Origin of the sequence: Shimia sp. R11_0 (genome assembly GCF_017744035.1) — a bacterium.
Classification (GTDB): Bacteria; Pseudomonadota; Alphaproteobacteria; order Rhodobacterales; family Rhodobacteraceae; genus Shimia; species Shimia marina.
Genome location: NZ_JAGHQY010000002.1, coordinates 1 through 57,671 on the forward strand (window position 1 = coordinate 1; position 57,671 = coordinate 57,671).

The 57,671-nt window shown below is 57.2% G+C and carries 46 protein-coding genes and 1 pseudogene (1 of these 47 running past the window's edge); 25 read left to right on the forward strand and 22 right to left on the reverse strand.

From position 1 onward, the window contains the following. The 6 genes and pseudogenes from J7382_RS04550 to cysE all read left to right on the forward strand — a co-directional run. Positions 1-401, forward strand: a pseudogene (locus tag J7382_RS04550) (phage tail tape measure protein); the annotation flags it as partial. A gap of 28 nt (positions 402-429) precedes the next feature. Further along, positions 430-1,062: a DUF2460 domain-containing protein gene (locus tag J7382_RS04555; RefSeq protein WP_209067607.1), complete on the forward strand. Its 633-nt coding sequence runs from the start codon at positions 430-432 to the stop codon at positions 1,060-1,062. Beyond that, on the forward strand, positions 1,062-1,958 hold the full coding sequence (locus J7382_RS04560) for a DUF2163 domain-containing protein (RefSeq protein WP_209067610.1): 897 nt from the start codon (positions 1,062-1,064) through the stop codon (positions 1,956-1,958). Before J7382_RS04555 ends, J7382_RS04560 begins: the two co-directional genes overlap by 1 nt. Further along, positions 1,955-2,434, forward strand: coding sequence for an NlpC/P60 family protein (locus tag J7382_RS04565; RefSeq protein WP_209067613.1), 480 nt, complete (start codon positions 1,955-1,957; stop codon positions 2,432-2,434). The genes J7382_RS04560 and J7382_RS04565 overlap by 4 nt, the downstream gene beginning before the upstream one ends. Further along, positions 2,422-6,348, forward strand: coding sequence for a glycoside hydrolase/phage tail family protein (locus J7382_RS04570; protein WP_209067615.1), 3,927 nt, complete (start codon positions 2,422-2,424; stop codon positions 6,346-6,348). The genes J7382_RS04565 and J7382_RS04570 overlap by 13 nt, the downstream gene beginning before the upstream one ends. Before the next feature lie 125 nt (positions 6,349-6,473). Then, complete coding sequence (gene cysE, locus J7382_RS04575; RefSeq protein ID WP_058240619.1) at positions 6,474-7,289, forward strand: serine O-acetyltransferase; 816 nt, start codon at positions 6,474-6,476, stop codon at positions 7,287-7,289. 84 nt (positions 7,290-7,373) lie between these two features. Here the strand turns inward: cysE and J7382_RS04580 are convergent, their stop codons facing one another. The 5 genes from J7382_RS04580 to J7382_RS04600 all read right to left on the reverse strand — a co-directional run bounded on the left by J7382_RS04580 (position 7,374) and on the right by J7382_RS04600 (position 11,859). Continuing rightward, complete coding sequence (locus J7382_RS04580; RefSeq protein ID WP_209067617.1) at positions 7,374-8,669, reverse strand: pyruvate dehydrogenase complex dihydrolipoamide acetyltransferase; 1,296 nt, start codon at positions 8,667-8,669, stop codon at positions 7,374-7,376. 1 nt (position 8,670) lies between these two features. Continuing rightward, on the reverse strand, positions 8,671-9,045 hold the full coding sequence (locus J7382_RS04585; protein WP_209067618.1) for a hypothetical protein: 375 nt from the start codon (positions 9,043-9,045) through the stop codon (positions 8,671-8,673). Then, the gene (locus J7382_RS04590; protein ID WP_209067619.1) at positions 9,045-10,424 is read right to left on the reverse strand and encodes a pyruvate dehydrogenase complex E1 component subunit beta; all 1,380 of its coding nucleotides are present in this window, start codon (positions 10,422-10,424) and stop codon (positions 9,045-9,047) included. Before J7382_RS04590 ends, J7382_RS04585 begins: the two co-directional genes overlap by 1 nt. Positions 10,425-10,448: 24 nt before the next feature. Beyond that, on the reverse strand, positions 10,449-11,438 hold the full coding sequence (gene pdhA / locus J7382_RS04595) for a pyruvate dehydrogenase (acetyl-transferring) E1 component subunit alpha (protein WP_209067620.1): 990 nt from the start codon (positions 11,436-11,438) through the stop codon (positions 10,449-10,451). 118 nt (positions 11,439-11,556) lie between these two features. Continuing rightward, positions 11,557-11,859, reverse strand: a complete 303-nt coding sequence (locus tag J7382_RS04600) for a septum formation initiator family protein (protein WP_209067621.1) — start codon at positions 11,857-11,859, stop codon at positions 11,557-11,559. Positions 11,860-12,255: 396 nt separating this feature from the next. Here J7382_RS04600 and J7382_RS04605 point away from each other — a divergent pair, with 396 nt between their 5' ends. Together J7382_RS04605 and J7382_RS04610 are read left to right on the forward strand one after the other, a co-directional pair. Then, entirely contained in the window at positions 12,256-13,134 is an 879-nt protein-coding gene (locus tag J7382_RS04605; protein ID WP_209067624.1) for an SGNH/GDSL hydrolase family protein, read from the forward strand. Between the two features lie 47 nt (positions 13,135-13,181). After that, positions 13,182-14,084, forward strand: coding sequence for an SGNH/GDSL hydrolase family protein (locus J7382_RS04610; protein WP_209067626.1), 903 nt, complete (start codon positions 13,182-13,184; stop codon positions 14,082-14,084). 90 nt (positions 14,085-14,174) lie between these two features. Here J7382_RS04610 and J7382_RS04615 read toward each other — a convergent pair whose 3' ends face one another. Together J7382_RS04615 and J7382_RS04620 are read right to left on the reverse strand one after the other, a co-directional pair. Then, positions 14,175-15,068: a fructose bisphosphate aldolase gene (locus tag J7382_RS04615; RefSeq protein ID WP_209067629.1), complete on the reverse strand. Its 894-nt coding sequence runs from the start codon at positions 15,066-15,068 to the stop codon at positions 14,175-14,177. A 157-nt stretch (positions 15,069-15,225) separates the two neighbouring features. Beyond that, complete coding sequence (locus J7382_RS04620) at positions 15,226-16,416, reverse strand: phosphoglycerate kinase (RefSeq protein WP_209067632.1); 1,191 nt, start codon at positions 16,414-16,416, stop codon at positions 15,226-15,228. A gap of 128 nt (positions 16,417-16,544) precedes the next feature. Between J7382_RS04620 and J7382_RS04625 the strand changes: the two genes are divergently transcribed. From J7382_RS04625 to J7382_RS04635, 3 genes are all read left to right on the forward strand, one after another. Beyond that, positions 16,545-17,057 carry a peptidylprolyl isomerase gene (locus J7382_RS04625; protein ID WP_058240628.1) on the forward strand — a complete coding sequence of 171 codons (513 nt, stop codon included), beginning with the start codon at positions 16,545-16,547 and terminating at the stop codon, positions 17,055-17,057. Next, positions 17,044-17,598, forward strand: a complete 555-nt coding sequence (locus tag J7382_RS04630) for a peptidylprolyl isomerase (RefSeq protein ID WP_209067634.1) — start codon at positions 17,044-17,046, stop codon at positions 17,596-17,598. The genes J7382_RS04625 and J7382_RS04630 overlap by 14 nt, the downstream gene beginning before the upstream one ends. Positions 17,599-17,905: 307 nt before the next feature. Further along, positions 17,906-20,254 (forward strand): PAS domain-containing protein, encoded by a 2,349-nt coding sequence (locus J7382_RS04635; protein ID WP_209067636.1) that lies wholly within the window; start codon positions 17,906-17,908, stop codon positions 20,252-20,254. Positions 20,255-20,319: 65 nt separating this feature from the next. On the opposite strand, the gene J7382_RS04640 is transcribed toward J7382_RS04635, so the two are convergent. Then, positions 20,320-21,423, reverse strand: a complete 1,104-nt coding sequence (locus tag J7382_RS04640; protein WP_209068248.1) for a 50S ribosomal protein L11 methyltransferase — start codon at positions 21,421-21,423, stop codon at positions 20,320-20,322. Positions 21,424-22,038: 615 nt separating this feature from the next. On the opposite strand from J7382_RS04640, the gene J7382_RS04645 reads away from it, so the two are divergent. Further along, positions 22,039-24,360, forward strand: a complete 2,322-nt coding sequence (locus tag J7382_RS04645) for a methyl-accepting chemotaxis protein (protein ID WP_209067638.1) — start codon at positions 22,039-22,041, stop codon at positions 24,358-24,360. Positions 24,361-24,490: 130 nt separating this feature from the next. On the opposite strand, the gene J7382_RS04650 is transcribed toward J7382_RS04645, so the two are convergent. From J7382_RS04650 to J7382_RS04665, 4 genes are all read right to left on the reverse strand, one after another. Further along, on the reverse strand, positions 24,491-24,997 hold the full coding sequence (locus J7382_RS04650; protein WP_209067640.1) for a polymer-forming cytoskeletal protein: 507 nt from the start codon (positions 24,995-24,997) through the stop codon (positions 24,491-24,493). Continuing rightward, the gene (locus J7382_RS04655; protein ID WP_209067642.1) at positions 24,987-26,300 is read right to left on the reverse strand and encodes a M23 family metallopeptidase; all 1,314 of its coding nucleotides are present in this window, start codon (positions 26,298-26,300) and stop codon (positions 24,987-24,989) included. Before J7382_RS04655 ends, J7382_RS04650 begins: the two co-directional genes overlap by 11 nt. 204 nt (positions 26,301-26,504) lie before the next feature. After that, complete coding sequence (locus tag J7382_RS04660; protein ID WP_209067644.1) at positions 26,505-27,335, reverse strand: ferritin-like domain-containing protein; 831 nt, start codon at positions 27,333-27,335, stop codon at positions 26,505-26,507. A 13-nt stretch (positions 27,336-27,348) separates the two neighbouring features. Then, a complete protein-coding gene (locus J7382_RS04665) occupies positions 27,349-27,810 on the reverse strand; it encodes a peroxiredoxin (protein ID WP_209067645.1) in 462 nt (153 codons plus the stop codon). 87 nt (positions 27,811-27,897) lie between these two features. Between J7382_RS04665 and J7382_RS04670 the strand changes: the two genes are divergently transcribed. From J7382_RS04670 to J7382_RS04685, 4 genes are all read left to right on the forward strand, one after another. Continuing rightward, positions 27,898-31,350, forward strand: a complete 3,453-nt coding sequence (locus J7382_RS04670; protein ID WP_209067648.1) for a DUF3971 domain-containing protein — start codon at positions 27,898-27,900, stop codon at positions 31,348-31,350. A gap of 14 nt (positions 31,351-31,364) precedes the next feature. Further along, entirely contained in the window at positions 31,365-32,420 is a 1,056-nt protein-coding gene (gene queA / locus J7382_RS04675) for a tRNA preQ1(34) S-adenosylmethionine ribosyltransferase-isomerase QueA (protein ID WP_209067651.1), read from the forward strand. Positions 32,421-32,555: 135 nt separating this feature from the next. After that, positions 32,556-33,827, forward strand: a complete 1,272-nt coding sequence (locus tag J7382_RS04680) for an MFS transporter (protein ID WP_209067654.1) — start codon at positions 32,556-32,558, stop codon at positions 33,825-33,827. A 223-nt stretch (positions 33,828-34,050) separates the two neighbouring features. Continuing rightward, on the forward strand, positions 34,051-34,638 hold the full coding sequence (locus J7382_RS04685; RefSeq protein ID WP_209067656.1) for a DUF924 family protein: 588 nt from the start codon (positions 34,051-34,053) through the stop codon (positions 34,636-34,638). Positions 34,639-34,649: 11 nt separating this feature from the next. On the opposite strand, the gene J7382_RS04690 is transcribed toward J7382_RS04685, so the two are convergent. After that, positions 34,650-35,108: a hypothetical protein gene (locus J7382_RS04690; RefSeq protein WP_209067658.1), complete on the reverse strand. Its 459-nt coding sequence runs from the start codon at positions 35,106-35,108 to the stop codon at positions 34,650-34,652. 160 nt (positions 35,109-35,268) lie between these two features. Here J7382_RS04690 and lpdA point away from each other — a divergent pair, with 160 nt between their 5' ends. Together lpdA and uvrA are read left to right on the forward strand one after the other, a co-directional pair. Beyond that, complete coding sequence (gene lpdA, locus J7382_RS04695) at positions 35,269-36,663, forward strand: dihydrolipoyl dehydrogenase (RefSeq protein ID WP_209067660.1); 1,395 nt, start codon at positions 35,269-35,271, stop codon at positions 36,661-36,663. A gap of 234 nt (positions 36,664-36,897) precedes the next feature. Continuing rightward, on the forward strand, positions 36,898-39,759 hold the full coding sequence (gene uvrA / locus J7382_RS04700; protein WP_058240643.1) for an excinuclease ABC subunit UvrA: 2,862 nt from the start codon (positions 36,898-36,900) through the stop codon (positions 39,757-39,759). Positions 39,760-39,874: 115 nt separating this feature from the next. Here uvrA and J7382_RS04705 read toward each other — a convergent pair whose 3' ends face one another. From J7382_RS04705 to J7382_RS04735, 7 genes are all read right to left on the reverse strand, one after another. Further along, positions 39,875-41,452 carry a Hint domain-containing protein gene (locus J7382_RS04705; protein ID WP_209067662.1) on the reverse strand — a complete coding sequence of 526 codons (1,578 nt, stop codon included), beginning with the start codon at positions 41,450-41,452 and terminating at the stop codon, positions 39,875-39,877. Between the two features lie 200 nt (positions 41,453-41,652). Then, positions 41,653-42,525, reverse strand: coding sequence for a 3-hydroxyisobutyrate dehydrogenase (gene mmsB, locus J7382_RS04710; RefSeq protein WP_209067665.1), 873 nt, complete (start codon positions 42,523-42,525; stop codon positions 41,653-41,655). A gap of 4 nt (positions 42,526-42,529) precedes the next feature. Continuing rightward, positions 42,530-43,570, reverse strand: a complete 1,041-nt coding sequence (locus tag J7382_RS04715) for an enoyl-CoA hydratase/isomerase family protein (protein WP_209067668.1) — start codon at positions 43,568-43,570, stop codon at positions 42,530-42,532. Positions 43,571-43,656: 86 nt separating this feature from the next. Beyond that, positions 43,657-44,796, reverse strand: a complete 1,140-nt coding sequence (locus J7382_RS04720) for an acyl-CoA dehydrogenase family protein (protein WP_209067670.1) — start codon at positions 44,794-44,796, stop codon at positions 43,657-43,659. A gap of 250 nt (positions 44,797-45,046) precedes the next feature. Beyond that, positions 45,047-46,636 (reverse strand): GGDEF domain-containing protein, encoded by a 1,590-nt coding sequence (locus J7382_RS04725; RefSeq protein WP_209067672.1) that lies wholly within the window; start codon positions 46,634-46,636, stop codon positions 45,047-45,049. Between the two features lie 408 nt (positions 46,637-47,044). Continuing rightward, positions 47,045-47,467 carry a hypothetical protein gene (locus tag J7382_RS04730; protein ID WP_209067675.1) on the reverse strand — a complete coding sequence of 141 codons (423 nt, stop codon included), beginning with the start codon at positions 47,465-47,467 and terminating at the stop codon, positions 47,045-47,047. Between the two features lie 81 nt (positions 47,468-47,548). Then, positions 47,549-49,048, reverse strand: a complete 1,500-nt coding sequence (locus J7382_RS04735; RefSeq protein WP_058240948.1) for a CoA-acylating methylmalonate-semialdehyde dehydrogenase — start codon at positions 49,046-49,048, stop codon at positions 47,549-47,551. 102 nt (positions 49,049-49,150) lie between these two features. Here J7382_RS04735 and J7382_RS04740 point away from each other — a divergent pair, with 102 nt between their 5' ends. From J7382_RS04740 to J7382_RS04765, 6 genes are all read left to right on the forward strand, one after another. Beyond that, complete coding sequence (locus tag J7382_RS04740; RefSeq protein WP_209067677.1) at positions 49,151-50,044, forward strand: LysR family transcriptional regulator; 894 nt, start codon at positions 49,151-49,153, stop codon at positions 50,042-50,044. 70 nt (positions 50,045-50,114) lie between these two features. Next, positions 50,115-50,549: a CBS domain-containing protein gene (locus J7382_RS04745; protein ID WP_058240651.1), complete on the forward strand. Its 435-nt coding sequence runs from the start codon at positions 50,115-50,117 to the stop codon at positions 50,547-50,549. Positions 50,550-50,666: 117 nt separating this feature from the next. Then, positions 50,667-51,164, forward strand: a complete 498-nt coding sequence (coaD, locus tag J7382_RS04750) for a pantetheine-phosphate adenylyltransferase (protein WP_209067679.1) — start codon at positions 50,667-50,669, stop codon at positions 51,162-51,164. Positions 51,165-51,400: 236 nt separating this feature from the next. Continuing rightward, positions 51,401-52,378, forward strand: coding sequence for a DUF808 domain-containing protein (locus J7382_RS04755; RefSeq protein ID WP_209067682.1), 978 nt, complete (start codon positions 51,401-51,403; stop codon positions 52,376-52,378). Further along, complete coding sequence (locus J7382_RS04760) at positions 52,344-52,976, forward strand: NADAR family protein (RefSeq protein ID WP_209067685.1); 633 nt, start codon at positions 52,344-52,346, stop codon at positions 52,974-52,976. The genes J7382_RS04755 and J7382_RS04760 overlap by 35 nt, the downstream gene beginning before the upstream one ends. Next, positions 52,951-53,391, forward strand: a complete 441-nt coding sequence (locus tag J7382_RS04765; RefSeq protein ID WP_209067687.1) for a hypothetical protein — start codon at positions 52,951-52,953, stop codon at positions 53,389-53,391. Before J7382_RS04760 ends, J7382_RS04765 begins: the two co-directional genes overlap by 26 nt. Positions 53,392-53,568: 177 nt before the next feature. On the opposite strand, the gene J7382_RS04770 is transcribed toward J7382_RS04765, so the two are convergent. Both J7382_RS04770 and tkt read right to left on the reverse strand, forming a co-directional pair. Further along, positions 53,569-54,315 (reverse strand): lysophospholipid acyltransferase family protein, encoded by a 747-nt coding sequence (locus J7382_RS04770; RefSeq protein ID WP_209067689.1) that lies wholly within the window; start codon positions 54,313-54,315, stop codon positions 53,569-53,571. Positions 54,316-54,720: 405 nt separating this feature from the next. Beyond that, positions 54,721-56,742 (reverse strand): transketolase, encoded by a 2,022-nt coding sequence (tkt, locus tag J7382_RS04775; RefSeq protein ID WP_209067691.1) that lies wholly within the window; start codon positions 56,740-56,742, stop codon positions 54,721-54,723. Positions 56,743-57,021: 279 nt separating this feature from the next. Between tkt and J7382_RS04780 the strand changes: the two genes are divergently transcribed. Continuing rightward, positions 57,022-57,671, forward strand: the 5' portion of a protein-coding gene (locus tag J7382_RS04780) for a hypothetical protein (protein WP_209067692.1). The gene runs 148 nt beyond the window's last position; the window shows 650 of its 798 coding nt (coding positions 1-650); the start codon lies at positions 57,022-57,024; its stop codon lies beyond the right edge, outside the window.

The window sequence follows — 57,671 nt, forward strand, 5'->3', positions numbered from 1 at the left end:
CGTACCGCGCGGCTCTCACGCCTGTGGTGGATCAGATTGGCGAGGCAGTTTCTGGCGGCATAGGTGGGTTGATTGCCGATGTTCTGCCCTTTGCTAAGGGGGCGGGATTTGCGCAGGGGCGGGTGATGCCCTTTGCGCAGGGCGGTGTGGTGAGCGGGCCGGTGAGCTTTCCGATGCGCGGTGGGCGTGGGCTGATGGGGGAGGCAGGGCCCGAGGCCATATTGCCGCTGTCACGCGGGGCGGATGGCAAGCTGGGTGTGCGTGACACAGGGGGCGGTGGTGGGCCGGTGCAGGTGGTGATGAATATCTCCACGCCGGATGTGGCGGGATTTCAGCGCTCTCAGGGGCAGGTCGCCACGCAGATGAGCCGGGCGTTGAGTCGGGCGCAGCGCAACAGATGATCAGGACAGCGGACACAGGAGGCGGCCAATGGCGTTTCATGAAGTGAGATTTCCAACAAACCTGAGCTTTGGCGCTCTTGGCGGGCCGCAACGGCGCACAGAGGTGGTGACGCTGGTGAATGGCTTTGAAGAGCGCAACACGCCTTGGGCTCATGCGCGGCGACGCTATGATGCCGGGCTGGGGTTGCGGTCGTTGGACGATATTGCCGATGTGATTGCGTTCTTTGAGGCGCGTCAGGGCCAGCTGCATGGCTTTCGCTGGAAAGACTGGGCAGATTATCGCTCTGCACGGCCATCTGAGGCGGTCCATCATGCGGATCAGGTGATTGGCACAGGCGATGGTGTAGCGACGCGATTTTCCTTGGTGAAAACCTATGCCTCCGGCACGCAGAGCTATCAGCGGCCAATCCGCAAACCGGTGGCACAGACGGTTCTGGTGGCTCTGTCTGGTGGTGTGTTGCAGGAGGGCGTGGATTACGACGTGGACACGACTTTGGGCGAGGTGATTTTCCCGCAAGCGCCAGAGGTTGGTGTGGAGGTGACTGCTGGCTTTGAATTTGACGTGCCTGTGCGGTTTGACACGGACCAGATCCAGACCAGCATGGCAGGCTTTAAGGCGGGCGAGGTGCCTAATGTGCCGGTGGTGGAGGTGCGTGTGTGATGGCGGTTCAGCAGGCACTTCTCCAACATTTGCAAAGTGGCGCCACAACGGTTGCGCGCGCCTGGGGGCTTGAGCGCCGGGATGGGCAGCGCTTGGGGTTCACCGATCATGACACAGACCTGAGTTTTGAGGGCTATGTGTTCAAAGCGGCCACGGGGCTGAGTGCGAGCGCGCTTGAGCAAGGCACAGGGCTTTCGGTGGATAATGCGGAGGCGATTGGGCTGTTGTCTGATGCTGCCGTGTGCGAGGAGGATATTGCGGCAGGGCGGCTGGATGGGGCGCAGATCACTTCCTGGATGGTGAACTGGCAAAACCCGGCGGCCCGCAGCGTGGTGTTTCGCGGCACCATTGGGGAAATACGGCGGCAGAATGGGGCCTTTGTGGCGGAGCTGCGGGGGCTGGCGGAACAGCTCAATGTGCCACAAGGGCGCGTGTATCAAAGGCCGTGTACGGCGGTTTTGGGGGATGGGCGCTGTCGCTTTGATCTGAACACAGCCGGGTTCGTGATTGAGCGGGCCGCAGAGCAGGTGGAGGCGCAGCGTGTCTTTGTCTTTCCGGGCGGCGCGGCGTGGCATGGCTTTGACAACGGCTGGTTCACACGAGGTACACTGCGGGTGCAAAGCGGGACGGCAGCAGGATTGCTGGGCAGTATCAAGAGGGATTGGTCTGAAGCGGACGGCACGCGCTGTCTGGAAATATGGGATGCGTTGGGCGCACCGGTGGCAGCGGGCGATATGCTCCGTATTGAGGCTGGATGTGATAAGCGTTTCTTAACTTGTCAGGGCAAGTTTTTGAATACGCTTAACTTTCAGGGATTTCCTGACATTCCAGGAGAGGATTGGATTGCCCGTTATCCAACGCGCAAAGGCGGCAATACCGGGGGCAGTTTGCGATGAGTGACGCGATTGGCATGAGGGCGGCGCAGATCGCGCGGCGTTGGATTGGCACGCCCTATCGGCATCAGGCCAGTCGTTTGGGTGCAGGCACAGATTGTCTGGGATTGATCCGGGGCGTGTGGCGCGCACTTTACGGGGCGGAGCCAAGTGCTGTGCCGCCCTATACGCGCGATTGGTCGGAGGCCGCGCTGCAGGAACGGCTTTGGCAGGCGGCGCAACGGCATTTGGTGAGCAAGGCACTGGCGGATGCGGCGGTGGGCGATGTGGTGTTGTTTCGCATGAAATCCGCGGCGGTTGCCAAACATTTGGGGATTTGTGGCGCGGTTGGTGACGCACCAACGGTCATTCACGCCTATGGCGGCCATGCGGTTCTGGAAAGCCCGTTGAGCCGCCCGTGGCAGCGGCGGATCGTAGCGCGCTTTGCTTTTCCAGACAAACTCTTGCCGACAGAGGAGGCAGCTCTATGGCAACATTGATTTTGGCAGCAGCGGGGGCCGCGATTGGCGGATCGGTTGGGGGCGGGTTGGTTGGCGTGTCGGCGGCAGCCATCGGTCAGCTGGCGGGGGCCACGTTGGGCCGGGTGATTGATCAGGCGGTGATGGGCAACGGCGCGGATGTTGTGGAGACCGGAAAGCTTGATCGGTTTCGTATCACTGGTTCTGCGGAAGGTGCGGCGCAGGCGCGGGTGTTTGGACGGGTGCGGGTGGCGGGCCAGGTGATCTGGGCGACCCGGTTTCAGGAGCAGGTGAGCGAAAGTGGCGGCGGTAAAGGCCGCCCTGCGCAGCCCAAGACCCGCAGCTATAGCTATTCTGTCTCGCTGGCGATTGCGCTTTGCGAGGGGGAGATCACACGCGTGGGGCGGATCTGGGCCGATGGCATCGAAATATCTGGCGAAGAGATCACCATGCGGGTCTACACTGGCGGCCACGATCAGATGCCGGATCCTAAGATGGAAGCGGTGGAGGGCGCAGGCGCTGTGCCAGCCTATCGCGGCACAGCTTATGTGGTGATTGAGGATCTGGAGTTGGCCCCCTTTGGCAACCGGGTGCCGCAGTTCAGTTTTGAGGTGATCCGTGCCACTCCGGAGGGGCAGATGGAGCGGACCTCTGACTATGGACAGACGGTGCGCGCAGCGGCGCTGATGCCGGGAACTGGGGAATATGCGCTGGCGACGACGCCTGTCTATTGTGAAGTCGATCAGGGGGAGATGCGCGTCGCCAATGAAAACACGCCTGCGGGTGTGACCGACTTCAGCGCATCCATGCAGGCATTGGAAGAAGAGTTGCCAAATTGCGCGGCGACTTCGCTGGTGGTGAGTTGGTTTGGCAATGATCTGCGCGCGGGGATGTGTCAGCTGCGCCCGATGGTGGAGAGCACCACAGTGGATGGGCGTGATATGCCGTGGCAGGTGAGTGGCCTAAGCCGCACGCAGGCGCAGTTGGTGCCCTTTCAAGAGGAGCGTCCGGTATATGGGGGCACGCCGACGGATGTGTCCGTTGTGCAAGCGCTGCGGGATTTGAGGGCGCGGGGCAAGGCGGTGACGTTTTATCCGTTTATTCTGATGCAGCAGGTGGCCGAGAATGGATTGCCCGATCCTTGGAGTGATGCGCCTGATCAGCCGGTGCTGCCCTGGCGGGGACGGATCACGCTCTCGATTGCTCCGGGTCGAGAGGGGACGCCGGATGGTTCAGCGCAGGCCGACGATGAGGTGGCGGCGTTTTTTGGCACGGCGCAGGCTGCAGATTTTGAGATCGGCAACGGCGAGGTGCATTACACCGGGCCACAGGAATGGTCCTATCGGCGGTTTATCCTACATTATGCCGCGCTGTGTATGGCGTCTGGCGGGGTGGAGGCTTTTTGCATCGGCTCCGAAATGCGCAGTCTGACCCAGATACGCGGCGCGGATGGTTTTGCGGCGGTGGCCCAGCTTAAGGCGCTTGCGGCGGAGGTGCGCAATCTCATGGGGCCAGAGGTCAAGATTGGCTATGCGGCGGATTGGTCCGAGTATTTTGGCTATCATCCGCAGGATGGATCAGGAGATGTCTATTTCCATCTTGATCCGCTCTGGGCTTGTGATGACATCGATTTCATCGGAATTGACAACTACATGCCGCTGTCTGACTGGCGCGATGGGGCGGACCATCTTGATGCGCAATACTGGCCGGATGGGCGCGCGCAGGGCTATCTTCAGAGCAATGTAGCGGGCGGAGAGGGCTATGAGTGGTATTATGCCAGCGCTGCCGACAGGGCGGCGCAGACGAGGACCCCGATCACTGATGGCGCCTTTGGAGAAGCTTGGGTGTTTCGCTACAAAGACATTGCGAACTGGTGGGCGCGGCCCCATCATGAGCGCATTGGCGGAGCACGTCAGTCTGAAGCCACCAGCTGGGTGCCCAAATCCAAGCCGATCTGGTTCACCGAGATTGGCTGTGCAGCGATCGACAAAGGCGGCAATCAGCCCAATAAGTTTCTGGATGAAAAATCATCGGAATCTGCAATGCCGCATTTTTCCAATGGGTTGCGCGATGATGTCATGCAGCAGGCCTATTATGAGGCGATGTATCAGTTTTGGTCCGTCCCAGAAAACAATCCGCAGTCAGATCTCTATGACGGACGGATGATTGATACCGGGCGCATGTTTGCCTGGGCCTGGGATGCGCGCCCTTTTCCGGCCTTTCCCAATGCCCGCGATCTTTGGAGTGATGGTGGCAATTATGCGCGGGGGCACTGGATCAATGGGCGGGTCAGCAACCGCAGTCTGGCCTCGGTTGTGTCCGAGATTTGCCGTGCCGCTGGTGTGCTGTCTTATGATGTCTCCGGGCTTTATGGTGTGGTGCGTGGCTATGTTCAGGCGGATGTCTCTGACGGTCGTGCGGCGTTGCAGCCTTTGATGCTGCGGCATGGGTTTGACGCTGTGGAGCGAGATGGCACATTGAAATTTGTCATGCGCGCTGGGCAAGCGGCTGTCCCGCTAGACAGTTCCCAATTGGCAGTCTCAGAGGACTTAAATGGCGATCTGGAGCGACATCGCGCGCCGGAGGCCGAAGTGGCCGGGCGTGTGCGCCTGAATTTTTCACTGGCAGAGCGCGATTTTGAGGCCGCCGCAGAAGAAGCAATTTTGCCGGGAGAGCGGACAGAGGCCGTGGCACAGAGCGACAGCGCCGAAGTTTTGACAGGGGTGGAGGGGCGGCAGACCGCCGAGCGCTGGCTTGCCGAAGCACGTGTGGCGCGCGATCGGATCAAATTTGCTCTGCCGCCAAGTCGCCTTGATATCGGGGCTGGCGAGGTGATTTCCATTGCCGCAGATCAGGCGGGAGAGGACATTGATGCCACATATCGATTGGATCGGGTGACACAGCAAGCTGTGCATCTTCTCGAAGGTGGGCGTGTGGAGGCGGCGATCTATGCGCCGTCGCATTTGACGGAGGACGTTCCGCGCGGCAGTGGCTTTGTCCCCGCCGTGCCTGTGCAAAGTCTGTTTCTGGATCTGCCTCTGTTGCGGGGGGATGAAGCGCCCCATGCGCCCCATATTGCGGTAACGGCGCGACCCTGGCCCGGCAGTGTGGCGATTTATGACAGTGACATGGACGATGGCTATCAGTTGAACCAGCTGCTGGAAGCGCCTGCGCATGTGGGCATCACCCAAACGCCGCTTATGCGGGGGGCTGTAGGACGGTGGGACCGCGGCGCGCCACTGACAGTGCGCATGCTGAACGGAGAATTGCACAGCGTCTCACAGGCGGAGGTCTTCAACGGGAAGAATCTGCTTTTTATTGGCGATGGCACGCCGGATCGATGGGAGGCGATGCAGTTTCGTCAGGCAGATTTGATTGGGACCAACCACTATCAGCTTTCGGATCGGCTGCGTGGCCAGTTGGGCACGGCCCCCCTGATGCCCGATGTCTGGCCTGCGGGCAGTTGGGTGGTGGCGTGGACCAGTGCTTTGGCGCAGATGCCCCTCTCGCCTTTGCACCGAGGGACGCGGCGACATTATCGCATCGGCCCGGCGGATAAAGGATATGATGCGCCGTCTTATACACACCACGAACAGACCTTTGTGGGTGTGGGGCTGCGGCCCTTTGCACCTGTGCATCTGCGCTTTGAGCGGTTGGATGGAGGGGATCTGCGGTTTCATTGGATGCGCCAAACCCGAGTTGGAGGCGACAGTTGGGAGGGGTTTGATGTGCCGCTGGGCGAAGAGCGGGAGGCCTATCTGATCCGGCTGCGTCGGGGCGCGCAAATCGTGCGTGAGCTACAGGTGGACATGGCGCAATGGCTGTATCCGTTGTCCCAACAACAGGCAGATGGCGGAAACGACAATCTGACTGTTGAGGTTGCGCAGATCTCTGCGGTGTTTGGCGCAGGTTTGACCGCGACGTTGGATCTGTAGCCGGACATGCAACGCGCTCACTTTTTTGTGTTCCATTTCCATTGGTTTTGGGTGTGTTCACAGGTTTGAATTTGCGACCCTCTGATTACTTAGTGTAATATGGGCGCCTTAGAGAGGGATTTTCCATGGCCAAGACACAGACCAATGTGACCGAGCTGGACCCAGTTTGGCGTCAAATCACCCGCGAGGCGGAGGAAGCGGTTCAGGAAGAGCCGTTGATGGGGGGATTGGTGCACGCCTGTGTGTTGCATCACCGTTCTATTGAGCGCGCTTTGAGCTATCGCTTTGCCGCTAAGCTCTCCTCCAATGAAATGTCCATGGTGATCCTGCGGGAGATTGCCGATGAGGCCTATGCGGCCGCGCCAGAGATTTCAGAGGCCGCGCGTGCGGATTTGATGGCGATCTATGAACGTGATCCGGCTTGTCACCGTCTCTTGCAGCCGATCTTGTATTTCAAAGGGTTTCAGGCGGTTCAGGCCTATCGGATTGGCCATTGGCTGTGGCAGCAGGGGCGCACAGATCTGGCCTATTTCATCCAGATGCGCACCAGTGAGATCTTTGGCATCGACATTCACCCCGCTGCCACGATCGGCAAAGGCATCATGATTGATCACGCCCATTCCATTGTGATTGGCGAGACAGCCGTGGTGGGTGACAATGTGTCGATGTTACACTCCGTGACCCTTGGCGGGACTGGCAAGGAAGAAGAAGATCGTCATCCAAAGATTGGCGATGGCGTGTTGATTGGGGCCGGGGCCAAGGTGCTGGGCAATATCAAAGTGGGCCATTGCAGCCGCGTTGCGGCGGGATCCGTGGTGCTTCAGGAGGTGCCGCCCTGCACAACTGTGGCAGGTGTGCCTGCGAAGGTGGTTGGAGAAGCGGGCTGTGATCAGCCATCGGTGAGCATGGTGCAGGAGCTGCCTGAGAGCGATCAGGGCTGAGGCCAACAACCAAAACCAAAGTCGAAAACAAGAAAAAGGACCGGAGTTCCGGTCCTTTTTGTATTTTGGGGGCTATTGCGCGACTTATGCGAGCATTGCCATCGGGTTTTCCAGATTGTCGACAATGGCTTGCAGAAGCTGCGCGCCAAGTGCGCCGTCGATCACCCGGTGATCCACGGAGAGGGTCACAGACATCACCGTGGCTACCTCCAAATCGCCGGAGGCCGTGACCACAGGCTTTTTGGTGCCCGCGCCGACCGCCAGAATGGCCCCATGGGGCGGATTGATCACCGCGTCGAAGTTATCAATGCCAAACATGCCGAGATTGGAGATGGCGAAACTGCCCCCTTGATACTCATGCGGCGCAAGTTTGCGGTCGCGTGCACGGGTGGCAAGGTCCTTCATTTCAGCAGACAAAGCGGAGAGCGATTTCATCTCCGCATCTTTGAGCACTGGGGTGAAAAGACCGCCTTCGATGGCCACGGCCACTGCAACGTCGGAGGGTGCCAGCTTGAGGATGCGGTCATTTGCCCAGACAGCATTGGCATCTGGCACCTCTTGCAACGCAAGCGCGCAGGCCTTGATGATGAAATCATTGACCGAAAGTTTGGCACCGCGTTTTTCCAATTGCGCGTTGAGTTGGCTGCGGAAGGCCAGAAGGGCATCCAGCTTGATGTCACGCCGCAGATAGAAATGCGGAATGGATTGTTTGGCTTCAGTCAGACGTGCCGCGATGGTTTTGCGCATGCCATCCAGAGCGACCTCTTCAAAGTCGCGGTCTGCATACATGCGTAGAATGGCGTTAGCCTCAGGCCCACTGGCCATTGGGGCGGATTTTGCAGCGGCTGTCGGTGCGGCAGGTGCTTTGGGCGCAGCGGGGGCCGCGCTTGCACCCTCCACGTCAGCTTTCACGATGCGTCCGCGCGGGCCGGACCCTGTGAGCGTTGCCAGATCAATGCCTTTGTCAGCAGCTATTCTGCGCGCCAGAGGCGAGGCAAAGAGACGTGTGCCATCGTTGCTGACGGGGGCAGATGGCGCAGGTGCCGTGACAGCGGAGCGCTCATTCGCCTCTGAAGTTGGGGCCGCCGACGGTGCAGGGGCCGCTGCGGGGGCGGAGCCAATGTCCTCTGCGCTTTCGCCATCTTCGAGCAGAATGGCAATCACTGCGTTAACCTGAACGCCTTCGGAACCTTCCGGGACGAGAATTTTTCCAATGACACCGTCTTCGACGGCTTCAAACTCCATGGTGGCTTTGTCGGTTTCAATCTCTGCGAGCAGATCTCCGGAGGAGACTTCGTCCCCTTCCTTGACCAGCCATTTAGCCAAAGTGCCTTCCTCCATCGTGGGGGAAAGCGCGGGCATGAGGATTTCTATGGGCATATTAGCTCTCTCCCTTGAGCTTGCAGTCTTCGGTTCCAAACCGAGCGCTATGAGTAAGAATGCCGGCGACTATGCCGTCTTCTAGACATAGGAAAACGGGACCGGCTGCCAGTCCCATGTCACCTTTTTCGAAATAATGAATATCTAGGTCTTTGAGACGATCAACCGCATTTCTTTTGGAATGCCCCAACCAATGGGGCTCGGCCATTGATTTCAAAACATCACTTTCTTTGCGCAAGGTATCTTGTTCAGCAAGCGCGTAAGTTAGCGATATGCCATGGTCCAAAATTTTGTGGCCTGTATTTAGCAGCGCGTAGCAACCGATCGCTGCTCCACCAAATAGGATCCCAAATATAAAGCTGCGCCAATGTATCATCAGCGATAGGTCACTTGTTTCACCGCCGCGATGACCTCATCCGTGGTCACCAGCGCAAGCTTTTCAAGGTTGGCAGCATAGGGCATGGGCACGTCTTTGCCGGCACAGTTGATCACCGGGGCGTCCAGATAATCAAAGGCGCGTTCCATGATGGTGGCCGACAAATGGTTGCCAATCGAGCCAACCGGGAAGCCTTCCTCCACGGTGACGCAGCGATTGGTTTTCATGACAGAGGCAATCACCGTGTCATAGTCAATCGGGCGCAGGGTGCGCAGATCAATGACTTCGGCGGAAATGCCATCCTCGGCAAGCTTCTCTGCGGCTTCGAGCGCATATTGCATGCCGATGCCAAAGCTGACGAGAGTCACATCTGTGCCTTCGCGCCAGATCCGGGCTTTGCCGAATGGGATGGTGAAGTCATCAAGTGCCGGAACTTCAAAGCTGCGCCCGTACATGATTTCGTTTTCGAGGAAAATCACCGGGTTTGGATCGCGAATGGCTGATTTTAAAAGCCCTTTGGCATCAGAGGCCGAATAGGGCATGGCCACCTTCAAGCCCGGAATTTGCGCGTACCATGCGGCGTAATCCTGACTGTGCTGCGCACCTACGCGAGCGGCGGCGCCATTGGGGCCACGGAACACCATTGGGGCGCCCATCTGGCCACCGGACATATAGAGGGTTTTGGCCGCTGAGTTGATGATCTGGTCAATCGCCTGCATGGCGAAGTTGAAAGTCATGAACTCCACAATGGGCTTCAGCCCGCCAAAGCTCGCGCCCACGGCGATACCGGCAAAACCGTGTTCTGTGATGGGCGTGTCGATCACCCGTTTGCTGCCAAATTCATCCAGCAGGCCCTGGCTGACTTTGTAAGCGCCCTGATATTCTGCGACTTCTTCTCCCATGAGGTAAACATCTGGGTCCGCACGCATTTCCTCGGCCATGGCGTCACGCAGAGCTTCACGCACGGTCTGTGTCTTCATTGGCGTGCCTTCGGGCCAATCGGGGCTGAGATCAGGTGTGGGAGCCTTTGGCGCAGCGGCTGTGGCTGGCGCGGCACTTGCGGTGTCTGAGGCTTCTGCTGCTGGCGCGCTAGTCTCAGCAGGGTCCGCGCTGGCGTCCACTGCGCTGACATCTTCGCCGTCTTCCGCAAGGATGGCGATGGCGGTATTGACCGCGACACCTTCGCTGCCTTCTGCCACCAGAATTTTTCCGATGACGCCTTCATCCACGGCCTCAAATTCCATTGTGGCTTTGTCGGTTTCGATTTCGGCAATGATATCGCCAGATTGTACGGTGTCGCCTTCTTTGACCAGCCATTTGGCCAAAGTGCCCTCTTCCATGGTGGGCGACAGGGCAGGCATGAGAATTTTCGTAGCCATGATTTCTATCCTCTCGTCCGGGGTTTAGGCGTAAATATCTGTCCAGAGCTCCGCCTCGTCGGGCAGGGGGCTCTCTTTGGCAAAATCAGCGGAGGCGTTGACGACGGCTTTGATCTCTTTGTCGATCGCCTTCAGATCCTCCTCGCTGGCATGTTTGCCTGTGAGCAGCATTTGACGCACGTTTTCAATAGGATCACGCTCCTCACGCATCTTCTGCACTTCTTCGCGGGTGCGGTATTTGGCAGGGTCCGACATGGAGTGTCCGCGATAACGGTAGGTTTTCACTTCGAGAATATAGGGGCCTTTGCCCGCGCGGCAGTGTTTGACAGCACGTTCGCCGGCGTCCTTGACGGCTAGCACATCCATGCCATCAACCATCTCACCGGGGATGCCAAAGGCTTCGCCGCGTTTGTAGATATCCTGTGAGGAGGTGGAGCGTGCCTGAGCGGTGCCCATCGCGTATTGGTTGTTTTCGATCACGAAGATCACCGGCAGGTCCCAGAGGGCGGCCATGTTGAAAGTTTCATAGACCTGTCCCTGATTGGCGGCACCATCGCCAAAGTAGGTGAAGGTCACGCGGCCGTTGTCTTTGTATTTGTCGGCAAAGGCGAGACCTGCGCCCAAGGGCACCTGTGCGCCGACGATGCCATGGCCGCCATAGAAGTGTTTTTCCTTGGAGAACATATGCATGGAGCCGCCTTTGCCTTTGGAGTAGCCGCCCTCACGTCCAGTGAGTTCCGCCATCACGCCATTGGCATCCATACCGCAAGCCAGCATATGGCCGTGATCGCGGTAGGAGGTGATGCGCTTATCGCCTTCTTCTGTGGCGGCTTCAAGCCCGACCACAACGGCTTCCTGACCGATATAGAGGTGGCAGAACCCGCCGATCAGCCCCATGCCATAGAGTTGGCCGGCTTTCTCTTCAAAGCGCCGGATCAGCAACATATCCTTGTAGTATTGCGTGAGTTCTTCGCCGGAAACATTCGGCTTTTTTGCAGCGCGCTTGGCCGCCATGACAGTCCCTCCCGAAAGGCTGGATGGTTTAATGTTAAACCATAGTTTCAGGGATGGTATCGGATTGCCTCTTGGCTGGCGAGAGGAAAAAATGGTGTTTTGTCAGGGTATTGAAAGATCAGCGAATGACAACTTCGTCAGCACGGATCATGCCGAGGACATCGCGCACCTGCTGGTCGAGCAGATCAAGATCGAGATAGCTGTCAGACAGGCGGCGTGTGAGGTTCTCCATATGGGCGACCTCTGCCTGCGCCAAAGCGAGTTCAGCTTCCAGTTGCTGCTTTTCAGCGAGAATTTCTACACGACGAAACAGACCATAATCCCCCTGCACAGCGGCAAAGGTGAAATAGATGGCAAGCGCAAAGGCCAGTCCAAAAAAAGCTACAGCACCTAGAGCTGGGCGGGGGGAGTTGCTCGTCATATTTGCCTCATGTCGCGCCTTTTCGGCGTCTGTCTTCTTTATACCTTAGGTGATTCGCTGTGTGAATCCCTTAACGCAATGTTTTTTTATATTTTTTAAAAAATGCGGCGTTTTGGAGAGGGGCGTTAACCTTCGACTCTAGGGGACAATGAGATGCGGTAATGCGGCGGTAACCCGTTGGTTTTGCGGAGGTGCCACTTCCCCATGTCAGGCACGCGCAACCCGTCACGGCAACGCGCGGGACATTCATATGAGCTGAATGGGTTTTGAGACAGCGCTGGCATCTGCTCAAGGGAGGTTGAGGCGTGATATTGCAGCATGCTGGTGGAAAGTTGATTGGACAGGGCCCGCTGCCCTCTTTAGCAAAGTTACACTTTCACGACCTGAATGATGATGATGCCACGCCGAAAAACTTTCCCGATTTTGACCGTTTTCTGTGCCGCACTGGCGGTGTTTGCAACCACGGTCTCCGCTGGGGCGAAAGAAAAGGGGCGGGTGGATGTGCTTGTCCTTGGGGACAGCCAGATCTCTTTCAGCGCGGGGCCACCGTATCTGGAGTTTTTTGAAAACCTGACCGCACATTGCGCGCCCAAGGGCCGGGCGAAGGCGGCGGTTGAAAAGCTCGGTGCGCGTAGGACGGCGGCGATTGGGGTGCGGTCCACATCTGTTCATTCATGGGTGGCCCGCAAAGGGGGGCGCAAAGATACGATTTGCGCTGTGGATAAGAAATATGGGGTGAATGCAGGGGCGTTTGGCATCGCGGGAAATCCCAAACGGGCTTTTGTGCAGATTGGCAAGGGACCGGATTATCAGTTTTGTGAGGCAAATCGCTCCCCGTTAGAGAGCGCCTTGCGCGCAGGGTATTATGACCCTGATCTCATGGTGATGGCGGTTCTGGGCAATGGCGCGGATCGCTGGGCGAACAGCCGGGAGGCAGCGCGAGAAGATGCCCGTGCGTTGATGAAACAGGTGCCCAAAGGGGTTGGCTGTATCTTTCTCTCCACCGCGCCTGTCTTCTCTAAAAAGACCAATGATCTGCGCGCGCGGGCGCAGGAGAATTTTCAGGCCGCATTTCCGAAGAACGGGCGCTGTGTCTATGTTGCAGGATTTTCGGAGGAAACGCGGGCGGTGATCGAAGGCAAGGCCAAGTATTTTCGACGTCGCGCTGATGGCAGTGTGAAGGATCCGCTGCATCCGAATGCCGCCGCGATGCGGCTGTTTCTGGATCTTAACACGCCTGAAATATGCGATGCGGTACGCGATGTGCTGAACTGACCGAGACGCGGGCGGGGGCCAGCGCATGTCACGTGGGGAGGCAAGACATGAGGAAGTTGAAACGTGTTGTGTTGGGTGTTGTTTTAGGAATCTGGGCTTTGGGCGCAGCAGCTGGAGATACAAAGGTGGCGGGGTTTGACTCCCCGGAGATTGTGATTTTGGGGGACAGTCAAATTCCCTTTGGCTCTGGCCCTGCGTTTCTGGAGTTTTTCACCGATCTCAAAAGCCATTGTGCGCCCAATCAGGAGCAGGAGACCTATCTGGAGCGGTTGGGGGCAAAGCGGGTGGCGGTGATTGGAGTGCGGTCAACCTCCATTCATTCCTGGACCGCGCGATCCGGCAAGGCCAAGGAGGCGGTCTGCAAGGTGGATCCCAAGTGGAAGGTGAACGCGGGCACCTATGGCTATGTGAACACCACGGGCAACAAATACGTGCAGATTGGCAGGGGCAAGGCCTATCAGTTTTGCGAGCCGGGCCAGTCACCCTTTGAGGCGATGTTTCGGGACGGGTATTATGCGCCAAAGCTGTTCTTGATGTCATTCCTTGGCAATTCCGCGCGGCGTTGGGCGGAAAGCAAAGAGCAAGCCAAAGCAGATGTGGAAGAGATGATGCGCCACATTCCTGAGGATGTGCCCTGTATCTTCATGACCACGGCCCCGGCCTATTCCAAGAAGATTGTCGATCTGCGTTTGAAGGCACAGGAGAACATCCAAGCGGCCTTTGAGGAAACGGGCAACCGATGTTCTTTTGTGCGCGGTGCCACAGAGGAAACAGTGGAAGCCTATCAGGGCAATATGGAGTTCTTTCGTCTGAATAAGAAAGGCCGCGTCAAAGATCCTTATCACCCCAATCAGGCGGCGGCTGAGAATTTCTTTGCGCTTGAGATGGGCAATATCTGTTCAGCGATCTTTGAGCAGATCAGCACGTTGCCGGAGCCGCAGACGCATTAGGGGCCTGCAAAAAGGGTTACCGTAAGGTGTATTTAAAAAAGGTGCGCAGGAACTGCGCACCCTACGGTGTTGTGTCAGGTGGATGGGGGGTTAGCCCGCGATGGAGGCCTGATAGATGCCTTCAATGCTGTCCGCGATGGTGGCGGCAAATTCATCATCGCTTTGCTGTGCAGAGAGACCTTCGGTCAGCGCACGGGAGAAGCTGGCGATCATGCCAGTGTTTTCTGCCAGTTTGGCGTTGGCCTCTTCGCGAGAGTAGCCGCCAGACAGCGCCACAACCTTCATCACGCGCGGGTGGTTCACCAGCGACTGATATTGGTTGGCTTTGTTTGGCAGAGACAGTTTTAGCATGACCTGCTGATCTTCTGGCAGGGCGTCGAGCTCTGCGGTGAGCTCGGCCAGCAGCAGGTCTTCTGCTTCGGCTTTGTCGGCGATGGTGATGGTCACCTCTGGCTCGATGATTGGCATCAGGCCATGGCCGATGATCTGTTTGCCCACTTCAAACTGCTGGGCGACAACCGCCTTGATACCGTCGGCATTGGCGGCGGAGATCACGGAGCGCATTTTGGTGCCAAACACGCCTTTGCCCACAGCGCGTTCACACAGCGCGTCAAGCTCTGGCATGGGCTTCATCACCTGACAGCCATTTTCCTCATCTGCGAGGCCTTTGTCGACTTTCAGGAAAGGCACCACGCCGCGCTGTTCCCAGAGGAAGGTCGGAGAAGGCTGGCCGTCGATGTCGCGGTCCATAGTCATTTCAAAGAGGATTGCGCCAACAACCTTGTCGCCGGTGAAGGCAGGCGCCTGTGCAATACGGGAGCGCATGCCGTGGATCAGGTCAAACATTTCCGCATCAGTGCTGTAGGCGGATTCTTCGACGCCATAGAGGCGCAGCGCTTTGGGAGTGGAGCCGCCGGATTGGTCCAGAGCGGCGATGAAGCCTTGGCCTGCGGTGATTTTTTCGGCTTGAGCGTGGTTTGACATATCTGTCCCCAGTCAAAATGGTTGTTAAAAAGGGTTTTTCCCGTTGGCGAAGCTCATAGAGGAGCCCGCCAGCGACTTCAATTGTGGTGGCGCTATCGCCGCATAAAATTCGGCCGCGATAGGGTTTTGCGCCACCACAGGACGCAGTTTTTGGCGATTATTGGCTCAGAGCCGCAACGCCGGGCAGTTCTTTGCCTTCCATCCATTCCAGGAAAGCGCCGCCTGCGGTGGAGATATAGCTGAAGTCTTCAGCCGCCCCGGAGGCATTGAGCGCGGCAACCGTGTCGCCACCGCCGGCCACAGAGACCAGCGCGCCGGATTTGGTGAGCGCGGCAGCCTGAAGGGCGGCGGCATCGGTGGCGGCATTGAAGGGTTCGATCTCAAACGCACCCATGGGGCCGTTCCAGATTAGGGTTTTGGAGGCTTCGAACACTTCCGCCACTTTGGCGACGGTGGCCGGGCCTGCATCAAGGATCATCGCATCTGCCGGACAAGCGTCAGAAGCAACGGTTTCATTGGCAGCATTGGCGGCAAATTCGCGCGCGACCACAACGTCGCTCGGCAGCACAATGTTGCAGCCCGCCGCTTTGGCCTTGGCGAGGATCTCGGACGCTGTGTCGGTCATGTCGTGTTCGGCCAGAGATTTGCCGACGTCGATGCCTTGAGCCGCCAGGAACGTGTTGGCCATGCCGCCACCGATCACCAGATGGTCGACCTTGGAGACGAGATTGCCCAGAAGTTCCAGCTTGGTTGAGACTTTTGCGCCACCAACAACGGCAGTCACCGGGCGCACCGGCTTGGCGAGGGCGCCTTCAAGTGCCGAAAGTTCCGCCTGCATCAAGCGACCGGCACAGGCGGGCAGGGCGTGGGCCAGACCGCAGGTGGAGCTGTGCGCGCGGTGCGCGGCGGAAAACGCATCGTTGCAGAAGACATCGCCAAGGGCGGCCATGGCGGCGGTCAGCTCGGCGTCGTTTTTGGTTTCGCCAGCGTGGTAACGGGTGTTTTCGAGCAGCAGCACCTGACCCTCGCCCATGGCCTCCACGGCGGCCTGCGCGGCGGGGCCAATACAATCGGCAGCGAAGAGCACGGAGGTGCCGAAGGCTGTTTCAAGTGCGGGCACAAGTTGCTGCAGGCTCATTTCCGGCACGCGCTCCCCTTTGGGGCGGCCAAAATGCGCCAGCAGGATCGGTTTACCACCTGCGGCAAGGATGTCTTTGACCGTCGGGACAATGCGGTCAATCCGTGTGGTGTCGGTGACCACACCGTCTGCTACGGGCACATTGATGTCGACGCGGGTCAGCACCCGTTTGCCGGTGAGGTCCATTTGATCGAGGGTTTTCCACGCCATGACCGAAATCTCCAAAGAAAATATGTTGCCGTCTTCCTAGCGCACTGGTGGGCTGGGTCAACGCTCTCTTGGCATTCGCGGCTCAGATGATTAACTAGCGCTCAAGATTTCACATGAGGAGTGCCACTATGGCCGAGTATAAAGATCCCGAGAACACCATCCTGTTGGAACTGAAAGACGGCACTGTTGTGATTGAACTGCTGCCAGATGTCGCCCCGGGCCATTGTGAGCGCATGAAAGAGCTGGCGCGGTCTGGTCAGTATGACAACGTTGCGTTCCACCGCGTGATCGATGGTTTCATGGCGCAGACCGGTGATGTGGCCAACGGCAACATGGAAAAAGACTTCAACATCCGTATGGCGGGTACGGGTGGCTCTGACCTGCCAAACCTGAAGGCGGAATTCTCCAAGCTGCCGCATGACCGCGGCACCATCGGCGCCGCGCGCAGCCAGATGCCGGATTCGGCCAACAGCCAGTTCTTCATCAACTTCAAGGACAACCACTTCCTGAACGGTCAGTACACCGTTTATGGCCGTGTGACCTCCGGCATGGAGCATGTGGACGCAATCGTGCGCGGTGAGCCGCCGATGTATCCTGATCGCATGGTGAGCGTGAAAGTGGCTGCTGATGTTGAAGCTTAAGCTCGCAGCCGCCTTTGCCGTGCTGGCCAGCCCTGTGCTGGCCACCGGTATTGAGATCGAGGTTGAAGGCGAGGGCGCCAATGGCACCATCAAGATCGACCTCTATGAGGATGTGGCACCGCAGCATGCCGCGCGCATTGCCGCGCTGGCCGCAGAAGGCGCCTATGACGGGGTGGTGTTCCACCGCGTGATCGATGGATTTATGGCACAGACCGGCGATGTCCAGTTTGGCAAGATTGGCGGCGATATGCGCATGGCGGGTCGTGGTGGTTCGGATCAACCGGATTTGCCTGCGGAAATCTCTGAGCGCAGCTTTGAGCGGGGCGTTGTCGGCATGGCACGCGGTCCCGATCTGGATAGCGCCAACAGTCAGTTTTTCATCATGTTTGATGCGGGCGCCTTCCTGAACGGTCAGTACACCATTGTGGGGGAAGTGACCGAGGGCATGGATGTGGTCGATCAGATCAAGCTGGGCAAAGGGCGTAATGGGGCCGTGATCGGCCAGCCTGATGTTATGAAGACTGTCACGGCGACTGAGTGATCGGCGCGGCGCAACCTGGAATTTTGCCTATAGAACACCCCATCGCAGAGCAGTCTGCGGTGGGTTTTTTTATGGTGGGGCATCACGCCGCAGGCGCGTGGGAATAAGTGGTTTTTTGATGAAGCTGATCTTTATTTGTCTGGTTATTGCTCTGATAAATATGGAAAATATATTGATATTACTGGTGTGTGACTAAATCCGATAAAAGTTGTCTGTAACATATTTTCCAGAGTGATCTTTTGCGTTAGAGAGCGCTCCTCGGGTGCGAGTTGCCCGTAAAGAACGTGACAGACAACAGAGTAAGTTGATGGGACAAAAAGCCATACTGGATGTTGATGCTGCAACCGTTGTGGAACTGCAAAAGGTTCAGATGCAGGCGTTAGAAAAGGCCACGGGTGCAGGGTATTGGTGCTTGAATGTTCGGAGTGGGGATCTTTGGTGGAGCGACAAGACCAAACAGATTCATGGGGTCAATAGCAACTTCCGCCCAGACCTAGAGGCGGCGCTTAATTTTTACGTACAGGAACATCGTACGGCGGTTGGTGCGGCCGTCGAGACGGCGATGTCAGAAGGGGCAGGGTGGAGCCATGAGTTTCAGATTCTGACCGCTGACAACGAGCGGATCTGGGTGCATGCGGTTGGGGAGCCGGTGTTTTCAGAAAGCGAAGTTATCGCGCTTGCTGGCTCGTTTCGAGATATCTCGCAGAGTAAAACCACTGATGACACGTCTCAGAAGCTTCAGGCACAAAAGGATGAAGCGGTTTTTGAGTTGACCCATGTGACTAACGCACTCAGTGAGGCTGCGATTGTGACCACAGCTGGGCTTGATGGGAAAATTACCAGCGTCAATCAGAAGCTGCTTGATATTTCTGGGTATCGCGAAGAAGAGCTCATTGGAGCCAATCACAATATCCTCAATTCTGGGCAGCACAGTCGTGAGTTCTTTGGCGATCTCTGGTCGACGATCTGCGAAGGAAAAGTCTGGCGCGGCGAAATCTGTAACCGACGCAAGAATGGTCGCCTTTATTGGGTCGACACGTTGATTTACCCGGTGCTCAATGACGAGGGAAAAGTTGAGAAGTTTCTATCAATCCGCTTTGATGTGACCGAACGGGTAGAAGCGTCAAAACTTGTCTCCAATTTCTTCGAAATGTCGATGGCGCCCCATTGTATTTTCGACCGCAAAGGGCGCATTCAACAGGCCAATGACGCTTGCTGTGCGCTGGTACAAGGGCGCGAGGCGGATTTGGTTGGCAAGTCCATTCAGGATTTTGTGGTTGAAGAAGATATGCCCAATCTTGGTGCCTTCTGGCAGCCTAGAGATGAGGCGCACATGGGGCGCACGGTGCGGCTGCGGCTCAGTGATGCGCAGGGTAACGTGAGGCACACAGACTGGCAGGCGCGTGTTTTTGGCTCGTTGGTATTTGCATCCGGGCATGACATCACAGCTGAGATTGAGCGCCGAGACGCTTTGGCTGCTGCGAAGCGGACCGCTGAAGAGGCCAGCCTGTCCAAATCGACCTTTCTTGCCAATATCAGCCATGAAATCAGAACGCCTCTGAATGCGATTGTCGGCGTCGCAGATGCTTTGAGAGATCGTGAGGACCTGTCTGAAGAGTATCGCGGTTTGGTGCAGATGATCTTTGAGAGCGGTCGGCTGCTTGAGCGGCAGATGTCTGATATTCTGGACTTCTCAAAAGTTGAGGCGGGCAAGGTTGAGCTGTTGTGTCAGCCGTTTTCCCCTGCGCTCATGTTGCAGCGGGCTCTGGCACCGCATGTGCAGACGGCGCAGCAGAAAGGAGTGGCGTTTGACATTGAGGTGGCTCCCGCCGCCGAAGACCTAGTCATGGGTGACGATATGCGCGTGCGTCAGATTGTGTCTAATCTGGCGTCCAACGCGGTGAAATTCACCTCAAACGGTCATATCAAGACATGTCTGTCCTGTGTGTGTAACGGGGATGTTGTGGCTCTGAATATAGAGGTGTGTGACACTGGCGTGGGCTTCCCTGAGTATACTAAGACCGACAAGTTTGACAGGTTTGACCAGAAGGGTGGCAGCGGGCAGGGCGAGGTGACAGGCACTGGTCTGGGTCTGGCCATCAGTTCGTCATTGGCCCGACAGATGGGCGGACGCCTGTCCGTTGAGTCCCATCCAGGTGCGGGCAGCACTTTTGTGGTAGAGTTGGCATTGCGCAAAGCCCCTGTGCCACACACTTCGGCGCAAAAGTCGCCTGCTCATGCGGGTTTTGAAGGGTGTCTACAAGGCCGCCGGGTGCTGATTGCAGAGGATATCAAGGCAAATCAAAAGGTTGTAGCGCTATTACTGAAGCGGACGGGCTGTGAGATCGCCTTTGCGGGAAATGGTGTCGAAGCGCTGCAGTCCTATCGATCGTGGCGACCCGATGTTGTTCTGATGGATATGATGATGCCCGAGATGAACGGATTGGAAGCCACACGTGAAATCCGTATTTTGGAAGAACGGAAAGCTCTGCGCCATGTGCCGGTGATCATGCTGTCTGCCAATGCGATGCGAGATCATGTTAAACAAGCGCGGGATGCGGGATGTGATACACATATCTCCAAACCTGTGAACAAGAAGGCCCTGATCACGACGATCCTGTCTGCGCTGGATGCAGAGATGGTGGCCGCAGAATAGATCAATTGCAGGAATACTGCCTGTAGAAAGGGCCACCGATACGTGGCCCTTTTGATTTGTGGGCCCTATTGCAGTGTTAAGGTTGTGTGGGCACCGCTGTCTTCGCCGCCGCAATTGAATGAGAGTGACAATTTGGTGGCGTCATGCTGTGCGATAACAGGCAAACCGGTGCCCGCTGTGACCGGCATGGGCACCTCTGGCAGATAGGCCGTGCGCCCCCAATGACCATCAGACCTCAGATCATTGGAGACAAGGATGCCCGGCGATAGCTGCATTTGAAAGCTCACGACCACGGCATGCACTGTGCCCTCTGTGTCGCAGGTCAGGGTTTGCTCGGATCTTGCAGGGGCGATGTCTGGATTGGTGAAATCAAAGTAGAAGAGAGGCACGGCTGGCCCAAGCGGGAACAGCGGCAGCGCGGCGGCATCATTGGGTGTGATCTGTGCCATGCGAGAGAATTTGTGAAAGCTTGACAGATCAAACCCTTCAGCAGATTGCGGGCGCATGGTTTCTGTCAGCGCGTCGCTTTGCACAGGTTGCGCCATTAAAATTCCGCTTTCCGGTATGCAGCGCGCGCCGGGCTTGGCCAGATGTATCATTGCATGTTTGAGTGTGGCCAGTGCCCCTTCGCCCAGCAGGTTGCTGTCGACAATTTCGGAAAGCACAACATCGGCGCGTTCGGGCATGTCTTTGCCAATGATAATGTCATGTGACCACTTGGAAAGGATAGTGATTTTGTCAGACAGGTTGTTGTCCGCAATGACCTGTTGGGCGGCCTCAGCGATCATCGGCTGTTGTTCCACTGCATATACATGCCCCGCACCGGCGCGGGCGGCCAGCATCGCGGTCAGGCCGGCACCCGCGCCGATATCCAATACAATGTCACCCGGTTGCACTTTGGCGTTGATGGCCTCGGCGTAGGCGCGATTGCGTGCGGCATCTGCCATCATTGGAAAATGCCAACGTGGCACAAACATATGGTGCAACTGATTTAGCAGCAGCTGTGCTGCATGATGGTCGGGCGTCTTGGCGAGCGCTTCTGTTAGAAGGGTGGCGGCGGCAATACCACCGTCACTGAGAGCCGTGGTTTCCGCCTGCGCTACAAGCGCATCAGCATCTGCAGTGTTTGGAGCGGTCGCCGAGAGTGGGTGGTTTGTGCCGTAAAACAGCTCGGGTTGTCTTTCTAACAACTTGTCTTCCTTTTTAGGTAAATCCCGTTGACCTCTTTATTGAGGGCGCGCGTTTAAAGTTTGGTAAAAACACAGACACAGTCTTGCGGGTGCGTTTATGCAGGAAAGTGACGGTGAAAAATCATGTAAATAGGACTGGAGGCGCGCCCAAGGTCTGTTCGTCTTACGGACGAAAAGAAGTATTTTGATCGAAGCGGATGGCAGACTTTGAAGGGCTCTTTAAAAATGCAGTGTAAATGCATGTTTGTTGGGCGTTTTTGAAACTGCGAGGTGAGCCTCGGTCGCGAACTTGCTCCGGACCTTCCAAGGCTTTCGCGTTCTGCTTTGTCGGAGACAATGTGTGGTACATGTCGAGAGAATACAACTATAGGTATAAATACGTAGATTAGGTGTTCTCTGGGCGTCTTGGGCCGGTGAGGGTGATTTTTCTGTGACGATCTTGGCTTGATGGTCTGTGGCAACCTCCTCTCAGTTTCCGCATAAACCCGCGATATGGAACGGAAAACCATACCTTATTTAACTGTAATTCAATGTTTTGATCACAAATCATCGGTTTGAAGCCACTTGAGAGCTTCGAATTGGAAGGTGAAGACGATGAAGTTTCGTGATGTAAAGCTCGCATGGAAATTGCCGTTGGCGATTGCAGTGCCAGCTGTGGTTCTGGTGTCTCTTAGCAGCGCTCTACAACTTAAACAGGCAGCGAGTGCGATTGAGGAGGACCATAGATTCGCTTACGAGAGCTTCATACATGAGAAACGCGATATCGTAGAAGAATGGCTTCAGGACAGCCGTAAAAGCGTTGGGGCTCTTGCAGAAAGCTTTGGTGTGCGGGCTGCGGTGGCGGAGTTTACGGACGGCTGGAGCGCCTTGGGTGGCAGCGCAGAGAAGACACTGCGCGCGCAGTACATTACTGGCAACCCCCATGGCGCAGATGCGCGTTCGGCGTTGGTGGCCTCCAGCCAGCCATCAGAGTGGACAGAGGCCCATCAAAGACATCATGTGGGTCTGCGTTCGTACATCGAGGCGCAGCATTTTTACGATATGTTCCTCTTTGATACCGCAGGCAGTCTGATCTACTCCGTGCGCAAGGAAGATGACTTCGCACGTGACTTTAAAGCGGGCAAATATGCCGATAGTGGTCTGGGTGAAGTTTATCGGACCGCGCTGAACATGCCTGCGGGCGAGTTCGCTATGACGGATATCTCCACCTATGCGCCGAGTGCGGCGCCAGCGCTGTTTATGGCGGCGCCTGTGTTTGACGGCGCGAGCAAGCTTGGCGTGGTCGCGATTCAAGTGCCTATGGATGAGATTGAGCATCTGGTTGCAGAGTCTGAGCTTCTTGGAGAGACCGGGGAGGTTTATCTGGTCGATAACTTCGGGCGCGCTTTGACGGCATCACGCCATGACGGTGGTCATGATGCCTTGGAAACCCTGCCAGAGCTTGAGCAAATTCAGCTCGCCCTGAGTGGGAGTGAGGCTCATTTTGAACATACCACCGGATTGAATGGTCATGATGTTGTTGCGGAGACAGCAGATGTCACGATCCCCAATGGAGAACATTGGGGGATGGTGCTGGAAATTGATCGGGCTGAGGCCATGCAGTTCATCAACAAGTCGATCTTTGTTGGCATCATTGAGCTGGTGATCACAGGTGTATTGTTGTGTTTGCTGGTGTGGTCTGTGCTGCGTGGCGTGATCAAACGCATCGAACATCTGGCAGGTGAGATGGAAGAGGTTGGCGCGCAAAACTACGATCAGGTCATTGCAGGTCAGGACCGCGGAGACGAAGTGGGCTTCATTTCAAAAACACTTGCCAAGCTGCAGGTGCGTCTCAAGGAAGGTGCTGAGGCGCAGGCGCGAGAGCAGGAGGTTCAGCAGACCAATCAGCGTGTGGTGGATGAACTGAGCGCGGAATTGATCAGCCTGGCACAGGGCGATTTCCGGGCGCATCTGAAGGATGACTTCCCGCAAGAGCATCAGGTGCTGAGCACGAGCCTCAATCAGGCCGTAGATGGGCTGAGTGCGCTGGTATACTCGGTGCGTGATACGGCGGAGAGCATCAATCACGGGGCACAGGAGATTGCCGGATCTGCGGATGAGCTGGCACATCGAACAGAAGCACAAGCGGCGACACTGGAGCAGACGGCGCAGGCTTTGACCGAAGTGACAGATGGGGTTCAGTCTTCGGTGAAGACCGTGGAAAACGTTGAGACCACTGTGCGTCACGCCCGTGGACGGGCAGAAGAAAGCGGTGAGGTTGTGACCGAAGCGATTGCCGCAATGACCGCGATTGAGAAGTCTTCAAACCAGATCAAGCAGACTGTGAGTGTGATTGATGATATCGCCTTCCAGACAAATCTGCTGGCGCTGAATGCTGGCGTTGAGGCCGCGCGGGCCGGAGAGGCCGGGCAGGGGTTTGCCGTGGTGGCTTCTGAGGTGCGCAGCCTGGCGCGGCGTTCGGCGGAATCCGCTATGGAGATCAAATCCCTGATTGAGTCCAGTGGGCAGCAGGTGGAGCGGGGCGTTGCCATGGTCGGGCGTACCGGCGACGCGCTGACCTCTATTGTGGGCCAGGTACAGGAAATCTCCGATCTGGTTGCGGAAATCTCCAAATCCTCGCGCGAACAATCGGTGGCGTTGACAGAAATCAACACCGGCATGACCCAGCTTGATCAAGTTACACAGGGCAATGCCGCGATGGTGGAAGAAAACAACGCCGCCTCGCATATGCTGCGTTCTGATGCGGATAAGCTGATTGAGCATGTGCGGCAGTTCAAGATCAATGAGGTCAAGCCGCATGCGCCCCAAGTTGGTGTTCAAGAGATCTCGGAAGACGCAGAAGAGGAAGAGAGCGTCGAGGTTGCCTATGTACCTGAGATAAAACAGGTCGCCAATGAACAATGGGCGGATTTCTAGGTCGATGTGATCATTTGGAGCGACAGGCGGTCCCTTCAGGGGCCGTTTTTATGGGCACAGACATGATCTGAGCAACAAAAAGCCGCCGTGGTATGCTTAACACGGCGGCTTTTATGTCATGTGCAATGGGTTATTTGCCTGCAGGCGCTGCTGCGGCGGCAGGGGCCGGAGCGGCTTTGCCAGGGTTCAGCGGATCGTCCTGACGCTGCACGGAGCCTTCGAAATGCGCGCCGCTTTCGATTGCAATGGTCTTGTGGATGATATCACCTTCGACGCGTGCGGTAGAGGTCAGGCGGACCTTAAGGCCACGCACACGACCAATGATACGGCCGTTGATCACAACATCATCCGCGATGATTTCACCTTTGATGGTGGCGGTTTCACCCACCGTCAGCAGGTGGGCGCGGATGTCGCCCTCAACAGTGCCTTCCACTTGGATGTCACCGGAGGTTTTCAGATTGCCCGTGATGTGCAGATCAGAGGAGAGCACAGAGGCCGGTGGTTTTGCCTTTGGCGCGGATTTGAACTCGCTCGCTTTGGCGGGTGCGGCCGGAATTGGGGCAGCTTCAGCAGCGGCAGGTTTGGCCGGCGCGTCAGACTTCGGTGCGGGTTCGTTGATTTTGCTTTTAGAAAACATCTCTTCCAGCCTTGATAAATGTCATCGGGTTCACTGCGCGACCGTTCACACGCACTTCGTAGTGAAGGTGGGTGCCGGTCGACCGTCCAGAATTGCCCATATCACCAATACGATCTCCGCGCGAGACTCTTTGACCGACTTTTACGCGGATTTTTGCCAGATGCGCGTAACGTGTCTCGATCCCATGCTCATGTTGGATTTTTACAAGACGCCCATAGCCGGAAAGCCAGCCGGCGTGTATCACCACGCCTTCGGCCGTGGCATGGATCGGCGTGCCGTAGCGGGCGGCGAAATCGGTGCCTTTGTGCATCCGGCCCCAGCGCATTCCGAAACCCGAGGTATAGCGGAACGCGGATTTGAGTGGATTGTCAAAGGGCACGGTTTCTGCTGCGATGCGATAGGTGTTGAGCTGGTCAAGCTGTTCGAGCAGACGATTGGTGCGCAGGGTTTCTGCGGTCAGCTCGCCGCCTTTGGTGGAGAAGTTGAGTGGCATCATTGGGCCACCCTGACCCTGATAGCCGCGACGCACCTCATTCATGAGGCTGTCTACGTTCAGACCAGCGGCGGTGAACATCTTTGTCAGCGGTTCCACAGAGACTGTCATGGCGTCTTCGAGTTGACGGAAGATTTGATCGTTTTTCTCTTCCATCAGCAGCAGCTCGCGCTCCATTTCATCTGCGGCCTTAAGCGCCTCCTGTGCGTCGGCGTAGACCTGATCGCGTTCTGCGGCGGTTTCATTCAGCGCGGTGGAGAGCACGTCTAGCATGTCATTGCCCAGAGGCGAGCTGCCAATGAGGGCAGTTTGGGTTTCGGCTTGTGCCTGATCGCGTGCGATGAGTTCAGCACGCGCCTCTTCCCGCTCCTTCATGGTCCGGCGCAGGGTGGATTGGATGACTTCGATACCGGTTTCGAGTTCACGGCGGCGGGTTTCTGAAGCCAGCAGTTCGGATTGCATGGCGGAGACCTGCGTCAGAGCCGAGTTGAAGCGCGCCTGCGCGGCGAGCGCCTCTGCAGTGCGTGCGTCCCGCTCTGCGGACAGATCGTTGAGCCTCTGTTCATAGGTCAGTTGATCGCGTTTGGCCTGTTCGCGAAAATTGCCGGAGCCAATACTGTCCATCAACAGGATTGCTGTTGCGATGATCGCCCAAGCGACCACGGCGGAGGCACCAGCGAAAGCAAAGAGCTGCGTGCCGGGACGCAGACGGATGAACCGCGTGTCGGTATCTGATCGTAAGAAAAGCCGTCTTTCCGGAAAAAAGCGTTCGAGCAGTGCGTGCAGCCGTATCGCGAGTCGTGTTCTCACGGACGTATTCCTTGTCTTGTCCCATCCCGATGTGGCCCAGTCCCCCGGGGCCGCATTATTGGCAACGCCTGTTAACCAGCATCTTGGGGCAAGGGTTTAGCCGTCTGTGACAGGTCCGGCAAGATGTTTGACCTAATGGTCGATAAGCGGGCAAAGAAATGCCCGCATACCGGCGATAACCCGCTTATGGCAGGCCAACATGCTTCAGCGCGCGTAGGCGGGGGGCTCTTCATCGGCGAGAGGCCAGTAGAAATCTGGTGGCAGACCTGCGTCTGCGCGTTTTTCCTCATTGAACGGTGGCTTGAGTGCGCCGTGAAAGTACTTTTGCACCAGCCCGTGAAATTCCGCCTTGGGATCGAGGCCGTGCCGACCGCAGAGGAAATTGAACCATTTGGAGCCATAGGCCACATGGCCGACTTCCTCGGCGTAGATGATGCGCAGGGCCTCCAGTGTCTGGGTGTCCTTGGCGTTTTCAAAGATGCGGATCATACCCGGTGTCACATCCAGACCGCGGGCCTCAAGCACCATGGGCACCACGGCAAGGCGTCCCATCAGATCGTCCACCGTATCCTCGGCAGCGCGCCACATCCCCGCATGGGCCGGCAAGGCGCCATAAAAACTATCTTTGGCTTCAAGGCTGTCACATATCAGATTGAAATGATTGGATTCTTCGGCAGCGGATTTCACCCAGTCGTCATAAAAACCAAGTGGCATCTCCACATCGGCGAACCGGGCGATGATATCCCAGTGCAGGTCCACCGCGTTCAGTTCGATATGGGCCACCGCGTGCAGCATGGCGATGCGGCCTTGCGGGCTGCCGGGTTTGCGGCGCGGCACATCCCGCGGATCCAGCAGTTCCGGCTGCTCTGGACGTGCCGGACGCAGCGGAGGCTGTGCGGTGCCGATAGGCAGCGGCGTGCCTGCTTCGCGCGCAGCAAACCAGGTGGCCGCATGTTGTTTGGAAATGGCCGTCTTAGCGCGGCCATCGGCGGTGGTGAGTACCTCCACCGCCATTTCTGCAAGACTTTGCGTCATCAAAGGGTCTTTCTTAGAGGGCTTTTGCTGCGTCCAGAACCTCTTCGGCATGGCCGTCCACTTTGACCTTTGGCCAGGTGCGCAGGATTTTTCCAGTGCCGTCAATCAGAACTGTGGCGCGCACGATCCCCATGAAGGTTTTGCCGTACATTTTTTTCTCCGCCCAGACGCCATAGTCTTCGCAGACGGAGCCGTGTTCGTCAGAGAGCAGAGGGATGGTCAGCTCTTTCTTGGCCACAAATTTGTCATGGCTTGCCATGCTGTCTTTGGAAATGCCGAAGACTTTCACGCCTGCATCGGCAAACTCCTCCGCCAGATGCGAAAAGCCGATGGCCTCCTTGGTGCAGCCCGGCGTGTTGTCGCGAGGATAGAAAAACAGCACCACCGGTGCAGGTTGTTGCGCGGAAAGGGTGATTTCTGCGCCGTCGGTAGACGGGAGAGTGAAATCGGGGGCATTTGTGTCGGTTGCGATCATGGTCTGCTCCTGTTGGGCCCTTTTCCGCGCGGACGCTGCGTTGACGTTGATCCGGCCTTGGGTCGGGCTTGGCTTGCGGGTATAGTTTTGTCCACGAGCACCGGCATAGCAGAACACACAGAGGCATCAACCCTGACAGAGAACGGCGATCATAGCTCCGCGCCCAAGGGAAAAGGTGCACCTTCCGATATCTCCGAATCCTCATGTAACACGCATGATACGCAGACAGAGGGTGCCGAGATCAGCACAGGAGAGACTGACGTCACCGCAGACGGCAGAGCACGCCCGCCAAGGCGGGTGCGACGCTATGGTGTGATCGCACTCTTCAGCCTGCTTGTGCCGCTGATTGCGCTGGCGGGATTTGTGTTTGTTCTGAGTGGCAAACCCTTTGCGTTGCCCGACTGGATGCGCAGCCGCGTTGAAGGTGTGCTGAATGCGCAGATGCAGAATTTCGATGTGGCGATTGAGACCATCGCGGTGATGGTTGAGGATGACTGGGATCCCAGCATTCAACTTCGTGGTGTCCGTATTTTGCCACCGGAAGGGGGCGGGGCGGTGAATGTCACGCAAGTGGATGCGCGCTTGGCTTTTGCTCCTCTTCTGGAACGTCAGATTGCCTTTCGAGAGGTGCTGGTGGCGGGCGTGTCGCTGACGGCGCTGCGTCTTGAAGACGGCAGTGTGCGGATTGCTCTGGGGCCAGCAGTGGGCGGAGGGGCGCTTCAGACAGATACAGATATCACGACACTCGGAGATCAGTTGGAGGAGTTTCTGGACGTGCCGGTGCTGGCCGCGCTGAATGCCTTCCGCGTGGAAGACGTCACCCTGCGCTTTGAGGACTTGCGTGAGCGGCGGGCCTGGACTGTGGACGGCGGTCATATTTCGCTGAGGCGTGATGCCGAGCGCGTGGATGTCTCTTCGCAGCTCACATTGTTGGGGGGGCGTAGCTATGCCAGTACCATCGAAGCCTCGCTGACGACATTTTACGGCACGCGTGAAACCGAGTTTGGGCTGAACTTTGAGGATCTGCCCAGTCAGGACATCGCCTCGCAGGGGCCTGCACTGAATTGGTTGGAGATCATACGCGCGCCAATCTCTGGCGCATTGCGGGGGCAGATTGATGCGGAAGGCGCGCTTGGCAATGTGAATGCGACCCTTCAGATCAGTGATGGTGTGGTGCAGCCGGGTGGTGAAGTGCAGCCGATCCCCTTTCAGGGCATGCGCAGCTATCTGACTTATAGCCCTGAGCGGCGGGCGATCCGCTTTGATGAGCTCTCCATCGACAGTGACCTGATGCGGGTCTCCGCCTTTGGTGAGGCCTTTCTGAGAGATTTTCAGCAAGGTCTGCCGCAGGAATTTCTGGTGCAGCTGACATTGAATGAGTTTCGCGCCAATCCGCGCGCGCTGGAGGATGATCCGGTGCGTCTGGAGCGCAGCTATGCGGATTTCCGGTTGCGTCTGGATCCGTTTGAGCTGGATCTGGGGCAGATGGTTGTCCGACAATCTGAAAATGAAATCGTTTTGAATGGTACGCTGGGCACAGAGGGAGCGGATTGGGCTTATGCGCTCAACGGGCATATGGACCGCGTGCAGGCCGAAGATGTGCTTGCAGTCTGGCCCAACAGTTTCAAGCCCAAGCCGCGCAAATGGGTGTCTGAGAATATTTTAGGAGGCACCGTGCGGGATGTGGATCTGGCGGTGCGCTCCAATGGCAGTGATATGCCGGATGTGTTTTTAGACTTTGTGTTTGAGGATGGGCGCGTGCGCGCAGTCAAAACCATGCCGCCCATTGTGAATGGCAGTGGTTTTGGTGTGCTTCAGGATCACCAGCTGCATATCGCCGTGGAAGAGGGCTATGTTCAGGCGGATCAGGGCGGGTTTCTGGATGTGAGCGGCTCAAGCTTTGTTGTTTTGGACACGCGGATCAAGAAATCTCCGGGGTTGGTGCGTGCGCAGGCTACAGGCTCGACAACGGCGGTGATGTCATTGCTGGATCGGGAACCGCTGAAGCTTTTCACCAAAGCCAAATTACCGGTTGATTTTGCGCCCGGTGAAGCGGCGCTGGAAGGGACCATTGATCTGATCCTCAAGGACAAATTGCCGGTTGAAGAAGTGGTCTATGACATTCGCGGAACCCTGAGCAATGTGGTGAGCGATCATTTTCTGCCGGGCAAAGTGATGCGTGGGGATTTGACTGTGCATGCGACGCCAGAGCGGGTCGATTTGAAGGGGAGCGGCGATTTGGCTGGCATCCCGGTGCAGGCGCATTGGCATATGTTTGGCGGCAAGGAAAACGAGGGCCGCAGCTGGTTGAGTGGCACTGCGGAGCTGAGTGCGGCGGCGCTTGAGACCTTTGATGTGGGCTTGCCTAAGGGCACTGTGCGCGAGCAGGGGTTGCTGACCTATGATATGGAGATCGTGAAAGATAAGCCACCTAAGCTGTCGCTGACATCAGACCTGAAAGGGGTTGTTCTGTCAGCGCCCCCGCTGGGCTGGCGTAAAGGGGCACAGAGCACGGGGCTGCTTGACGTTGAAATGACGCTTGGCAAGCGACCGTCTGTGGATGCGATTACGCTGGAGGCAGCAGGGCTGTCGGCCACGGGGCGTATTTCGATCGCAGAGGGCGGCGGGCTGGATGTTGCCGAGCTCGACAGTTTCCGGGTTGGAAATTGGCTGCAGGGGCAGGGACAGTTGCGAGGTCGTGGCCTTGGCGCGCCACCGGCCATTGTGGTGACCGGTGGGCGCCTGGACATGCGGCGGATGCCGAAAGCCACCGGAAGTGGGACGTCGAGCACGGATATGGGGCCGCTTTCCGCGCAGGTGAGTGAAATCATTGTGACGGATGGCATACGTCTTGCGCCAGCTGTGGCAGAGTTGACGCCGCAGAGAGGCGGTCTGTCCGGCAGCTTTAACGGCAATCTCAATGGCGGGCCGTTTGTGCAGGGGACGCTCACCCCGCATCAGAACGGGCTCAGAGTGCAGGCGCAATCTGAACAGGGCGGGAAAATCGCCGTGGCCATGGGTGTAGTAAAATCTGCAACCAAAGGACGTTTGTCGCTGGATCTGGTCCCCCGTGCTGCGGATGGGGAGTATGATGGTACGCTCACGATGCGGGAGCTAAAAGTTCAGCAAGTGCCGCTCATTGCAGAGTTGCTCAACGCGATCAGCGTGGTGGGCCTGATCGAACAGCTCAGTGGTCCTGGTTTGCTGTTCAGTGAAGTTTTTGCGCGGTTCCGCATTACGCCAGAGCGGCTGATTGTGGGGGAGGCCAGCGCGGTGGGACCCTCAATGGGGATTTCGGCCAATGGCAGCTACGGGTTTGCACAAAGCTGGTTTGATTTGCAGGGCACGCTGTCGCCACTCTATGCGGTGAATGTGCTGGGCCGCCCTGTGTCGCGCAGAGGCGAAGGGTTGATTGGCTTCAACTACACATTGCGCGGGCCATCACAGGATCCGGAGATATCCGTCAATCCACTCTCGGTCTTGACGCCGGGCTTCTTTAGAGAGATTTTCCGCCGTCCACCGCCTGATCTCTCCAACTAGTGACACGAGCCACAATGCAGCTTTCTGATTTTGATTTTGATCTTCCCGAGTCCCTGATTGCGACACGGCCCGCAGACCCGCGCAGCTCTGCCAGATTGCTGGTGGCGCAGGGGGCTGACATCACGGATGGTGTGGTCACCGATCTGGTGCAATGGTTACAGCCCGGCGATCGGCTGGTGCTCAATGATACAAAGGTGATCCCCGCGCGTCTGTCGGGGTATCGTGTGCGCAGCGGTCCGGAAGGCGAAACGCAGGCGCGTATGGACGTGACCCTGCTCGAGCCGCGCGCAGGTGGTGCATGGGCGGCGCTGATCAAGCCGCTCAAAAAGATCCGTGAAGGCGAAGAGATTATTTTTGCGGCCGGTCTGAAAGGGCGTCTGCTCTCCAAGGAAGAGGGACAGGGGCTGGTTCAGTTCGATCTGGAGGGTCCGGATTTTGATGCGGCGCTGGAAGCGGCCGGGAATATGCCCTTGCCGCCCTATATTGCGGCCAAACGCGCAGCGGATGAAAAGGACAAGACCGACTATCAGACGGTTTGGGCAAAGAATTCCGGCGCGGTGGCTGCGCCAACCGCATCTCTGCACTTTGATGAAGCCTTGTTGGCGGCATTGGCCGCGCGCGGAGTCTCTTTCACTCATGTGACCCTGCATGTCGGGGCCGGCACCTTTCTGCCGGTGAAGGTGGAGGATGTCAAAGAGCATAAGATGCACGCGGAATGGGGGCGTGTGAGTGCAGAGGCCGTCGCAGAGATAAAAGAAACCAAAGCCGCAGGAGGCCGGGTGATCCCGGTGGGCACAACAGCGCTGCGTCTTATTGAAAGCGCGGCCCACGCCACAGGAGAGATTGCGCCTTGGGAAGGGGAGACGGATATTTTCATCTATCCCGGCTTTGCCTTTCAGGTGGCCGATGCCCTGATGACCAATTTCCATCTGCCCAAATCCACCTTGATGATGCTGGTGAGCGCGCTTCTGGGCCAAGAAGAGATTCGTCAGGTCTATGCCCATGCCATTGAGGAGGGCTATCGCTTCTTTTCGTATGGGGACGCCTCTCTGTTGATCCCGGCAGCATAGTCCGCTGCGGAAATTCCGCGTTTAATCCGCTGAGGTAGACAAAACGACATGCCGCTGTCGCGAATGAATGCGATGGCGCAGAGGGCGTTTTGCATATGGGCGCAAATATGAGACGATCGCGCGAAGGGGCGCATTATGGTTCAATTTATTAAAGGCGCTTGGCCGCTTCTGCTTGGAATGTTGCTGCTGATGGTGGGCAACGGGATGCACGGGACCCTGTTGGGGATCCGTGGCGAAGGGGCTGGCTTTTCGACATTTGAGATGTCGATGGTGATGTCGGCCTATTTTGTCGGCTTCCTTGGAGGCAGTCGCGTGACGCCGGAGATGATCCGACGGGTGGGGCATGTGCGGGTGTTTGCGGCCTTGGCCTCAATGATTTCTGCGGTTCTGATCCTGTTTCCAACTCTGGAACATCCGATTGCCTGGATCTTGGGCCGTGCGCTGATGGGGTTCTGCTTTTCGGGCGTGTATGTCACGGCGGAAAGCTGGCTCAACAATGCCGCGAGCAATGAGACACGTGGCAAGGCGCTGTCACTTTATATGATCGTGCAGATGATCGGTATCGTGAGCGCGCAGGGGATGATGACCGTGCCGGATGCGACGGGATTCTTGCTGTTTGTGATCCCCTCGGTGCTGGTTTCGATTTCCTTCGCGCCCATTCTGCTGTCGATTTCGCCGACACCTGCATTTGACACCACCAAACCGATGAGCCTGAAAGAGCTGTTCAACAACTCTCCCTTGGGTGTGGTGGGCATGTTTCTGCTGGGCGGTGTGTTCTCTGCGCAGTTTGGCATGTCGGCGGTGTTTGCGACCCGTGCTGGGCTGAACCTGAGTGAGCTGAGTTTGTTCATCGCGACCTTTTATATTGGCGCGACGATCTTCCAGTATCCGCTGGGCTGGTTGAGCGACCGGATGGATCGGCGTGTGCTGATCATGATCGTGGCCGCGATTGGTACGGCGGGCGGAACGCTTGGCTTTTTTGCGGGCGACAACTATCCGATGCTGCTTATTGCGGCGCTGTTTATTGGAGGGTTCTCCAATCCGCTCTATTCCATGTTGATCGCGCATGCCAATGACTTCCTTGACTATGAGGATATGGCAGCGGCCTCTGGCGGGCTTGTGTTTGTGAATGGCGTGGGCGCGATTGCGGGTCCGATGATCACAGGTTGGGCGATGGATGTGATGGGGCCAAGCGGCTTTTTCACCTATCTGATCTTCCTACTTGCGGCGACGGGCATCTATGCCGGTTATCGGACCACACGTCGTCCGGCAGCTCCGGTGGAAGAAACCGGCAGCTATACTGCCGTGATGCCGACCGCCTCTGTTGTGGCTGTGGAGGTCGCACAGGAGGTGGCCATCGAAACCGCGATGGAACTGGAAGAAGAACAGGAAGCTGCGGCCGGGTGACCGGCGTGGCGCGCGGGCCGAGCACTGAGCAGTTTGGCCCGCTTGCAAAGGCCTGCTGCATCAGCGTGCAAAGCGTCAGATCTATGATGTTTTCTGTTAGCGCCGATAGTCGCGCGGTATGTCTCTCTGTTGCATTTTGTGACTGTTCATTGGCGCCGGCTTCTGTGTAACGTTTTCATGACAGGACCTCCCGTGAGGGAGAAAAAGGCAGGAGGAGAGGGGCATGATTGGTCCCGAGGAAGTGCTCGCATTTTGGCTCGATGAGATCGGTCCGCAGGGCTGGTACGCGGTGTCAGACGAGCTGGATGAAGCCATTCGTCAGCGGTTTCTGGCCGTGTGGGAAAAGGCGCAGGCCGGGGGCTTGGGGCAATGGCTGACATACCCCAGCGGCACATTGGCTTATCTCATCGTAACAGATCAGTTTTCGCGCAACATGTTCCGGGGAACCGGCAAGGCCTTTGCCACGGATCGCAAGGCGTTGGCGGCGGCCAAAGCGGCGCTGCATAAGAAGTGGGATCAGAAAATTGACGGTGCTGCGCGGCAGTTTTTCTTTTTGCCGCTGATGCATTCGGAAAATCTCTGTGATCAGGAGCGCTGTGTCCGAATGTTCCTTGATCGTATGGATGATGCAGGCAGCAACCTTTTGCATGCCAAGGCGCATCGTGAAGTGATCCGGAAGTTTGGGCGTTTCCCGTATCGCAATGATGCGTTGGCACGGCCTTCCTCAGAAGTGGAAACGCTTTATGTTTCTCAGGGTGGTTACGGGCGCACCGTTCGGGAACTGCAGGCCGCCACAGGTCAGGCGGCCTGATTTTACGTGGTTTACTGGTTGGGTGCTGCGGTGTCGATCGCAGCACTTTGATCCGGCAGATAGCAACTGGCCAGATCGCCCAGCCGTGCAGAAAGACGCGTGCTCGCTTGATCAATGGCCGTGCCCATCAGGCGATCTGGAGCAGCGGCAAGGCTGGCGAGGCTTGCATTGATTTCAGACAATTGTGCATCGAGCGCGTCGGCACGTGCCTGGAGGCGCTGTGTTGCCGGTGCATTCAGGGCGGTGTTTTCCAGAGAGATGGAGGCCAGATCGCTGCGTAAATCTGTGATCTCGCTGTGCAGTCCTGTGACCTTTTCCTCAAGCGGTTTCACGATCTGGAGGTTTTGGGCAAAACTGGATACGACGCGTTCTGCGGTGCCGGAAAGCTGCCAGAGCAGAAACAGGCAGAGTGCGACAAGAATAAGCGTGGCATTGATCATGGCGACCAGAAGGTCTTTCACGGTTTTCATCGGTGGGTTCCCTGATGATGGATGGCGCGCGCAGTGTGACGCTTTTGCCGCGTGTTCGCCAGTGAATAATGCGCGTTAAACGAGCGTTTCCCTTTGTTGAAGCCGGTCTGAAACTGCACTAGGCTCGCCACACGACGCAGCGGAAGGCAAAGGACACAGCATGGCCAGCAAGAACTTCGACATGATCGTCATTGGCGCGGGGCCAGGAGGCTATGTGGCCGCCATTCGCGGGGCACAGCTTGGGCTGAAAGTGGCGATTGTTGAACGCGAGCATATGGGCGGCATCTGTTTGAACTGGGGCTGTATTCCCACCAAGGCCATGTTGCGCTCAGCAGAAGTGTTTCACCTGATGGAGCGGGCACAGGAATTTGGCCTCAAAGCGGACGGCATTGGGTATGACATCGACGCGGTTGTGAAACGTTCTCGCGGGGTGGCGAAACAGCTGAGCTCGGGCGTGGCCTTCCTGATGAAGAAGAACAAGGTTGAAGTTTTTATGGGCGAGGCGACGCTTCCCGCCAACGGCAAGGTCTCTGTGAAAAGTGACAAAGGTGTCCAAGAGTTGAGCGCGAAGAACATTGTGCTGGCCACCGGAGCGCGGGCGCGGGAGTTGCCGGGGCTTGAAGGGGATAGCAAGCGGGTCTGGACCTATAAAGATGCGCTGGTGCCGCCGCATATGCCCAAGAAACTGCTGGTGATTGGCTCGGGTGCCATTGGGATTGAATTCGCGAGTTTTTATAACACACTCGGTGCAGAGACGACCGTTGTGGAGGTGATGGACCGCGTTTTGCCGGTTGAGGATGCCGAGATAAGTGCCTTTGCTAAAAAGCAATTTGTCAAACAGGGCATGACAATCCTTGAAAAATCCATAGTCAAGAAACTGGATCGCGCCAAGGATAAGGTGACCGCCCATATCGAGACCGGTGGCAAGGTCACGACGCAGGAATTTGACACGGTGATCTCTGCTGTGGGGATCGTGGGCAACGTGGAGAACCTCGGGCTGGAAGCGCTGGGGGTGAAGATTGACCGGACCCATGTGGTGACCGATCAGTATTGTGCCACAGGTGTGGAGGGGCTTTACGCGATTGGCGATATCGCTGGCGCGCCGTGGCTGGCGCATAAGGCGAGCCATGAGGGCGTGATGGTGGCGGAACTGATCGCGGGTGGGAAACCGCATCCGGTGAAACCCGAAAGCATTGCGGGCTGTACCTATTGCCATCCGCAGGTGGCGAGTGTGGGCTATACCGAGGCCAAGGCCAAAGAACTGGGCTATGACGTCAAGGTAGGGCGCTTCCCCTTTATCGGTAATGGCAAGGCGATTGCGTTGGGCGAGCCTGAAGGCATGGTGAAGACGGTGTTTGACGCCAAGACTGGAGAGCTGTTGGGCGCGCATATGGTGGGCGCGGAAGTCACGGAGCTGATTCAAGGCTATGTTGTGGGGCGCCAACTTGAGACCACAGAAGCCGATTTGATGGAGACCGTGTTCCCGCATCCGACGCTGAGCGAGATGATGCATGAAAGCGTGCTGGATGCCTTTGATCGGGTGATCCATATCTGAGTTTTGAAGGCGCTACTCTGGAGGCTCCGCAAAGGCGGAGTCTTTTTCCATTTCGCAAAGCGCTTGTGCGGTGCTTCGTCATCCGTTCGGGCCTTCAAAACGTAAACAGTGCAGATTATGTGTGAGCCTTGCGAACGGGCTTGGCGAATGGTTTTGTTCTCTGTATGTTCGCGATAACTGTTGGGGGCGAGTCCGTGCGGGCGCTGCCTGCTGCTGCAGCCGTTGGGGGTATTGATGGCCGAGCTGAAAAATATCGAGGTGCGCGGGGCGCGCGAGCACAATCTGAAATCCATTGACGTGGATATTCCGCGCGATCAGCTGGTGGTGATCACCGGCCTGTCGGGCTCCGGCAAATCCTCGCTGGCCTTTGACACGATCTATGCGGAAGGGCAGCGGCGCTATGTCGAGAGCCTGAGCGCCTATGCGCGTCAGTTCCTTGATATGATGGAAAAGCCGGATGTGGATCATATCAGCGGGCTGTCGCCGGCGATTTCTATTGAGCAGAAGACGACCTCCAAGAACCCGCGCTCAACTGTGGGCACGGTGACGGAGATTTATGACTATCTGCGTCTGCTGTTTGCCCGTGTGGGCACGCCCTATTCGCCGGCCACCGGCCTGCCGATTGAGGCGCAGCAGGTGCAGGATATGGTGGATCGGATCATGGGGCTGGAGGATGGCACACGCGGCTATCTGCTGGCCCCGATTGTGCGCGACCGTAAAGGCGAATACCGCAAGGAATTTCTGGAGCTGCGCAAGCAGGGCTTTCAGCGGGTGAAGGTGGATGGGGAGTTCTATGAGCTCGACACGCCGCCGACGCTGGATAAGAAATTCCGCCATGACATTGACGTGGTGGTCGACCGTCTGGTGGTGCGTGAAGGCATGGAAACCCGGCTGGCGGACAGCCTGCGCACCGCGCTGGATCTGGCCGATGGCATTGCCGTGCTGGAGACCGCGCCGAAAGAGGGCGATCCGGAGCGGATCACGTTTAGTGAGAAATTTGCCTGTCCGGTCAGTGGGTTCACCATCCCTGAGATTGAACCGCGGCTGTTTTCCTTCAACGCGCCTTTTGGGGCCTGCCCGGAGTGTGACGGCCTTGGCAAGGAACTGTTCTTTGATGAGCGACTTGTGGTGCCGGATGTCACGCTGAAGATCTATGACGGGGCGCTGGCGCCGTGGCGGAAAGGAAAATCGCCTTACTTCCTGCAGACCATCGAAGCAATTGCCAAACACTATGAGTTTGACAAGAACACGCCGTGGAAAGATCTGCCCAAACATGTGCAGCAGGTGTTTTTATATGGTTCCGGCGATGAAGAGATTGAATTCCGCTATGACGAAGGTGGGCGCGTTTACAATGTGACCCGCGTTTTTGAAGGCGTGATCCCCAATATGGAGCGCCGCTATCGGGAGACCGATAGCAATTGGATCCGCGAAGAATTTGAGAACTATCAGAACAACCGGCCTTGCGGCGCGTGCCGTGGGCATCGTTTGCGCGAAGAAGCGCTGGCGGTGCGGATCGCGGAAAAACATGTGGGCCATGTGGTGCAGTTGTCGATCCGCGAGGCGCTGGCTTGGATTGAGAGTGTTCCGGCGAGCCTGACCAAACAGAAGCAGGAGATCGCGCGGGCGATTGTGAAAGAAATTCAAGAGCGGCTTGGATTCCTGAACAATGTGGGATTGGAATATCTGACACTGTCGCGCAACAGCGGCACCTTGTCGGGGGGGGAGAGCCAGCGCATCCGTCTGGCAAGCCAGATTGGCTCTGGTCTGACCGGTGTTCTCTATGTGCTGGATGAGCCCTCCATCGGCTTGCATCAGCGTGATAACGACCGCTTGCTCACAACGCTGAAGAACCTGCGCGATCAAGGCAATACGGTGATTGTGGTGGAGCATGATGAAGAGGCAGTGCGCGAGGCGGATTATGTGTTCGACATCGGCCCGGGGGCCGGGGTGCATGGGGGGCAGGTTGTTTCCAAAGGCACGCCTGCGGATATTGCCGCAGATCCTGCATCTTTGACTGGCCAGTATCTCTCAGGTGCGCGGGAAATTGCGGTGCCGACAGAGCGGCGTGAGGGCAATGGCAAACAGATCACCGTTGTGAAGGCCACGGGCAATAACCTGAAGAAAGTCACGGCAGATTTCCCGCTGGGCAAGTTTGTCTGTGTGACCGGGGTGTCTGGGGGTGGCAAATCTACGCTTACCATTGAGACGCTGTTTAAAACCGCCTCCATGCGCCTCAACGGCGCGCGCCAGACGCCTGCGCCCTGTGAAACCATCAAGGGGCTCGAGCATCTGGACAAGGTGATCGACATTGACCAGCGGCCGATTGGGCGCACGCCACGGTCAAACCCGGCGACGTACACCGGGGCGTTTACGCCGATCCGCGACTGGTTTGCCGGGCTGCCGGAGGCCAAGGCGCGCGGCTATAAGCCGGGGCGGTTCAGTTTCAACGTGAAAGGCGGACGTTGTGAGGCTTGCCAGGGCGACGGGGTCATCAAGATCGAGATGCACTTCCTGCCCGATGTCTATGTGGAATGTGAGACCTGCAAAGGCGCGCGCTATAATCGCGAGACGCTGGAGATCCGCTTCAAAGGCAAGAGCATTGCCGATGTGCTGGATATGACCGTGGAAGAGGCGCAGGACTTCTTCAAAGCGGTGCCAAGCATTCGTGACAAGATGGATGCGCTGATGCGGGTGGGGTTGGGCTACATCAAGGTGGGGCAGCAGGCGACAACGCTTTCTGGTGGTGAGGCGCAGCGGGTGAAGCTCTCCAAAGAGTTGGCGAAGCGCTCTACTGGCCGCACGCTTTATATTCTGGATGAGCCCACGACAGGTCTGCATTTTGAGGATGTGCGCAAACTTCTTGAAGTGCTGCATGAATTGGTGGATCAGGGCAATACGGTTGTGGTGATTGAGCACAATCTGGATGTGGTGAAAACCGCAGACCACATCATCGATATTGGTCCGGAAGGCGGCGATGGCGGTGGCAAGATTGTCGCCAAAGGCACGCCGGAGAAAGTGGCGAAAGTGGCGGCAAGCCACACCGGGCGCTATCTCAAGGACATGCTTGCGCCGAAGAAAAAAGTGGCCGCGGAGTAGGGCAGGCGGTCCATCGGTGTGCGTAGCTGCATGTGTTGACACACATATATGGCGCGGCCAGATCAGCTGCGCCATCTTTGTGAGTGATCGGTTTCATAGCTGGTTTTTCAAGCGCCTATGCCGCCAGAAGCGCCCGTGCCTCAAAGCTTCGCAGGCTTGGGCGGGCGGCTGTGTCTTGCCTGTCATGTGCTTGTTGCGCGATGACTTGGCGCAGCGAGCGATTAGCGAAAGGGTCAAAGCTGTTCAGCGTCATCGGGCCGGGTAGGAAGCTTTCAGACCATTGGCCCTTTGAAAACAAAAGCTCATGTTGGGGCATGAGAATGTGGAAATAGGTGATGGTCTGGTCTGTGTGCTCGCGCAGGATATCCTTGTCGTTGACCAGATCTTTGGCCTTTACCAGAACCTCTTCACATCCAAACAACAGTTCTGCCCAAGCACCTCGCAAAAGGACGCGATGTTGCGGAGAAACAACCAGATCGGTTTTGTTGTCCAGAACACCGGCTTTGATGCGGATCGGCAGGGTTTCAAAACGGGGCGTGATGTGCGAGCGCCCGATCCAGCGGATAGGCTGATATCCGGAATCCAGAGTTCTGAGCAGCATACCGGCGCGAAGCTCCTCGACTGGTAGATGACCTTCTGAGGTTTGGATCAAAGTGCCTGCGGTGAAGCACGGCGCGCGTTGCTCGATTTCCACAAGCGCAGTGTCGCTTGCGCCGCTTGTGTCCTCAATCGTGTAATTAAAATAGACCGTTTCATTGTCGGTGTTGGCATCTACGGTCAGGGTGCCATTGGCATTCAATGTCACCACCTGGCCTGTTGAGAGGGTGACGCTGTTTGGCAGCCCACCTGCGCCTGTGGCGCTGACGGCGATCCCATTGATATGTGTGATGGCGAGCGTGGGGCCAGCGCTTGAGCTGTCATTGTCCAGGACGTTCAGGACACGTGTGCCTCCAAATTTGACGGACAGCGCGTCGTCTTGCGCCACTATCGCACTTTGTACGGAGCCTCCGGCGATCAGGAGGTTGGAGTCAAACCGCGCATCTGAAGCGTCTGCGATGCCGATGACCAATTCGTTCACCCCATCCTGAAGTGGCACCACAAAGGTGAGGGTGACGGTGAAGCCGTCCATCTCTGTGTTGAACTGATCGTTGCTGTTGTCGTTGTAGATGTTTTGGTTGGCATCATTGATGTTGCCGATGCTGGCGGAGCCATCTCCAATGGATATCTGGGCTTCAACGCCATTTACCCAGACGCCAATCGCATCGTTAAAACTCAGGAATTCTGGATATTCTTCCGAGGACAGCACAAAATCAATGGTCAGCAATTCGCCCGCAGTTCCGTTGAAATCTACGGTCAGATAGGAGGCATCAAATGTTGTCGCGCCGGCGGCGGCGTTGAACAGCGCATTGTTGTCCTGCCCTGAGGTGTCGGTGGAGGTATTGCTGCGTTCGTTGGTGTTGCTTGTGCCGCTGTTGTTCGTGAAATCAGACACATGCCCGGTCGATAGGATGACGCCGCTGTCCGCAGGGGCTACACCGGGGCTTGTGCTGTCGGCGCCGGTATAGATGCCAGAGCTGAGAGGGTCCCCAGTATAGTCGGCAGAAACGATACGGCTGGGGTCGCCGAAGATTTCATTGGCCATCTGCTGTGCCGTCGCAGATGTGTTGATGTTGAGTTCTGTGGCCGTTGGCATTTGGCTGCCCCCTGCTGCGCGATGATTAGGCGCTTTTGCGCGCTCGTTCACAGCAGGTTGTGGGTCAATCGTGGCGGGATCAGGGCTGGGGTAAGGAAAATTTAACCAAAATTAGCGGCGCCTGGTGCAGGCAGTGAAAAAGGGCCGCGCCATGCGGCGGGCCCTTTTTGTCGTGCGTATTTTCAGCTTGTAGGGCTATGTCAGCCCCGCCCGCGTTTTTCAAATCGGGGCAGCATGGCGGAAAAATCCGTACCAAGGCCACCTTCGCTTTCGACAAACTGCTCATAGAGTGCCGCAGCGGCTTGGCCCATCGGTGTATCTGCATCTGCGCTTTGGGCGGCCTGTTGTGACAGGCGCAGATCTTTCAGCATCAGTTCTGACGCGAAGCCGGGCTGATAGCCATTGTCTGCAGGAGATTGTGGGCCAACACCGGGTGCCGGGCAGTAGGCATTCATGGTCCAGCTGTAGCCTGACGAGGTGGAGACAACGTCAAACATGGATTGTCGGTCCAGTCCAAGTTTGTCGGCCAGTGCAAAGGCTTCGCAGGTGGCAATCATGGTCACGCCGAGGATCATATTGTTGCAGATCTTGGCGGCCTGACCTGCGCCCGCGTCGCCGCAATGCACGGCTTTCTGGCCCATGATGTCAAACAGAGGCGCAGCTTTGGCGAAAGCCTCGGTGCTCCCACCGGCCATAAAGGTCAAGGTGCCACCTGCGGCTCCGCCAACGCCGCCGGAGACCGGCGCATCCACAGCGAGCAGACCTGCCTCTGCGGCCTGTGTAGCAACGGCACGCGCGCTGTCGACGTCTACGGTTGAACAATCCACCAGCGCAGCGCCCTGAGCCATGACCGGGATGACATCCTCTGCGACCGCGCGCAGGATCTGGCCATTGGGCAGCATGGTGATCACCACATCAGCCTGTGCGGCGGCAGCGACCCCGCTTTCGGCCATGGACACGCCCTCAATGGCAACATCGGCCATGTCAAATCCGATAACGTCATGGCCCGCCTTGGCCAGATTGGCGGCCATTGGTCCGCCCATGTTGCCCAATCCGATGAACCCGATTTTCATGGTCCTACTCTCCCTTTTCAAATGTCAGCGCATCCGCTCCCAGCGGCAATACCATTTTGGTTATGACGCCGGCAGGCACCCCCTCCAAGGTGTATTTCCACTGCGGATTGCGGTCTTTGTCGATGATTTGTGCGCGGATGCCTTCCAGAAAATCGCCATGTTCCATGGCGCGGAAGGTGAAGCGATACTCCTGATCCAATGCAAAACGAATGTCATCACGTGTGCGGACACGATGGATGATTTCAAGTGCTGCGCCCATCGCCAGAGGGGAATTGCGCCCGAGTTTCTTGAGCGCGGCAGGGGCCAGATCATCTTGCGCATGATGCAGGGCGTTGAGGACGTCATTGAGCGTCTCTCCACCGAAGTTTGCGTCAATGTCTTTCTGTTGTGTTGCAAGCCTGCTTTCTTCTGGCGGCGTTGCGGCCGCGTCAATCAATGTCCAGTCGCCGGTCTCTTCCAGCTGTTCAATCAGGGTGGGCCAGTGGTCTTGAGGAATGAAAAAATCGGCAAACCCCGCATAAATCGCATCTGCCGCGTTCAAGCGTGCGGCGGTCATGCCGAGGTATTCTCCCAGACGTCCAGGCGCGCGCGCCAGGATCAGTGAGCCGCCGACATCAGGCACAAGACCAATACCGACCTCGGGCATGGCGATCTGGCTGCTTTCTCCGACAATGCGGTGGGAGCCATGACAGCCCACGCCCACACCGCCGCCCATAGTGAAGCCCTGCATGAAGCTTACAACCGGTTTGGGGAACTCAAACAGCTTGGCGTTCATGCGATATTCATCGGCCCAGAACCGCTGTCCGTAGGCATAGTCCCCGGCGGTGCCGGTGTCATAGAGCTCCGCAATGTCCCCCCCTGCGCAAAAGGCTTTGTCACCTTCTGCGTCAATGACGATCATTTTGACTGTGTCATCGGTGGCCCAACTGTCCAAAGCGGCTTCGATGGCGAGGCACATCTCATATGACAGGGCATTGAGTGCCTTTGGGCGCGTGAGTGTGATGCGGCCTGTCTGGCCCAAGATTCGGATGGAAATATCGTCCACGTGAACGCTCCGGTTTGTGTCTGTCCGTCTGGCGTAGTCCAGACCGCTCCGCTGCAGCCTCGAAGGCTGGGGCGGAGCGGCTTTGTTTAGGCGGCAATCATCTGACGGGAGATGATCAAGCGCATGATTTCATTGGTGCCTTCTAGGATCTGATGCACGCGCAGGTCGCGGACAATTTTCTCGATGCCGTAGTCTGCGAGATAGCCATAGCCGCCGTGCAGTTGCAAACAGCCGTTGGCCACGTCAAAGGCCACATCCGTCACCATCAGCTTGGCCATGGCGCAGAATTTGGTTGCATCATGGTCGCCATTGTCCAGCTTCCACGCCGCCTGACGCAGGAAGGTGCGCGCGGCCTGTAGCTTGGTTTCATACTCCGCAAGCCGGAATTGCAGGGCTTGAAACTGGTTGATGGATTTGCCGAAAGCTCTGCGTTCGGACATGTATTGTACGGTCAGATCTAGCGCCTTCTGGGCGCCGCCAAGTGCGCCTGCAGAAATGTTGAGGCGCCCGCCATCCAGACCGTTCATGGCGTAGCTGAAGCCTTTGCCTTCTTCGCCGATCAGGTTGCCGGCAGGGACCTTGCAATCGTCAAACTGCACTTGGGATGTCGGCTGAGCAAGCCAGCCCATTTTCTTCTCCAGCGCCCCAAATGACAGGCCTTCGGTGCCGTCTTCCACCACCACAGTGGAGATGCCTTTTGGGCCATCCTCGCCGGTGCGCACCATACAGATGTAGGCATCTGAATAGGATCCGCCAGAGATAAAGGCCTTGGTGCCGTTGAGCACATATCCATCGTTGCTGCGTTCGGCGCGGGTTTTGAGTGCGGAGGCGTCGGAGCCGGAACCCGGTTCGGTCAGACAGTAGGAAAAGACTTTGTTCATGGAACAGAGGTCCGGCAGCCACTTCTGTTTGGTTTCCTCAGAACCAAACTTATCGATCATGCCGCCGCACATATTGTGAATCGACAGAAAAGAGCCCACGGAGGGGCAGGACATGGCCAGCGCTTCAAAGACCAACGTAGCATCCAGACGAGACAGCCCTGATCCGCCGCTTTCCTCAGAGACATAGATGCCTCCCAGACCCAGTTCTGCGATTTTGGGCCAGAGCGTTTTGGGGATCGTGCCTGCGGCTTCCCAGTCCTGGGCAAAAGGCGCGATATGCTCTTCGCCAAAGCCTTTGGCCATATCAAAGATCAGGGTCTGTTCTTCGGTCAGTGCAAAATCCATGTCTCATCCTTCAAGGTCGCGGCACGCATGGGCCAGTGCGGGCAGGGGACAGGAAACACCAGAGTGCTGACGCGCTCAGGTCGCGGCCTCCCCACCACGAATTGAACATATGTTAAATTACCATCCTTGCAGAATGATTGCAAAGGGCACGGGACGCAAAAATGGCGCTATCGGACCGCGTATTTGCAGAATTGTTTTGCAGAAATACCGAGGTGTACTGCCCGCGTGTTTCTTGCCGGCGCTTGGGAGCTTAACTGGGCGCTGCTGGGTTATCATCTGAAATTACGCGGTTTTTTCCGGCTGCTTTCGCCTGCTGAAGGGCATGGCGCGCGCTGTCCATCATAGCGAAAGCGGTTGGATAGCCCATGTCGCAGGGCTTTGCCTGTGTCAGACCGCCGCTCGCAGTCACGCAAAGCAGGTTGTCTCCGTCACAGAGGGTGCTAAGTGCCTCAATTTCGTGCCGGAGTCGATCAGCAACAAGTCGTGCATTGTCGATATTCGTGTCCGGTAGAAGCACGGCAAACTCTGCTTCATTGATCCGGGCCAACACATCAAGTCGGCGCAGGCCGTTTGTGCGGAGGGCATTTGCGACCTTTCGTAACAAGGATTGGGCGGCGTTTGCCCCAAGGCAATCACGCAGAGTGGAATAGTTGTCAATCTCCAGAAGGAGCAGCGTCAGCCCATCGCGAGAGCGATCTTTTTGATGCCAGGCCAGTGCCAGTTCGTCTTCAAAATGGGCGCGATTTGGAAGGCCTGTCAGCGGGTCGTGTCCTTCCACTGCGTTGGCGCGGCGTGCCAACTGTGCGCGTAAGCTTCGTTCCTCCTCGACCATGTCGGCGCGGGTGATCCCGGTGGCGATGCGACGACCAAGTTTTAGACTATAGACGCAAACAAAAATGACAAAGGCAAGATTGAGCAGATACACCCCATCATAGGCCTGGCTGATGTGCACGTCGTGAATGCCGGCACTCAGGGGGACGAGCCAGCCCAGCGTGTAAAACCACGCGTCTTTTTGGCGTTGCGCAATGGCGCGAGCACTTGTCATCAGCATAAGGCCGATCACCACCACGCAATAGATCTGCAAGAAGATCAGATCTGCCGTGACAACGGGGAGAGGTGCCACAAATATCAGCGCCACGCCGAGCATGCCGACCATGGCAAACAGAAGCGGGCCACGCAGCTCTCCGAATTTATGCCAGATCAAAGTTTGGTGCATTGCGTAAGCAGCCCATGCCAAAATCAACACGCTGCTATACTCTAGCCGTACGCGAAGTGGGCGGATCTCTCCACCAAAGAGAATCTCAAGCGTGCCAGATAAAATGACTGCTCGTAGCAAGAGCGCGGCTGCAGTCAGAGCAAGGAGCAGGCTGGCGGGATCCTTGCGATAGGCCAGAAACAGGAACAGATTGAAGAGGGCCACCAGCAATGTCGTACCCATGATGGCGCCTTCCATGACGCGACGCACTTGCAGGCGATCCTGATAGGAACCTACTTCTGCGATGAATGGCGCGCTTAGGATACCACCAAAACTGGAGAGGGATTTTCTGACATGGATCACCAGAAGCCCTTCGCGCACGCCTTCAAGCGCGTAAGCGCGGGTCCCATGGGAGGCTACGATTGGCCCTGACATTGTGCCATCGGCGCCAATTTCCAAGCTGTCTTCTGGTGCATCCAGAGGAACCCAGAAGATGCGATAAGCATCATGGACGCGTGGTAGTGCGACAACGAGTTGTTGTTGATGCAAAGGGGGAAGATTGAGTAAGGCGGCGTAGGTTGCGATCCCGTCTGCAAACGGATTTGTGTTTGTCTTGGGTACGTCATTAGCCCAGTCATGAGGCACTTCAAGCTTTTGAAGGGTGTCATTTTGAATCGCGTCGAGCGCGTCATTTGGAGGGAGATGCGTTCCGAATTTGAACCACCACAATCCCTGTAAAGAGGCGCGCTTTCCAGTTTCAAAGATAGTGTGTTCAAAGTTGTAGATAGGCCCCGAGGACGGTGGTGTATCGTCTTCTAAGCTTAGCACTTGAGGAAGAAACAAAAGCACCACCAGGCTCACGACGCATAGTGCGGCGCAAGTGAGAAAAAACACGGATCTGACAGTCTGTGTCATGGTGGTTCGGCGGACCCGCTGCAGATGTCTGTATGCGATCAGCCTAAAGTTTAGGACCTTACGAACGCGTAAACATGTAACAGGCGGCGTCGTTTACATGCGAGTGTGCTCGAACGGTAATGTATATGCGCATAATTGTCACTCTGCCGTGCGCGTCAGCATTGCTTGGAGGCTATCAAAGGGAAGCCCCAGAATGGAGAGGGCCTGACTTTCATTGTCCTGAATGATTGGGACAACCGCAGGGAAGGGCTCCCAGCTGTGCATAGCCAATTGCGCCAATTTCTGACCAATAGGGTTTGGCGCGTAATAGACGATCAGTGTCTGCGCGTTGTTGCCAGTGAAAGCCTCGGCTTTCTTTGCCTGTGCTTTCATCAATGAAAGGTAGTCGTCATCCCATCCTGTCAGGGCGCTCAGGTCGACGAACTGTTTCTGGCCAGGGCGAAAATCCGGATGTGTTGCGTAGGCGCCAAAGGCGGAAAGGGTGTCAGCCGTGCGGGCTTCCCCTTCGTAGCGGACATACACCAGCCCGAGCGATTTTAGGATCCGAAAGGATACCGACATGCCTTGTCCCAACCATGAACACTGAAAAAAGGGGCGACTTTACCGCCCCTTCCCGTAGATGAACACAGTTTTGAAGGCAGATCAATCCATCTGCTTGAAGTGGAACTCTCCGCCTTCCTTGATGCCCGAAGGCCAGCGGGAGGTCACAGTTTTTGTGCGTGTATAGAACTTGAACGCGTCTGGACCGTGCTGGTTGAGATCACCAAAGGCAGATTTCTTCCAGCCACCAAAGGTGTGATAGGCCAGCGGTACAGGGATCGGAACGTTCACACCAACCATGCCGATGTTGACACGGCTTGCGAAATCACGCGCGGCGTCGCCATCACGGGTGAAGATCGCGGTGCCGTTGCCGTATTCATGATCCATCGCCAGACCCAGCGCTTCCTCATAGGATTTTGCACGCACCATGGACAGGACAGGGCCAAAAATTTCGGTTTTGTAGATGTCCATGTCTTTGGTGACATTGTCAAAGAGATGCGGACCAACGAAAAAGCCTTCCTCGTAGCCTTGCAGGCTGAAGTCGCGGCCATCAACCACCAGATCCGCGCCTTGATCCACGCCTGATTGCACCAGACGCAGGATATTCTCTTTGGCAGCAGCGGTCACAACCGGACCGTAATCCACATCGTCACCGGCGGTGTAAGGTGCGATTTTCAGCTTTTCGATGCGAGGGATCAGTTTGTCGCGCAGCTTGTCTGCGGTTTCTTCGCCCACAGGCACAGCAACAGAGATCGCCATGCAGCGTTCGCCAGCAGCACCATAGCCAGCGCCCACCAGAGCGTCTGCGGCCTGATCCATGTCGGCGTCCGGCATGATGATCATGTGGTTCTTTGCGCCACCGAAGCACTGAACCCGTTTGCCCTGTGCACAGCCGGTGCCGTAGATGTATTCAGCAATCGGGGTGGAGCCGACGAAGCCAACCGATTGGATCACGTCATCATAAAGGATCGCGTCCACGGCTTCTTTGTCGCCGTTCACAACCTGAATGATGCCTTTTGGCAGGCCGGCTTCTTCGAGCAGTTCCGCGAGCATCAGAGGCACGGATGGGTCGCGCTCAGATGGTTTCAGGATAAAGGCGTTGCCACAGGCAATCGCTGGGGCAAACATCCACATTGGGATCATGGCCGGGAAGTTGAATGGGGTGATGCCTGCAGTCACGCCCAGTGGCTGACGCATGGAGTAGATGTCAATGCCGGGGCCTGCGCCGTCGGTGTACTCTCCTTTGAGCATCTGAGGGGCAGCAATGCAGTATTCTGCCACTTCCAGACCACGCTGAATGTCGCCTTTGGCGTCTGGGAAGGTTTTGCCGTGCTCAGAGGAAAGCGCTTCGGCCAGCTTGTCCATATCGCGTTGCAGCAGATCGACAAATTTCATCAGCACACGGGCGCGGCGCTGTGGGTTGACCGCACCCCAAGCGGGTTGTGCGGCAGCTGCGGCGGCCACGGCAGCATCCATCTCAGCTTTGCTGGCCAGCGGAACCTTGGCCTGAACTTCGCCTGTCGCAGGGTTGTAAACATCGGCAAAACGGCCGGATGTGCCTTTGACGTGTTCCCCGTTAATATAGTGTGTGAGCTCTTTCATGGCATCCTCCATAAACCTTTGGCGTCACAATAGGCTTGCAAAAATACCTCGAAAAGGGGCAACTGTTCAAAATAGCTTTGCGTAATTGCAAGAGGTTGGGCGATGGTTCAATGGGATGATCTACGGGTTTTCTTGGCGGTGGCCAGGGAGGAAAGCCTGTCTGCGGCCGGGCGTCGGCTCAATGTGGACCCTGCCACGGTTGGTCGCCGTGTTGGGCGTTTAGAGACCGCATTTGAGGCGCCTTTATTCGTAAAGTCGCCAACGGGCTATGCGCTTACCGATGCGGGGCAGCGCTTGATGAACCATGCGCTTCGCGTGGAACAAAGCCTGCAGGAGGCCACAGAGGAGATGGTCGGGCAGAGCAGTGGATTGTCCGGGCAGATCCGGATTGGCGCGCCTGATGGGGTCGCAAATTACCTGTTACCACAGGTTTGCGCGCGTATTGCCGAAGAAAACCCGGATCTCGACATCCAGATTGTGGCTTTGCCCCGGATTGTGAGCCTGTCGCGGAGGGAAGCGGATCTGGTGGTTGCTGTTTCGGTGCCAAGCGCCGGAAGGCTGACCGTGCAGAAGATTACGGACTACAAGCTGCATCTGGCTGCGTCGCGCCGATACTTGCGTACACATCCTAAGATTGAGACTGTGGCGGACCTCAAGGATCATTTGGTCACAGGCTATATTCCGGACATGATTTTTGACAAAGAGCTGGACTATCTCAATGAGGTTGGCGTGGAGCGCGTGCGGCTGGCTTCGAATTCTGCAGCCGTGCAATTCAATTGGGTGCGGACCGGATCAGGGATTGGTGTGGTGCATGACTTTGCCATTCCCTCGGCACGCCGGGTGGTGAAACTCCTTGAAGAAGACGTCTCTTTAACGCGGAGTTTCTACTTGATCAGGCATGCAGATGACCGACGTTTGGAGCGGCTCAATCGTTTCTCTGAAGCGCTTTGTGAGGGGATGCGTCAGGAGGTTGCGCGTCTGGAAAGCCAAGCTTGACAAGTGGTTGCGGACGGGCGACGCTCCAAATTGGGGAGTGACACTACGGAAATGCAAAGCGGAGGTTGCCATGCTCGTACATCAGATTCTCAAGTCTAAGGGATCCGAAGGCGTCCTGACTGTGAAACCAAACACCTTAGTGTCGGAGGCCGCCAAGATTTTGGCGGAAAAGCGGATCGGTACGGTGCTTGTGTCTGAAGATGGGTCGACGCCGCTTGGTATCCTTTCGGAGCGCGATATCGTTCGGGAGCTTGCGAAGCGTGGTGTTGGTTGCATGTCGGATAAGGTCGAAGATTATATGACCACCGAGCTTGTGACTTGTGGTCGCAATGACGATGCTGTGACGGTGCTGGAGAAGATGACCAAAGGCCATTTTCGCCATATGCCTGTAATGGAAGACGGGGCCGTTGTCGGCCTGATTTCCTTGGGGGATACGGTCAAGGCGCGGCTGTCTGAGCTGGCCATGGAAAAGGATGCGCTGCAGGGGATGATCATGGGGCACTGATGTGCCGTGACGTCTTTGTCCCGCAGAACTACCTATACGGTAAACAGACCTTGCAATCGGGCACGCAATAATGTTGCGTGCCGCCAGGACCAGGGTAGCTAACCGGGGGAGGCCCAGATGCGCACCGCACTTTATCCAGGCACGTTTGATCCTATCACGTTGGGACATATAGATATTATTCGCCGGGCGGCGGTCTTGGTGGACCGGCTTGTGATCGGTGTGGCAATCAACCGTGACAAGGGACCTTTGTTCACCTTGGAAGAGCGGGTGGCGATGATCGAAGGGGAATGCGCCAAGCTTTCAGAGGAGACCGGCACGGAGATTGTGGCCCATCCTTTTGAGAACCTTCTCATCGACTGTGCCAAAGAAGTGGGGGCGCAGATCATTGTGCGTGGACTGCGCGCTGTGACCGACTTTGAATATGAATATCAGATGGTTGGCATGAACCGCGCGTTGGATAGCAGCATTGAAACAGTGTTTCTGATGGCTGATCTTAAACATCAGGCCATTGCCTCTAAACTGGTGAAAGAGATTGCACGGCTGGATGGGGATGTCTCCAAATTTGTGCCCTCTGCGGTCAATGAAGCGCTTTTGGAGCGGCTTGGCAAAAAGTGATGGCTTTGCCGTCGCTGCGTTAACCAAAAAGAACGGTCAAATGGCGTGTTGGTATCGCGTCTGTAACACGTCGGTTTTGCGGCGGTGCACTGTTTTCGATGCGCCGCACTGCCAAAGCTGAAGCAGGCGTGCGCGCAACGGGTTGTGGCGCAACGACTCTTTGCAAATCCGCTGCGATCAGGCATGAAGCTCTTAACGGACAGATGGCCCATATGGGCCAAAGAGGAGTGGTGCATATGGCAGGCGGTTTGCTGGCGTTGTTGGATGATGTGGCAGGCATTGCCAAAGTGGCGGCGGCCTCGATTGACGATGTGGCGGCAGGGGCGGCCAAGGCCAGCGCCAAGGCGGCTGGTGCGGTGATTGACGATGCCGCTGTGACCCCAAAGTACCTGCATGGGTTTGAAGCGAAGCGTGAGCTGCCGATCATTTGGAAAATTGCCAAAGGCTCGATCAAGAACAAGCTGCTGATCCTGTTGCCTGCGGCTTTGTTGCTGGCCAACTTTGCGCCTTGGGCGATTTCTCCTTTGCTGATGCTGGGCGGTGCTTATCTGTGCTTTGAGGGGGCGGAGAAGGTGGTGCACGCCTTTATTCCGCATGAGGCAGAGCATGCCTATGAGGTGGATGAGGGCACTGACGATCCTGCGCATCTTGAAGAAAAGAAAGCCGCAGGCGCGATCAAGACGGACTTTATTCTCTCCGCAGAGATCATGACGATTATCCTTTCAGGCATTCCGGAGAGCAATTTCTGGCTGGAGGCCTCCACGCTGGCGGTGGCGGGCGTGGGCATCACCGTTGCGGTTTATGGGTCTGTGGCATTGATTGTGAAAATGGATGATCTCGGGCTTGCGATGTATGCCGGTGGTCGCCTGTCTTTGACCCGTGCTTTGGGCCGCTGGCTGGTACGGGGCATGCCTTATTTCATGAAGCTGCTGACGCTTATTGGCACCGCCGCCATGCTGTGGGTGGGCGGATCGATCGTGATCCATGGCCTTGAAGAACTCGGCTTTGGCTGGCTTGGACACCACATCCACGATATTGCCTATGCTGCAGGGCATGCTGTTCCCGCTGCCTATGAGGGCTTTGTCGCCTGGACGACCAAGGCGGCATTGGATGGTGTGTTTGGTGTGTTGCTTGGCACTGCACTCATCCCGGTTGCGACCAAAGTAATTGGGCCGATCTTTGGCCTGTTTACCGGGAAAAAGGCGACGCATTGAGGATGGTGTAGGGGGCTGGGATCCCCCTCTTTTTTGTAAGGTGCTCAAGAGGGACGCTTCTGATGGCAGATTTCATTTCTATTGGTCAGGCCCTTTTAGTCAGTGGCATCCAAGTGCGTTTGTTTTGGATGCATGTCATTTTGTGACTGCTGAACAGGCGATGATGTATTTCAAAGCAGAGCTGTTCGATGATCATGACATTGCTACAAAGATCTTGGCTGCGACTGACCTTGGAAAACAAAAGGCGCTTGGGCGACAAGTCAAAGGATTTGAGGAAATGATCTGGGACGATGCCAAATGTGACATCATCTATCGCATCAATGTCGCCAAATTCTCTCAGAACAAAGGCTTACGTCGGAAGCTGTTTCAGACTGGCAACTTGGAATTGGTTGAGGCCAGCCCAGTTGACGTAATTTGGGGGATTGGACTTGAAGCATCGGTTGCGGTTCAAACCGCCACTGCTGAGTGGCCGGGACAGAACTTGCTGGGGCAGGCTTTGACCCGTGTTCGCGAAGAGTTGAAACGACAATTTCCTGAAGAAGCCGCATCTGTTGCGCAGAACGTTGCCTTGAATGGCGGGACAAGTGTTGCGCAGTGAAGGGGTGACAGAGCTGTCGGACCTGCCGGTGATCAAAACGCATTGGCCGTGGTATCGGCTGTTTCAGAACCGCCGCTATCGTCGGTTCGCCATGTCACAGACTGCGCTGCGATTTGAGCGGGATCTGACCGAAGTGCCATTTCATGTGGATGAGATGCAGCGATTTCTAACGGTGCGGCTCTCTATTGTCGCGGCTGCACAGCGGCGCCAGAGCCGTGTTTTGGGGCGGCTTTATAATCGGCTGTCTGGAGAGAGCGCGGCCTATCTGCGCCTCTCAGGGCGGGAGCTGCGGGATGTACTGGCGGTTATCGGGGCAGATATGGCGGACATCACGGAGGGTGATGCGGTCTATGATCTGCGCGCGGATGTGGCCAGAGAGGCTCTGGAGATATTAGACACGGTGAACCCTGTCTGATGAGACCGATCTGCATTGCCGTTATCCCAGACGTCTGCCTCGCCGGTCCAGTCGTTTGATTAGGGACAGCGGCAGGGGTATGCGCCAGAGGCTTCTGTTTTAAGACTCTGGCAGAAGCTTGCTTAGGCGCTTACGTCCAAGCTGGATGGCAGTGCGGCAGGATGGCTGGAGTTTGAGCTAGGGCAGCTCAGTGACTTCGCCGGTCTGCGCATCATACGCCGCAGCCATGGCACCGCGCAGGCGGGCGACGGCGGCGTCGGTGTTTTCCTCAGCGCCAAACAGCATCTGATCCAGGACGTCGATGTGAATGGTGCCTTTGAAGGGGAACACTTTGCCGCGCGGCAGGAGCCTGTCGGAATGGCTGATGACAAAAGGGCGTATAGCGCGGCCGGTTTCTTGGGCGATCAGGACGGCGCCCGCTTTGAAAGGCGCAAGACCAGGTTTGGCGGCGCGGGTGCCTTCCACAAAGAGGATGGGGGAGCGGCGTTTGGGCATCTCCTTGATAGCTTCCGTGAGTGAGCTCAAGGCATCGCGGCCTTTCTGGCGGTCGATTTTGAGCAGGCCCGCGCCCTCAAATCCACGTTTGAGCAACGCAGCTTCACAGAGCTCTTTTTTTGCCCCAAAGGTCACCCATTTCTCATCCGGGATCACATGCAGCATGCTGAACCCATCCAGATGGCTGCGGTGATTGACGGCAATGATTGAGTTCTCATCCGTGCGCAGCGCTTCGCGGGCGGCATCAGAAATCTCTACCGTCACATCGAGAAACCACAAAAGCCAGGAACAGGCGCGTGACACACGCCGCCAGTACCAGCCGCGGAAGCCACGTTTGCCGCCACAGAAGGTTGGGGCGCTTGCAACAAACAGAAAGATGGCGGGGCCGACAAGGACCAGCAGGGTCCGCTTGGCGAGAGTGGCGAGCATGTCGGGATCCTAGAGAGGGGGGCGCGGGCCCCATGAGTGTTGTTAGGCTGATAGAGAGTTACGATGGGTAAGGATAGGGGGAATATGGCAAGTCCAACCGCGGCAATCGCCTTTGGCTATGGCCGCGTGGGGGCCAGCCCCCACACCCCCGGGATATTTTCATCAAAGGGAAAGGGGCAGTTGTCGCCAGCCACCCCTGAGGTTGATCTTGAGATCTTCCCCTTGAGCGGTCATCGGCTTCCCAGCCTGTACCGCCTCACAAGGCTGCGGCAGCCGTGGTTAACAGAAGGTTACTTCCTCTTGATGAAAATATCCCCACCGGAGGCATAAAAGTTCTGATATGACAGAAAAAACGAAAAAGGCGCGCCAGATTAGCGCGCCTTTTCAATTGTATATGTCGACTTCTTACAGCAAGTCTTTGGCCTTTTGGGCCACATTGGCTGCGGTGATGCCGAACTTCTCAAACAGCTCACCAGCAGGCGCAGAGGCTCCGAAGCTGGACATGCCGACGAAGTCGGATTTGCCGGGACGGGCGCGTTCCCCCAGCAGCCACTGATCCCAGCCACCTGCGCGCACAGCCGCTTCGACGCCAACACGCACGGCTGCGCCCGCTGGCAGAACCTTGCGGCGATAGGCTTCGTCCTGCTGAGCAAAAAGCTCCATGCAGGGCATGGAGACCACGCGCGTACCAATGCCTTCCGCTTCCAGAAGAGCCTTGGCTTCCATCGCGGTGGAGACCTCAGAGCCGGTGGCGATCAGGATCACCTGACGTTTGCCCTCAGCCTCGGCCAGCACATAGGCGCCTTTCTCGGTCAGGTTTGCCAGTTTGTGCTCGGTGCGCACGGTAGGCAGGTTCTGACGAGTCAGAGCCATCACGGAAGGGGTCTCTTTGCTGGTCAGCGCAATTTCCCAGGCTTCGGCAGTTTCCACGGAGTCTGCTGGACGGAACACATAGGTGTTCGGGGTCGCGCGGCAGATCGCGAGGTGCTCAACCGGCTGGTGGGTTGGACCATCTTCGCCCACACCGATGGAATCGTGGGTCATCACGAACACGGTGGGGATCTTGCTAAGAGCGGCCAGACGCATGGAGGGGCGTGCATAGTCGGTGAAGCAGAAGAAGGTGCCGCCGTAGGGGCGAATGCCGCCGTGCAGCGCCATGCCGTTCATCGCGGCGGCCATGCCGTGCTCACGGATGCCCCAGTAGACATAGCGACCCTTGCGGTTGTCGGTGTCAAACACGCCCAGATCGCCGGTCTTGGTGTTGTTGGAACCGGTCAGGTCCGCAGAGCCGCCCACGGTTTCCGGCATGATCGGGTTGATCGCGGCCAGTGCCATCTCAGACGATTTCCGAGTGGCCACGGAAGGTTTGTCTTCAGAAATCTGCTTTTTCAGCGCTTTCACGGTTGCAGAAAGCTTCTTGGGGACGTCCAGAGCATAGGCGCGGTTGAAGCGATCCTGTTTCTGCTTGGAGGCCTCGGCAAAGCGGGCTTCCCAGGCTTCGCGATCAGCCGCACCACGGGCGCCGATGGCTTCCCACTGTGCTTTGATCTCAGCAGGCACTTCGAAGGCACCGCCGGTCCAACCGTAGACTTCTTTGGCTGCGGCCAGTTGGTCGGCATCGGTCAGAGCGCCATGGCCCTTGGAGGTGTCCTGTGCCGCGTGGCCGATGGCGATGTGCGTTTTGCAGGCAATCATCGACGGTTTTTTGGTTTTCTTGGCGGCCTCAATGGCGGCATCGATCGCTTCTGGATCGTGGCCGTCAATTTCCAGCACATGCCAGCCGGAGGCTTTGAAGCGCTTGACTTGATCGGTGCGGTCAGAAAGCTCAACAGTACCGTCGATGGTGATGTTGTTGTTGTCCCAGAGCACGATCAGATGACCGAGGCTGTGGCGACCAGCAAGGCCGATGGCCTCCTGAGAGATGCCTTCCATCAGGCAGCCGTCACCGGCGATGACATAGGTGTAGTGATCGACCAGCTTGCGGCCGTATTGCGCGCGCTGGATCTCTTCGGCCATGGCAAAGCCCACAGCGTTGGAAATGCCCTGACCCAATGGGCCGGTGGTGGTTTCCACAGCGTCGAGCAGGAAGTTTTCCGGGTGACCCGCGGTGAGGGCGCCCATCTGACGGAAGTTCACCAGCTGCTCATGGGTCAGTTGCTTGTCGCCCATGAGGTAGAGCAGAGAGTAGATCAGCATGGAGCCGTGGCCAGCGGAGAGGATGAAACGATCGCGATCCGGCCAGTTTGGCGCGGCCACGTCAAATTTCATGTGCTTCTCAAACAGCACGGTCGCCACATCGGCCATGCCCATAGGCATGCCGGAGTGACCGGAATTGGCGGCAGCAACCGCATCCAGTGTCAGGGCACGGATGGCAGCAGCTTTCATCCAATGTTCAGGGTTCTTTTCACGCAGTGCGGCGATATCCACGGATGCGCTCCTCTGGGTCTAGGGGTTAGGTTGTCGGGTCAATAGCAGTTTTATGCTTAATAGCAACCTAACAAGGGCTTTGAGGTGTTAATTTACGCGGCAAATGCGGGTGGTTTTCCTGCGGAGAGGGGGGCGCAATTTCGCAAGCCATTGGATACACTCACCCCATTGAGCGTGCTGGCGCGATTCGTTAAGACGACGTCATAAGCAGACGGACACGCGACAGAACGTGGGTCAAAACGCGGGTCAACAAGAACCCGACCGGAAAGGACGAGGCACATGAGTGACATCAGCGAACTTGAAGGCAGGCTGAGCTCGGCGCTGGAGCGCATTGCGCGTGGCGTGGATGCGATGCAGGCCGTGGTTGCTGAGCCGGATGAGGGCGATGACGTTCAGGCGTTGCGCCGGGCGTTGGAAAACGAAGCGCTGGTCACCGCGCAGATGGAAGAACGCGTGCGTGCGCTGACGGCGCGGCAAGACGAACTCGAAGAAGAATTGAGCGCGGAGAAAGAGGCGCGTGCGGCGGCAGAGACTGCCTCGGAAACCGCAGGCGAGGCTGCAGTTGAAGCTGCGTTGAGCAAGGCAGCAGAAGAGCATGCGCAGGCTTTGATGGCCGCAGAAGCCCGCGCGGAGGCGGCGGAGACGGCGGCTGCGGCAGCGGCTGACAAGTTGGAAGAGCTTCAGGATGCTGCGGCGGAAGCGCCGACCGAAACCAATGCGGCAGAGACCGCTGCGGTGGCGGAGAACCGTGCGCTTTTGGATGAGCTGGCCAAGCGCCTGCGGCGTCTGCGTCAGATGGTACGCCGGGAGCGGGGGGCCAATCAGCAATTGCGCGATCAGGTGGAAAAAGGTGAGATGGTGGAGCTGTCCACTGTGACCCAGGCACTGCAAGCGGATCTGGCAACGCTGACGGCGCTGCGAGAAGCGGA

Bases quoted from the DNA above. Each gene is read 5' to 3' on its own strand.
- J7382_RS04745 (WP_058240651.1), top strand. From the start codon at position 50,115: ATGCTCGTACATCAGATTCTCAAGTCTAAGGGATCCGAAGGCGTCCTG.
- J7382_RS04625 (WP_058240628.1), top strand. From the start codon at position 16,545: ATGGCCGAGTATAAAGATCCCGAGAACACCATCCTGTTGGAACTGAAA.
- J7382_RS04630 (WP_209067634.1), top strand. From the start codon at position 17,044: ATGTTGAAGCTTAAGCTCGCAGCCGCCTTTGCCGTGCTGGCCAGCCCT.
- lpdA (WP_209067660.1), top strand. From the start codon at position 35,269: ATGGCCAGCAAGAACTTCGACATGATCGTCATTGGCGCGGGGCCAGGA.
- coaD (WP_209067679.1), top strand. From the start codon at position 50,667: ATGCGCACCGCACTTTATCCAGGCACGTTTGATCCTATCACGTTGGGA.
- J7382_RS04660 (WP_209067644.1), bottom strand. From the start codon at position 27,335: ATGACGCAAAGTCTTGCAGAAATGGCGGTGGAGGTACTCACCACCGCC.
- J7382_RS04570 (WP_209067615.1), top strand. From the start codon at position 2,422: ATGGCAACATTGATTTTGGCAGCAGCGGGGGCCGCGATTGGCGGATCG.
- J7382_RS04600 (WP_209067621.1), bottom strand. From the start codon at position 11,859: ATGACGAGCAACTCCCCCCGCCCAGCTCTAGGTGCTGTAGCTTTTTTT.
- J7382_RS04685 (WP_209067656.1), top strand. From the start codon at position 34,051: ATGATTGGTCCCGAGGAAGTGCTCGCATTTTGGCTCGATGAGATCGGT.
- queA (WP_209067651.1), top strand. From the start codon at position 31,365: ATGCAGCTTTCTGATTTTGATTTTGATCTTCCCGAGTCCCTGATTGCG.
- J7382_RS04665 (WP_209067645.1), bottom strand. From the start codon at position 27,810: ATGATCGCAACCGACACAAATGCCCCCGATTTCACTCTCCCGTCTACC.
- J7382_RS04720 (WP_209067670.1), bottom strand. From the start codon at position 44,796: ATGGATTTTGCACTGACCGAAGAACAGACCCTGATCTTTGATATGGCC.
- J7382_RS04615 (WP_209067629.1), bottom strand. From the start codon at position 15,068: ATGTCAAACCACGCTCAAGCCGAAAAAATCACCGCAGGCCAAGGCTTC.
- pdhA (WP_209067620.1), bottom strand. From the start codon at position 11,438: ATGGCGGCCAAGCGCGCTGCAAAAAAGCCGAATGTTTCCGGCGAAGAA.
- J7382_RS04585 (WP_209067618.1), bottom strand. From the start codon at position 9,045: ATGATACATTGGCGCAGCTTTATATTTGGGATCCTATTTGGTGGAGCA.
- J7382_RS04705 (WP_209067662.1), bottom strand. From the start codon at position 41,452: ATGCCAACGGCCACAGAACTCAACATCAACACATCTGCGACGGCACAG.
- J7382_RS04770 (WP_209067689.1), bottom strand. From the start codon at position 54,315: ATGCTCGCCACTCTCGCCAAGCGGACCCTGCTGGTCCTTGTCGGCCCC.
- J7382_RS04565 (WP_209067613.1), top strand. From the start codon at position 1,955: ATGAGTGACGCGATTGGCATGAGGGCGGCGCAGATCGCGCGGCGTTGG.
- J7382_RS04730 (WP_209067675.1), bottom strand. From the start codon at position 47,467: ATGTCGGTATCCTTTCGGATCCTAAAATCGCTCGGGCTGGTGTATGTC.
- mmsB (WP_209067665.1), bottom strand. From the start codon at position 42,525: ATGAAAATCGGGTTCATCGGATTGGGCAACATGGGCGGACCAATGGCC.
- J7382_RS04580 (WP_209067617.1), bottom strand. From the start codon at position 8,669: ATGCCCATAGAAATCCTCATGCCCGCGCTTTCCCCCACGATGGAGGAA.
- J7382_RS04765 (WP_209067687.1), top strand. From the start codon at position 52,951: ATGGCGGGACAAGTGTTGCGCAGTGAAGGGGTGACAGAGCTGTCGGAC.
- J7382_RS04680 (WP_209067654.1), top strand. From the start codon at position 32,556: ATGGTTCAATTTATTAAAGGCGCTTGGCCGCTTCTGCTTGGAATGTTG.
- J7382_RS04590 (WP_209067619.1), bottom strand. From the start codon at position 10,424: ATGGCTACGAAAATTCTCATGCCTGCCCTGTCGCCCACCATGGAAGAG.
- J7382_RS04555 (WP_209067607.1), top strand. From the start codon at position 430: ATGGCGTTTCATGAAGTGAGATTTCCAACAAACCTGAGCTTTGGCGCT.
- J7382_RS04645 (WP_209067638.1), top strand. From the start codon at position 22,039: ATGAAGTTTCGTGATGTAAAGCTCGCATGGAAATTGCCGTTGGCGATT.
- J7382_RS04635 (WP_209067636.1), top strand. From the start codon at position 17,906: ATGGGACAAAAAGCCATACTGGATGTTGATGCTGCAACCGTTGTGGAA.
- J7382_RS04560 (WP_209067610.1), top strand. From the start codon at position 1,062: ATGGCGGTTCAGCAGGCACTTCTCCAACATTTGCAAAGTGGCGCCACA.
- uvrA (WP_058240643.1), top strand. From the start codon at position 36,898: ATGGCCGAGCTGAAAAATATCGAGGTGCGCGGGGCGCGCGAGCACAAT.
- J7382_RS04605 (WP_209067624.1), top strand. From the start codon at position 12,256: ATGCCACGCCGAAAAACTTTCCCGATTTTGACCGTTTTCTGTGCCGCA.
- J7382_RS04610 (WP_209067626.1), top strand. From the start codon at position 13,182: ATGAGGAAGTTGAAACGTGTTGTGTTGGGTGTTGTTTTAGGAATCTGG.
- J7382_RS04755 (WP_209067682.1), top strand. From the start codon at position 51,401: ATGGCAGGCGGTTTGCTGGCGTTGTTGGATGATGTGGCAGGCATTGCC.
- cysE (WP_058240619.1), top strand. From the start codon at position 6,474: ATGGCCAAGACACAGACCAATGTGACCGAGCTGGACCCAGTTTGGCGT.
- J7382_RS04650 (WP_209067640.1), bottom strand. From the start codon at position 24,997: ATGTTTTCTAAAAGCAAAATCAACGAACCCGCACCGAAGTCTGACGCG.
- J7382_RS04620 (WP_209067632.1), bottom strand. From the start codon at position 16,416: ATGGCGTGGAAAACCCTCGATCAAATGGACCTCACCGGCAAACGGGTG.
- J7382_RS04690 (WP_209067658.1), bottom strand. From the start codon at position 35,108: ATGAAAACCGTGAAAGACCTTCTGGTCGCCATGATCAATGCCACGCTT.
- J7382_RS04740 (WP_209067677.1), top strand. From the start codon at position 49,151: ATGGTTCAATGGGATGATCTACGGGTTTTCTTGGCGGTGGCCAGGGAG.
- J7382_RS04735 (WP_058240948.1), bottom strand. From the start codon at position 49,048: ATGAAAGAGCTCACACACTATATTAACGGGGAACACGTCAAAGGCACA.